The organism is Bacteroides faecis (assembly GCF_020091505.1).
In the GTDB taxonomy this organism is placed as follows: domain Bacteria; phylum Bacteroidota; class Bacteroidia; order Bacteroidales; family Bacteroidaceae; genus Bacteroides; species Bacteroides faecis.
This window is the reverse complement of the sequence record NZ_CP081916.1, coordinates 5,879,253-5,936,923: the sequence shown is the minus strand read 5'-3', so window position 1 is coordinate 5,936,923 and position 57,671 is coordinate 5,879,253. Positions and strand designations below refer to the sequence as shown.

Annotated in this window: 51 protein-coding genes (2 of these 51 cut by a window edge); 17 read left to right on the top strand and 34 right to left on the bottom strand. The window is 45.3% G+C overall.

The features are described from left to right. The 4 genes from K6V30_RS23740 to K6V30_RS23725 form a co-directional block, all read left to right on the top strand. Positions 1-413, top strand: partial view of an NAD(P)H-dependent flavin oxidoreductase gene (locus tag K6V30_RS23740; protein ID WP_029425676.1) — the 3' end only. Its footprint begins 661 nt before the window's first position; the window shows 413 of its 1,074 coding nt (coding positions 662-1,074); its start codon lies off the left edge, out of view; the stop codon is at positions 411-413. Between the two features lie 95 nt (positions 414-508). After that, positions 509-1,633, top strand: coding sequence for a DEAD/DEAH box helicase (locus K6V30_RS23735; protein ID WP_010539092.1), 1,125 nt, complete (start codon positions 509-511; stop codon positions 1,631-1,633). Positions 1,634-1,687: 54 nt separating this feature from the next. Continuing rightward, positions 1,688-2,146 (top strand): cold shock domain-containing protein, encoded by a 459-nt coding sequence (locus K6V30_RS23730; protein ID WP_010539091.1) that lies wholly within the window; start codon positions 1,688-1,690, stop codon positions 2,144-2,146. A 277-nt stretch (positions 2,147-2,423) separates the two neighbouring features. Beyond that, a complete protein-coding gene (locus K6V30_RS23725) occupies positions 2,424-3,650 on the top strand; it encodes a glycoside hydrolase family 76 protein (protein ID WP_022301851.1) in 1,227 nt (408 codons plus the stop codon). 347 nt (positions 3,651-3,997) lie between these two features. Here K6V30_RS23725 and K6V30_RS23720 read toward each other — a convergent pair whose 3' ends face one another. After that, the gene (locus tag K6V30_RS23720) at positions 3,998-4,639 is read right to left on the bottom strand and encodes a hypothetical protein (protein WP_005802553.1); all 642 of its coding nucleotides are present in this window, start codon (positions 4,637-4,639) and stop codon (positions 3,998-4,000) included. 471 nt (positions 4,640-5,110) lie between these two features. Between K6V30_RS23720 and K6V30_RS23715 the strand changes: the two genes are divergently transcribed. Then, a complete protein-coding gene (locus tag K6V30_RS23715) occupies positions 5,111-5,974 on the top strand; it encodes a toprim domain-containing protein (RefSeq protein WP_005802555.1) in 864 nt (287 codons plus the stop codon). A gap of 100 nt (positions 5,975-6,074) precedes the next feature. Here the strand turns inward: K6V30_RS23715 and K6V30_RS23710 are convergent, their stop codons facing one another. The 3 genes from K6V30_RS23710 to K6V30_RS23700 form a co-directional block, all read right to left on the bottom strand. Beyond that, positions 6,075-6,854, bottom strand: coding sequence for a DUF4121 family protein (locus K6V30_RS23710; RefSeq protein WP_005858531.1), 780 nt, complete (start codon positions 6,852-6,854; stop codon positions 6,075-6,077). 348 nt (positions 6,855-7,202) lie between these two features. Beyond that, positions 7,203-7,505 carry a helix-turn-helix domain-containing protein gene (locus K6V30_RS23705; RefSeq protein ID WP_005802560.1) on the bottom strand — a complete coding sequence of 101 codons (303 nt, stop codon included), beginning with the start codon at positions 7,503-7,505 and terminating at the stop codon, positions 7,203-7,205. Further along, positions 7,502-7,795 carry a helix-turn-helix domain-containing protein gene (locus K6V30_RS23700; protein ID WP_005802562.1) on the bottom strand — a complete coding sequence of 98 codons (294 nt, stop codon included), beginning with the start codon at positions 7,793-7,795 and terminating at the stop codon, positions 7,502-7,504. The genes K6V30_RS23705 and K6V30_RS23700 overlap by 4 nt, the downstream gene beginning before the upstream one ends. A 129-nt stretch (positions 7,796-7,924) precedes the next feature. On the opposite strand from K6V30_RS23700, the gene K6V30_RS23695 reads away from it, so the two are divergent. The 3 genes from K6V30_RS23695 (at position 7,925) to K6V30_RS23685 (ending at position 10,128) form a co-directional block, all read left to right on the top strand. Further along, positions 7,925-8,836 carry a phosphoribosyltransferase gene (locus K6V30_RS23695; RefSeq protein ID WP_036629055.1) on the top strand — a complete coding sequence of 304 codons (912 nt, stop codon included), beginning with the start codon at positions 7,925-7,927 and terminating at the stop codon, positions 8,834-8,836. A gap of 238 nt (positions 8,837-9,074) precedes the next feature. Then, positions 9,075-9,401 (top strand): helix-turn-helix domain-containing protein, encoded by a 327-nt coding sequence (locus K6V30_RS23690; RefSeq protein WP_004288686.1) that lies wholly within the window; start codon positions 9,075-9,077, stop codon positions 9,399-9,401. 22 nt (positions 9,402-9,423) lie between these two features. Then, the gene (locus K6V30_RS23685; RefSeq protein WP_004288687.1) at positions 9,424-10,128 is read left to right on the top strand and encodes an NYN domain-containing protein; all 705 of its coding nucleotides are present in this window, start codon (positions 9,424-9,426) and stop codon (positions 10,126-10,128) included. 80 nt (positions 10,129-10,208) lie between these two features. Here K6V30_RS23685 and K6V30_RS23680 read toward each other — a convergent pair whose 3' ends face one another. The 23 genes from K6V30_RS23680 to K6V30_RS23570 form a co-directional block, all read right to left on the bottom strand. Continuing rightward, a complete protein-coding gene (locus tag K6V30_RS23680) occupies positions 10,209-10,988 on the bottom strand; it encodes a PRTRC system ThiF family protein (protein WP_005858536.1) in 780 nt (259 codons plus the stop codon). Further along, a complete protein-coding gene (locus tag K6V30_RS23675) occupies positions 10,985-11,686 on the bottom strand; it encodes a prokaryotic E2 ligase family D protein (protein ID WP_005858538.1) in 702 nt (233 codons plus the stop codon). The genes K6V30_RS23680 and K6V30_RS23675 overlap by 4 nt, the downstream gene beginning before the upstream one ends. 10 nt (positions 11,687-11,696) lie before the next feature. Next, positions 11,697-12,806 (bottom strand): hypothetical protein, encoded by a 1,110-nt coding sequence (locus K6V30_RS23670; RefSeq protein ID WP_005858540.1) that lies wholly within the window; start codon positions 12,804-12,806, stop codon positions 11,697-11,699. A 34-nt stretch (positions 12,807-12,840) separates the two neighbouring features. Next, complete coding sequence (locus tag K6V30_RS23665; RefSeq protein WP_005858542.1) at positions 12,841-13,062, bottom strand: PRTRC system protein C; 222 nt, start codon at positions 13,060-13,062, stop codon at positions 12,841-12,843. 21 nt (positions 13,063-13,083) lie between these two features. Further along, positions 13,084-14,058 carry a PRTRC system protein E gene (locus tag K6V30_RS23660; RefSeq protein WP_005858544.1) on the bottom strand — a complete coding sequence of 325 codons (975 nt, stop codon included), beginning with the start codon at positions 14,056-14,058 and terminating at the stop codon, positions 13,084-13,086. Positions 14,059-14,077: 19 nt separating this feature from the next. Then, positions 14,078-14,287, bottom strand: coding sequence for a hypothetical protein (locus tag K6V30_RS23655; RefSeq protein ID WP_005858546.1), 210 nt, complete (start codon positions 14,285-14,287; stop codon positions 14,078-14,080). A gap of 18 nt (positions 14,288-14,305) precedes the next feature. Then, positions 14,306-14,518 carry a hypothetical protein gene (locus K6V30_RS23650; RefSeq protein WP_005858548.1) on the bottom strand — a complete coding sequence of 71 codons (213 nt, stop codon included), beginning with the start codon at positions 14,516-14,518 and terminating at the stop codon, positions 14,306-14,308. A gap of 296 nt (positions 14,519-14,814) precedes the next feature. Beyond that, positions 14,815-16,587: a DNA topoisomerase gene (locus tag K6V30_RS23645; RefSeq protein WP_005858550.1), complete on the bottom strand. Its 1,773-nt coding sequence runs from the start codon at positions 16,585-16,587 to the stop codon at positions 14,815-14,817. A 72-nt stretch (positions 16,588-16,659) separates the two neighbouring features. After that, positions 16,660-16,935: a DUF4099 domain-containing protein gene (locus tag K6V30_RS23640; RefSeq protein WP_004288697.1), complete on the bottom strand. Its 276-nt coding sequence runs from the start codon at positions 16,933-16,935 to the stop codon at positions 16,660-16,662. A 53-nt stretch (positions 16,936-16,988) separates the two neighbouring features. Continuing rightward, positions 16,989-18,827 (bottom strand): DUF3945 domain-containing protein, encoded by a 1,839-nt coding sequence (locus K6V30_RS23635; RefSeq protein ID WP_008778022.1) that lies wholly within the window; start codon positions 18,825-18,827, stop codon positions 16,989-16,991. A 110-nt stretch (positions 18,828-18,937) separates the two neighbouring features. Then, positions 18,938-19,132, bottom strand: a complete 195-nt coding sequence (locus K6V30_RS23630) for a hypothetical protein (protein WP_005858555.1) — start codon at positions 19,130-19,132, stop codon at positions 18,938-18,940. A gap of 308 nt (positions 19,133-19,440) precedes the next feature. Further along, positions 19,441-20,760: a sigma-54-dependent transcriptional regulator gene (locus K6V30_RS23625; protein WP_005858557.1), complete on the bottom strand. Its 1,320-nt coding sequence runs from the start codon at positions 20,758-20,760 to the stop codon at positions 19,441-19,443. Continuing rightward, positions 20,741-23,080 (bottom strand): hybrid sensor histidine kinase/response regulator, encoded by a 2,340-nt coding sequence (locus tag K6V30_RS23620; RefSeq protein WP_005858559.1) that lies wholly within the window; start codon positions 23,078-23,080, stop codon positions 20,741-20,743. Before K6V30_RS23620 ends, K6V30_RS23625 begins: the two co-directional genes overlap by 20 nt. Positions 23,081-23,276: 196 nt before the next feature. Beyond that, positions 23,277-23,801, bottom strand: a complete 525-nt coding sequence (locus tag K6V30_RS23615; RefSeq protein ID WP_005858561.1) for a TetR/AcrR family transcriptional regulator — start codon at positions 23,799-23,801, stop codon at positions 23,277-23,279. A 236-nt stretch (positions 23,802-24,037) separates the two neighbouring features. Next, positions 24,038-25,177 carry a StlD/DarB family beta-ketosynthase gene (locus K6V30_RS23610; RefSeq protein WP_004288704.1) on the bottom strand — a complete coding sequence of 380 codons (1,140 nt, stop codon included), beginning with the start codon at positions 25,175-25,177 and terminating at the stop codon, positions 24,038-24,040. Between the two features lie 4 nt (positions 25,178-25,181). Next, positions 25,182-25,802 carry a TetR/AcrR family transcriptional regulator gene (locus tag K6V30_RS23605; protein WP_005858563.1) on the bottom strand — a complete coding sequence of 207 codons (621 nt, stop codon included), beginning with the start codon at positions 25,800-25,802 and terminating at the stop codon, positions 25,182-25,184. Between the two features lie 490 nt (positions 25,803-26,292). Then, on the bottom strand, positions 26,293-27,273 hold the full coding sequence (locus K6V30_RS23600; RefSeq protein ID WP_005858565.1) for a hypothetical protein: 981 nt from the start codon (positions 27,271-27,273) through the stop codon (positions 26,293-26,295). Positions 27,274-27,380: 107 nt separating this feature from the next. Beyond that, positions 27,381-27,884: a hypothetical protein gene (locus K6V30_RS23595; RefSeq protein WP_005858567.1), complete on the bottom strand. Its 504-nt coding sequence runs from the start codon at positions 27,882-27,884 to the stop codon at positions 27,381-27,383. After that, positions 27,881-29,113, bottom strand: a complete 1,233-nt coding sequence (locus tag K6V30_RS23590) for an AAA family ATPase (RefSeq protein WP_005858569.1) — start codon at positions 29,111-29,113, stop codon at positions 27,881-27,883. Before K6V30_RS23590 ends, K6V30_RS23595 begins: the two co-directional genes overlap by 4 nt. A 184-nt stretch (positions 29,114-29,297) precedes the next feature. Continuing rightward, complete coding sequence (locus K6V30_RS23585) at positions 29,298-31,571, bottom strand: hypothetical protein (RefSeq protein WP_005858571.1); 2,274 nt, start codon at positions 31,569-31,571, stop codon at positions 29,298-29,300. 24 nt (positions 31,572-31,595) lie between these two features. After that, positions 31,596-32,516: a hypothetical protein gene (locus K6V30_RS23580; RefSeq protein WP_005858573.1), complete on the bottom strand. Its 921-nt coding sequence runs from the start codon at positions 32,514-32,516 to the stop codon at positions 31,596-31,598. A 142-nt stretch (positions 32,517-32,658) separates the two neighbouring features. After that, positions 32,659-33,279: a hypothetical protein gene (locus tag K6V30_RS23575; RefSeq protein WP_005858575.1), complete on the bottom strand. Its 621-nt coding sequence runs from the start codon at positions 33,277-33,279 to the stop codon at positions 32,659-32,661. 33 nt (positions 33,280-33,312) lie between these two features. Next, positions 33,313-37,677 carry a DUF6531 domain-containing protein gene (locus K6V30_RS23570; protein WP_211740433.1) on the bottom strand — a complete coding sequence of 1,455 codons (4,365 nt, stop codon included), beginning with the start codon at positions 37,675-37,677 and terminating at the stop codon, positions 33,313-33,315. A 203-nt stretch (positions 37,678-37,880) separates the two neighbouring features. Here K6V30_RS23570 and K6V30_RS23565 point away from each other — a divergent pair, with 203 nt between their 5' ends. The 3 genes from K6V30_RS23565 to K6V30_RS23555 are packed head-to-tail and all read left to right on the top strand — an operon-like array spanning position 37,881 to position 40,933. Beyond that, entirely contained in the window at positions 37,881-39,011 is a 1,131-nt protein-coding gene (locus K6V30_RS23565; protein WP_005858581.1) for a DUF262 domain-containing protein, read from the top strand. Beyond that, complete coding sequence (locus tag K6V30_RS23560) at positions 39,005-40,066, top strand: AAA family ATPase (RefSeq protein ID WP_005858583.1); 1,062 nt, start codon at positions 39,005-39,007, stop codon at positions 40,064-40,066. Before K6V30_RS23565 ends, K6V30_RS23560 begins: the two co-directional genes overlap by 7 nt. 6 nt (positions 40,067-40,072) lie before the next feature. Continuing rightward, entirely contained in the window at positions 40,073-40,933 is an 861-nt protein-coding gene (locus K6V30_RS23555; protein ID WP_005858585.1) for a hypothetical protein, read from the top strand. A 243-nt stretch (positions 40,934-41,176) separates the two neighbouring features. Here the strand turns inward: K6V30_RS23555 and K6V30_RS23550 are convergent, their stop codons facing one another. The 7 genes from K6V30_RS23550 to tssD (K6V30_RS23520) all read right to left on the bottom strand — a co-directional run bounded on the left by K6V30_RS23550 (position 41,177) and on the right by tssD (K6V30_RS23520) (position 51,816). Beyond that, on the bottom strand, positions 41,177-41,767 hold the full coding sequence (locus K6V30_RS23550; RefSeq protein WP_005858587.1) for a hypothetical protein: 591 nt from the start codon (positions 41,765-41,767) through the stop codon (positions 41,177-41,179). A 7-nt stretch (positions 41,768-41,774) separates the two neighbouring features. Then, positions 41,775-46,148 (bottom strand): DUF6531 domain-containing protein, encoded by a 4,374-nt coding sequence (locus K6V30_RS23545; protein ID WP_224207214.1) that lies wholly within the window; start codon positions 46,146-46,148, stop codon positions 41,775-41,777. Positions 46,149-46,229: 81 nt separating this feature from the next. Further along, positions 46,230-47,606, bottom strand: a complete 1,377-nt coding sequence (locus K6V30_RS23540; RefSeq protein ID WP_004288713.1) for a DUF5458 family protein — start codon at positions 47,604-47,606, stop codon at positions 46,230-46,232. Next, positions 47,603-48,076 carry a hypothetical protein gene (locus K6V30_RS23535; protein ID WP_005802596.1) on the bottom strand — a complete coding sequence of 158 codons (474 nt, stop codon included), beginning with the start codon at positions 48,074-48,076 and terminating at the stop codon, positions 47,603-47,605. The genes K6V30_RS23540 and K6V30_RS23535 overlap by 4 nt, the downstream gene beginning before the upstream one ends. A 45-nt stretch (positions 48,077-48,121) precedes the next feature. Beyond that, complete coding sequence (locus K6V30_RS23530) at positions 48,122-49,480, bottom strand: hypothetical protein (RefSeq protein WP_005858595.1); 1,359 nt, start codon at positions 49,478-49,480, stop codon at positions 48,122-48,124. A gap of 11 nt (positions 49,481-49,491) precedes the next feature. Beyond that, positions 49,492-51,300 (bottom strand): type VI secretion system Vgr family protein, encoded by a 1,809-nt coding sequence (locus K6V30_RS23525; RefSeq protein WP_005858597.1) that lies wholly within the window; start codon positions 51,298-51,300, stop codon positions 49,492-49,494. A gap of 117 nt (positions 51,301-51,417) precedes the next feature. Continuing rightward, positions 51,418-51,816 (bottom strand): type VI secretion system tube protein TssD, encoded by a 399-nt coding sequence (gene tssD, locus K6V30_RS23520; RefSeq protein ID WP_004288717.1) that lies wholly within the window; start codon positions 51,814-51,816, stop codon positions 51,418-51,420. 265 nt (positions 51,817-52,081) lie between these two features. Between tssD (K6V30_RS23520) and K6V30_RS23515 the strand changes: the two genes are divergently transcribed. The 6 genes from K6V30_RS23515 to tssD (K6V30_RS23490) form a co-directional block, all read left to right on the top strand. Then, a complete protein-coding gene (locus tag K6V30_RS23515) occupies positions 52,082-54,559 on the top strand; it encodes an ATP-dependent Clp protease ATP-binding subunit (protein ID WP_005858599.1) in 2,478 nt (825 codons plus the stop codon). An 11-nt stretch (positions 54,560-54,570) separates the two neighbouring features. Then, positions 54,571-54,993, top strand: a complete 423-nt coding sequence (tssD, locus tag K6V30_RS23510; protein ID WP_005858603.1) for a type VI secretion system tube protein TssD — start codon at positions 54,571-54,573, stop codon at positions 54,991-54,993. Positions 54,994-55,006: 13 nt separating this feature from the next. After that, on the top strand, positions 55,007-55,423 hold the full coding sequence (gene tssD / locus K6V30_RS23505; RefSeq protein WP_005858606.1) for a type VI secretion system tube protein TssD: 417 nt from the start codon (positions 55,007-55,009) through the stop codon (positions 55,421-55,423). Then, positions 55,423-56,352, top strand: a complete 930-nt coding sequence (locus K6V30_RS23500; RefSeq protein ID WP_005858608.1) for a hypothetical protein — start codon at positions 55,423-55,425, stop codon at positions 56,350-56,352. The genes tssD (K6V30_RS23505) and K6V30_RS23500 overlap by 1 nt, the downstream gene beginning before the upstream one ends. A gap of 623 nt (positions 56,353-56,975) precedes the next feature. Further along, a complete protein-coding gene (locus K6V30_RS23495) occupies positions 56,976-57,269 on the top strand; it encodes a hypothetical protein (protein ID WP_005858612.1) in 294 nt (97 codons plus the stop codon). 14 nt (positions 57,270-57,283) lie between these two features. Beyond that, a protein-coding gene (tssD, locus tag K6V30_RS23490) for a type VI secretion system tube protein TssD (RefSeq protein ID WP_005858614.1) crosses the window boundary here: on the top strand, positions 57,284-57,671 show its 5' portion. 11 nt of this gene lie beyond the right edge of the window; 388 of the gene's 399 nt are visible here — the first part of the coding sequence; its start codon is at positions 57,284-57,286; its stop codon lies beyond the right edge, outside the window.

Here is a 57,671-nt window from a genome sequence, read left to right as displayed (position 1 = left end):
AACTGGGAGCTTCGGGAGTACAGATGGGAAGTATTTTCGTGACAACTCTCGAATGTGATGCTTCGGAAACTTTTAAAGAAGTGTATATTCACTCCAAATCCGAAGATGTACTTATTATTGAAAGTCCCGTTGGAATGCCGGGACGGGCTATTGACGGAGAATTCATTCATAGCGTGAATGATGGTCTGGAAAAGCCAAGGAAGTGTTCATTCCATTGCATTAAGACATGTGACTATACGAAAAGTCCTTATTGCATTATTAAGGCGCTGTATAATGCAGCCAAAGGAAATATGAAAAAAGGCTATGCTTTTGCCGGTAGCAATGCCTTTCTGGCAGAAAAAATAAGCAGTGTGAAGGAAGTAATGAATACACTGGAAAGCGAGTTCTTTTTAGCGACTCACAAACTGGCTTAATCTCTGAGACCTTGCATTTCCGTGATTGGATTTGTCCGAGTCTCTCACTATATATAAAATTAACCGCTGCTTCGAAAACAGCAAAAACAACATTTATGACATTTAAAGAATTAAATATAACCGAACCTATTTTAAAAGCAGTTGAAGAAAAAGGATATACTGTGCCTACTCCTATCCAGGAAAAAGCGATTCCTGTAGCATTGGTAAAAAGAGATATATTAGGTTGTGCGCAAACTGGAACCGGAAAAACCGCTTCTTTTGCAATACCTATAATACAACATTTACATCTCAATAAGGGAGAGGGCAAGCGTTTGGGAATTAAAGCTCTGATTTTAACTCCTACGCGAGAACTCGCATTACAAATAAGTGAATGTATTGACGATTATTCAAAATATACACGTATTCGTCACGGAGTCATTTTTGGAGGTGTAAATCAACGCCCACAAGTGGATATGTTGCATAAGGGAATCGATATCCTGGTTGCTACTCCGGGACGCCTGCTCGATTTAATGAATCAAGGGCATATACGATTGGATAATATTCAGTATTTTGTTTTGGATGAAGCAGACCGTATGCTTGATATGGGCTTTATTCATGATATTAAGCGGATATTACCGAAACTTCCGAAGGAAAAGCAGACTTTATTTTTCTCGGCTACGATGCCTGATACAATTATTGCGCTGACTAATTCTTTGTTGAAGAATCCGGTGAAGATTTATGTAACACCGAAATCATCAACTGTAGATTCTATAAAACAGCTGGTTTACTTTGTGGAGAAGAAAGAGAAAAGTCAGTTGTTGATTTCAATCTTGCAAAAATCGGAAGATCGGTCAGTACTTATATTCTCGCGTACAAAGCACAATGCTGATAAGATCGTTAAAATATTGGGTAAAGCAGGTATTGGCAGCCAGGCTATTCATGGAAATAAGAGTCAGGCAGCACGACAGTCTGCGTTGGGCAATTTTAAGTCGGGAAAGACGCGGGTGATGGTTGCTACTGATATCGCTTCTCGAGGAATTGATATTAATGAGCTGCCGTTGGTTATCAATTATGATCTTCCTGATGTACCTGAGACGTATGTGCATCGTATCGGACGTACAGGAAGAGCTGGAAATGAAGGAACAGCACTTACGTTCTGTTCTCAGGAAGAACGTAAATTGATTAATGACATTCAGAAGTTGACAGGCAAGAAACTAAATAGGGCTGACATTGCAATTTAAGAGCAATCCCTTACATTATTCATTAAAATATAGTATAAATTAAATATAAGTTCTATGGCAAAATCCATTACGGTAGGTAAACGTGAAAATGAAAAAAAGAGACTCGCTAAACGAGAAGAAAAACAAAAGAAAAAGGATAGTAAGAAGTTATCCAGCAAAAGCAGCTTCGATGATATGATTGCTTATGTCGATGAGAATGGAATGATAACTTCGACTCCTCCGGCTGAAAATGTAAAAAAGGAAGAGATAAATCCGGATGAAATAATTATTGCAACTCCAAAGAAAGAAGATGAAGAACCTGTTATATTAAGGGGGAGAGTTGAATTCTTTAATGAGGCAAGAGGATTCGGTTTTATTAAGGACCTTGCCGGGGTTGACAAGTACTTTTTTCATGTTAATAATGTCGTTGGCAATATCTCGGAGGGTAATATTGTAACATTCGATCTAGAACGGGGTGTGAAAGGTATGAATGCGGTCAATATCTGTCTCGAAAAGAAACCGGTGGAGAATTAAAATAAAACAAGATAAATAAGTATTGAAACTTATTTTATAAGATACATTTGCTTGAGTGCAATCTGATAAAATAAAAAAATCCCTTGAGCCTCAGAGGTCCAAGGGATTTTTTGTGCGCAAAAACAGCGTCGTGTATGAATGGTAAAATAGAGAATTAACAGGAAAAGAATACAGTATAACGTACAAAAATGGCAAGAAATAATTGTTCATTATCTCTACTATTTCCTACCTTTGTCTGCTGAGGCTGAAATATTATTAACTTTTAAACGCAGAAAACATGAAGAACTTATTGATTATGGCATTTTTTCTTGGCTTGACTTTGCAACTCTCTGCAGGGACCGGAGGAAACAATGCTGTAATTGTAGAAAAGACTACGGCAAGTCCGATGGAAAAGACATCTGTTAATTGGCAGAAAATGGCAGATGGTATGTCAAAAGCCCTTATAAAGCATTTTTGGGGTGCAAATTTTAAAGGGTATGAGAACCGTTATTATTTCAACTATGGTAGTGATCTTTCTAATATGACTACCAATCATTATTGGCCACAGGCGCATGCTATGGATGTGATGGTAGATGCGTATATGCGTACCGGAAGCAAACAGTATCTGAATATTTATCCGTTATGGTGGGAGGGTGCACCGAAGTTCAACTTCTCAGGCAGAGCCGAAGATCCATGGTGGAATGTATTTGTTGATGATATGGAATGGATTGCTTTGGCACAGATTCGTATGTTTGAAAGCACTAAGGACACCAAGTATCTGAAGAAAGCCAAGCAGATGTACGATGATTGGATCTGGTCTACCTGGGGACCGGAAGATGAGGCTCCGTGGTTTGGCGGTATTACCTGGAAGACGGATGTGGCAAAATCTAAAAATGCCTGTTCTAATGGTCCTGCTGCTCTGATTGCTGCCCGGTTGTATAATTTCTATGATGCTATAGGCAAAACGAGGGGAAAATCAAAGCAGGCCTATCTGAATGAAGCCATCAAAATATATACCTGGGAGAAGAACAACTTGTTCGACCGTCAGACCGGGGCAGTATATGACAGCATGAATGGTGAGGGTAAGATTACTAAATGGACATTCTCGTACAATGCGGGTACTTTCTTGGGAGCAGCTCATGAACTGTATAAGATTACAGGAGATAAACAATATCTGGCAGACGCGGTGAAAGTTGCTAATTTTGTGATTGATCATTTGTCAACAAACGAAGGTGTACTCCCTGATGCAGTAGGTGGTGATGGTGGTTTGTTTCATGGCATTTTCTTCCGTTATTTTGTGAAACTGATTAATGAACCTGCGTTGGATGGTACTAATTATAACAAGTTCCGTAACTACATAACTCATTGCGCTACAGTTATGGCAGAGCAGGGAGTGAATGGGAAGACTATGCTGTACAGTGGTCGTTGGAGAAAAGCACCTGCCGATGATGAAGGTGTCGGGTTAACGTCCCATCTGACCGGCTGTATGCTGATGGAAGCTATGTGTGTGCTAAAGCAGAGGTAATAGAATAAGAAAAAGAGATAAAATAAAAATCCCTTGAACTTCTGAAGTTCAAGGGATTTTTATTACTGAGTTGATAGTGGTGCCACCAGGAATCGAACCTTTTGCTTCGGTTTATTCTAACTCCTTGAGTGACTGCACATTTTTTGCTTTATCTTTTATGAAAACCATTGAATTGGCCTTACGCTAAATTCATTGTTTTTCTTTACTAATCTGACAAAATTTGTCTCTTTGACACTGCAAATATAATACACAGGTTCGATTTCTGCAAATATTTTCATTCCTTTTAATTATAGTTTTCAACAAGAGAAAAAAATAAAAACATGTGCTAAATCAAATGCATTAAGAATTTATTTATTGTTTGGGGTGTTGACTTTAAAGTTGGAAATTTTGCTTCGCAAATCATTAGAAAGATATACCCCTTGAATCTTTATTTTGCATGAATAAACCAAAAGCACTAAAAGAGCAAAAATACAAATGACGACTATTTCACTAGGCGCCAAAAAGTTTGGAACTGACTTGGGCATGAAGGCACCTGCAAAGAGATCTACTAAACATAAGATTATAGCTCCCACCTTTCCTAAAGCACTCTTTACCTTTCTTGATTTTTGTATCTCTATATCGCTTACAATTTGTGCAATCACAGTATTATTGGTTTTCATTGCATATTCTTTCAACGTAAATATCGAAACTTCTTCATTATTAAATAGAAAAATATATTTCCCAATTAAGGGTACTGCTAGTGTACATAATGCAAAGAGGATACAAGTAAAAAATTTCACAGTCCAAATACAGACAATACCTAATATTACGAATGGAATCAGGTTTATTAGAGTTAAATCCTGAAACGTAATTCCAGGTTCTTTTTGGGGACAACACACACCTAAATACAAATCTGTAAACACCAATAGAATAAGGAAATTTGTCCATATATCCGTATCATAAATCTTGTGGTTGTCAAATAACGCAATCAAATCTTTCATGTTGTTCATAAATACTTTTTTAAATTAATAGTTTATAGTAAAGCGGCAGTCAACATTTTAAATTTCCACTGTATTAAAATAGAGCCTATACTGAAAAGGAACAGGGCTATTGGTTATCAATACCCTAAAACCTTATTCGATATAATGTCTACAGATTATACCATTCAAATATATTATGTGTTATTGGATTTTACAAATATACAGATACTATTCAGAATGTCATAACTTCTCCATAAATATTATTTTGTACAGTTTTTTTACTTATAATTCATGCCTTTATCATACTTTGCGGCATTGCTGCATGAAGGAGGTGTGCATGCCAAAACAGAAAAGTTTTTGAGCCATTCATGTAAAAAGGATATACAGGATGTCATCTGATGACTTTTAATGACATCTGATGACACTGCTTTTTATGTTTCGGATATAAAGCGGTTCTTTGTCGTGTATTAATAGTGAACTAATCCATGAAAATGAGATGCCATGAACATACAAGAAGCAAAGAACATCAGGCTTGTTGATTTTTTAGCCGGATTCGGATACAAGCCGGTAATACAGCGTGGGAACAGCGTATGGTACAAATCGCCCTTCAGGACGGAAAAGGAAGCCTCTTTCAAGGTTGACCTCCATAAGGAATTGTGGTATGATTTCGGTCTGGGGAAGGGAGGGGATATTATAACGTTGGCCAAGGAGATTTATCGGACACAAGATATAGGTTATGTACTACAGTGTATTGAGGATAAAAGAGCCGTACTGAAACCGGTTACTGTTTCCTGTCCGTTTGAAAAGGCATATCCCGCCTTTCAAGATTTGAAAATCATTCCTCTTGCCAACCGGATACTGCTTACTTATCTGAAGGAACGGTGCATTGATCTGGAAACTGCCCGAAAAATATGCAGGGAAGCCCATTTTAAACGGAATGGGAAGAATTATTTTGCCATCGCTTTCCCTAATATTTCCGGAGGGTACGAAATCAGGAACAGGTATTTCAAGGCTTGTATTGCTCCCAAGGACATCAGTCGCATCATTAGCACGCCGGAAAGCAGGATTTGCTATATTTTTGAGGGGTTTATGGATTTTCTGTCTTTCAGACCGGCTTTTCCATCTTTGGAAGAGGGGGATTATATAGTGTTGAATTCTGTCAGTAACTTACAGAAGGCTTTTTCTTTCCTTTCACAATATGACGGCATCCGTTGCTGTCTGGATAATGATACCGCCGGGAAAAATGCGGTGCAGGCATTAAAGGACAAATACGGAATCCGTATATGCGATTTTTCGCATGAATATTCCGGATATAAGGATCTGAATGAATATTTGTGCAGGAAGAACAATCTGCTCCATATCTAATAGATGTATTGAAAAGACTGCCTGATGATATACCCTTGTTTCTTTCCTGTCATATGTGGCAGGAGGAAACAAGGGTGATTTTTCATGTGGTGATACTATGTTAATAGTAGAATGTGGTCAGATGCGTTTTATGGTCTTTTACAATCTTTACTTCATGCATCTGTCCGTATATCTCACGCATGGATACCGGACAATCCATCTTTTCCCATTCTTCCGGGGAAATCCTCATGTCGGAATGCCTGAAACACAGCATGACCATTTCCTGAGAATCCTCTTCTGCGAATATGGTACCTTCATGGTCGTTGACAAACTGTTTGAGTCCATCCTCATCCTTACAGGATATTTCTCCGACGTACATATCCTCGCTCGGCCGGGTGTTTTTGCGGATATGGATTTTGAACCATTCCCGGCTTTCCGGCTGTTCAGGTGCGCCACACTCCCACAGGGCTATTTTCGCATCGTAGTAAACCTCCCCGTTTTCACATGCCCCGTAATGCCCCCAATGCTTGAAACGGCCGGTAGTCCATGCCTTGAACCTTACATCGCCTGCCTTTACCAACAGACACTCACCGCCATGCATATCGCATTTGATACCCTCTTTGTCACGGGACACGAATGGAACACGGGAAAAATCCCGGAGTATAATGTTATCTCCATATACGGCATCTATAAAGAACAGCCGGGAACGCTCACCATAACCGGAAACAAAGAACAGGTTGTCTCCTGTCCGTGGATACTGGCCGGAGCGTGTCTTTTCGATGTGTTCCACCATGGTATTCACTTTATCTATATCTTCCTGTACAAGTCCATATATCCGATCATACCAGTAGTTCAGGCGGATGAAAGTTTCTTTGCTATACTTGTTTGTTGTCTGAATCATAATTTCCTTATTTTGTGATTAAACATTTCCGGCTTTGGCAAAGCCGGTATTTCTATCTCTTACATGTCAGACATTTGTCTTTTGCTCTGATAGTGCAAGGCTTGGCGAAAAAATACCGCAGCGAAGCGAGGATGATTTTTTCAGCCAACCAGTCCGAAGGACCGCCTTGCGCATCAGAAGCAAAAGGCTACCTTTACATGTAAGAAATAGAAATGCTGACCGATATATGATTCCAAAATAAAAAAACGTATAATCTGCCGGTTCTGTAATAAGAAAGCCATGAAACCCTCTCTTTTTATCGTTTCCATGACTTTCTTATGTTTATGTCGTGATACTTGGAAACGGGTATTACCAATGATCAAATGTTTCCACCCTGTTTTTTTCCAACAGAACAAGAATGTCCTTTTCCTTATATAATAATTTGCCTCCTACTTTGTAATAGGGCAGCCTGCCGTTCATTCTGTAATCAGCCAGCGTCCTTCGTGTCAGCTTCAATTTCTCCGCCAACTCGCTGTCGGTAATGTAACGCTCTCCGTTCAGGACCGGACGAAGGTTTTTCTCCTGATCATCCAGCATTTTGGACAGGGTGCTTATGTTCCGAAAAAAACGTATAATCTCAGGGCTTTCTTTGGTCAGTATGAATTGAGTCATAAGGATTCGGGGGTTACATGGTGAATACTGTTTTCCAAATAACGTATAATATCCTGACGCCTGTAATATACCTTGCGGTCTATATGGCTGTAAGGGATAATCCTGCTTCTCCGAAGTTGCAACAGCTTTCGGGGCGAGACATTCATAAGCATACACGCTTCCTGGTTATCAATCCAGTCATCCATACTACAGATGCCTCCTCCGCATGTTTCACGCATTCTCTTTTCAACGGCTTCCAAAGCCTCATTCATTTCCATGAATGCCTTAGCTTCGATACATACAAATTCCATAAACTCTGCTTTTTTTGTCCGGCACGAAAATACGGGAAGTAAAAGTCATGGGCAAAAGGATGTCATCAAACGGCATCAGATGTCATCAGATGTCAGAGACCGCTCTGTTTGGGGAAGCAAATTAAAAGAATGGCTAAAAGTCTGTTTCTTTACCGGAAAAACAGTATTTTTATCCCGGACAATCTGTCCGAAAATAAAAAAACAGGAAATATGGAACTGATAATCAATGCAACATTATTACTAACGGCTATCGTTCTCTGGATATACGGACAATACTGGAGAAAAAAGTGCGGCAAGGTGCTATGCCAATATGCAGCAGCCTACGATGAGCGGGAAGACAGGGAGAAACCGCTACGTCAAGCCATCATAGCAGGAAATCCTCATGCACCGCTGTTATATGCGCTGACTTGTCCTGAGCTGTTTGATAAAGTCCGTCCGTTGCGATTGTTCTCATTCGGGAGCATTCGCTGCGTGTTTGCCGGCTATTATTTTCCCAAACGCTTTGAAAGCTGGCTTTGTGATGACCAGTTGGCATTCGTGCAAAAAGTATATGATTTCAAGGATGGAAAAGACAGCTGTACGGAATATTTTTCACAAGCATTCCTGCTTCTTTCCACTGATGAGGATATTACTGCCATGTTTATGCCGTGCAGCACATCAGACCGCTATTACAGACGTTTCTCAGGTATTGCCGGTTTTCTGGAAACGCATGGCTATGTCCGTTCAGGACTGGATTTAATATGCATTACGGAAAGCAGGGAGTGTAAACACGCCTCAGAAAAACGCTCTGAAATAAATACCGCCAACTATATGATGTCAAACGATCTGTACGGAAAGCGCGTGGTGATTGTCGATGATTTGCTGACCAGCGGATCCAGCCTGATGGAATACGCCCATAATCTGGAAAGGGCCGGTGCCAAAGTGGAAGGTGCTGTATTTCTTGCCCGTACCTTTCAGATGCCTTCGCCGGCAAAAGTAAAACGCCTGGTATGGAAACGCCATCTATCAGTCCTGATCCGGAGAAGGTCTGACGACCTGTAAATTGTAAAGTTTACATTCGGATTTTACAATTTTACACCTCGAATTTTTACATTTCAATTTCCCCTATACTATTTTTATATCTGTATTTTATTGATTTGCAGTGTTATATAATTCCCCGTCCAATATAAACGGATAATGTGGCATACATTTTTCACTGAACATGGCATATACTCTTGAAAGTGCGCACAAGAAAAGGGTATTCCAGTAATAACCTTTAAAAAGACAGGAGAAAATTGCCATGATGTATATAGACAATGAAGTGCTTGAAAAAATGATAATGACCATAGTGGAAGGTTTTGACCGTATAGAAAAGAAACTGGACAGGATGGGACGCGTGAAGGACTGCCTGAATGGAGACGAGCTTTTGGACAACTATGACATTGCCAAACTGCTAAACGTGTCATTGCGGACAGTCGCCCGTTACAGGGAAAAAGGGCTGATCCGTTATTACCAGACGGACGATAACGGGAAAAACTTCTACAGAAGCTCGGAAATACAGGAGTTTTTACAGAAACGTGGGAAAAAAGATAAGGGCGGGAATACCAACATGGGAAAGTTATGCTAACTTTGTTTCATAAACAGTTGTTATGAAGACAAATGCCAATTCAAGATATACCGTTGCAGTCCTTATTGACGGGGATAACGCATCCTTTGAGAGGATGGAAGATATAATGGGCTTTGTTTCCCGTTACGGGGATGCCGTTGTGAGACGAATTTATGGAGACTGGACGAGGAAAGCGCTTTCCGCATGGAAGGAAAGTGCCAGGGAGCATGGATTCAGGCTTGTACAAGCTTCCTCCCATGTTCCCGGAAAGAACACGACGGACATTGCACTGGTCATAGATGCGATGGATATTCTTCGGGACGGGCAGGTGGACTGTTTCTGCCTGGTGGCCAGTGACGGTGATTACAGCCTGCTTGCCCAACGGATACGGGAAGCCGGGGTGAAAGTGCTGGGATATGGGGAAGGAAAGACCCCGGTGTCATTGGTACGGTCCTGTTCCGTATTCCTGTATGCCGACCGGAAGGAAAGCAAGGCAGAGGAGAACACTCCCGAATTCTTTATCCGAAGGGATATGGAGTATTTCGACAAGGCTTTTGAGCAGGCGGCTGACGGCAAAGAAGAGGTTTCCCTTTCACTGATCGGCGGTGCATTGAAAAAAATGATGCCCAAATTCAAGGTCAGGAGATATGGATGCAAGACATTGGGCAAACTCTATGAAAAGTTGGACCGGTATGAGCTGGTCATGACGGAAAAGGGAGTGGCAAATGCCGTACGGCTGAAATATTAAACCGCATAGCAGGAGTGTTCCAAAACGTCAGTTTCTCCTATACATCGTTTTATGTATCAGGAGAAACTGACGTTTGTGTTCTATACCGGGATGGGGTTTACCCGTAATGTGTCAAGATTGAGATAGGCTCCCCGGTAGAACGTTCTTCCTTCCCTGAGCATGCGCCACAGGACGTCGCATCCGATTTGTGCCAACATGGAATTGATGAAGAGATCCTGTTTTTGCAATGCCTCAGTCAGCGAGCAGCTCGGTCCTGAATCCTTCTCCCTGATGGTGGAATAAGGGACTTCCTCCGTTATGACGTTCATCTTGGGTATAGGCAGGTATTCAGTGGAGGAGGGCTGCGGTATCTTGCTTTTGACATTACCTATCAGTACTTGTCCGGTGGTCTGGGCATTGCCGAAATCCATCCAGTATATCGGTGATTTCTCGTCATCGTATGAACGTTCCCTATGCTTTTTCAAAAAACGCCACAGACCGGTCCGTGAACGGGTGGTGTCCGTGCAGGTGATGATGATATTCGCCAAAACGGAATCTGATGTTCCTGACGGATAGCATTGCCCTTTTGCTTCCCATGAAAAGCCGAAAAAGCGGTTGATACGGGTTACAAGTGCCACCGCCTTGTTCAGTCCGAGCTCGGATTCGCTGAACAACTGGCGTCCGATGTTCGCTTCCGTGACAGTATCGGGGTCAAAAACCGTCAAGTGCAGGCCCGGATGTCCGAGTGCCTGCAATGCGATACTCATTCTTGCCAGATTGGTGGCCACCTGCGATCCGGTTCCGCCCGCACCGATTACGAAAACGGTTACGGGATGGTGGGGATTGAGCAGGTATCTGTCTGTATAATGAATCTTTTTCATATCAATAAGTCTTTAAGTTGTCTGTCCATAGGTTTCAATTCGTTATAGTCAAACGGATTGGTCCGTGCCTTTTCCGTCACCGAAACCAGATTGCTTTCGGTGGGATTCCTGCTTCCTCCCAAATGGGAAAATTCACTGAGCCAGAAGCGTTTTTCCCAATGCTCAAGGAGTTTTGAGAAAGTCATGTTTTCCGGAGGAGTCAACGAGGCATTTCCCAGGCAGACACTGCTTCCCGTTACATTGAAAAACGGGGCAAGGAAAAGCGGGCTGTCTTCTGCCGGTGCTTCTCCCTTATAGGCAAAAATTTCCAGTCTGTCACCGGAAGCCCTGTAAATGACACCGGGTACATGGAATGTCCCGTCCGGAATATTCAGCCTTTCGGAAAAGAACATCTGCCGTTTTCCCGGAGGATTGTACCAGATGTACCTCTCGTGTCCCTTGCGTGTATCGCACCACAGCATATTGGTGGGGATTTTCCCATGCGGTACATCCTGCCGGTTATCCGTATAGTATTCCACAAGGGAGTCCATAAATTCATACGTAACGGGGACGGCAGCCTCCATCCGGCCTCTGTCGTTGATCGGATGCAGTTCGAGATAATATGTCCCGTGTCCATAGCGGCCATCACTGTATTCGTAAGCAATCAGTGCCGCTTTGGGAACCATCACCTGTTGAAGTTTCTTAGTCAGTTCATTCATGTCATTCGTTTTAAAAGTTGTCATCAATATAGCCTGTAAAACACACCAACCATCTGGAAAGCCTTTCCGGATAGTCATCCATCTGAAAAAGACTGTCCGTTTCCGGTGTCAGTAGCTTGTAAGTGACCGGAGTAAGGGCATAGGTTTCCTGATAATCCGAATTCATATACCCCTTGACACACTCCGCCAATGTATCATCAGCAGAATAGACCAGTATGACCTGGCTTTCCATTCCCACCGGGGGAAAATCGCATTCCTCTTCATAAGCCCAATCGTACTGGTAGCCTGTCAATACCGGGCTTTCCGGAGTAATCAATGCCATGCCGTCCTCAATCAGTTCCAACAGCTTCAGCTCTTTTTCCTTTTTTGTCCGGTAATTCCGCACAGCCTCCTCCAAAGACTTGCAGAACGGTTTGCCCGACATCCGTCTGAGTGCTTTCATCCGTTTTCCAGACTGATAGGAATCTGCCAGCCGTTTGTTCGCCCTGATTTCCTTCGGGGAAGCATCGGAATCCCGGTTTCCCCAGTCTTCCAGTTCTTCTATGGCAAAGTCATAACAAAATGTCTCAGTAATATCGTACAGTCTGTGGTGTCGGACAAATAGCCGGATGAACTCCCTGACAATGTTCTTCAATGATGCCGAAAGCCGTTCGGTAAAATCAACCGGAATCCAAAACAAAGTAGGTTCCGGCCAGTCATGATGGCGGAACAGACAGAAATGCAGCCTTCCGTCCTTCTTTTCCAGATTGATACACTCCGGTACACACTCTTCCATAACTCTGTACAACTCGGTAATATTCAGGCGGGGGCAACCCCCTTTCCTGTATCGGAAAGGGAGTTTTATACCCATAAGTTCCGCATATCTTGATGCCGACCGGTAGAGATAGTCAAAATTTTCCGGAGTCGTGAGATTGACCGGAGAATCATTATCCATATCCTGATGCCAATAATCCGGTGCAAGGGGTGTGATTCTACCGGTCAGAAAAGCATTGTGCTTCCCGGTGGCAGAAGTATCCTTCTTTTCCGTTCCGAGGTTCCCCTTCGGATGTGGGACGAACTTACTGAGAGAATAATCAGCCGTGCCAGTCCATCCTTGGCTTGTTCTGAAAGCTGTCTGCATGTTTCCTTATCCTTTTTTTTCTTGTTCATACCGCTTACCCTTTCACTCCGATGGTTGTCTTGAAGCGGTAAACCGCCTTGTCGTCCTCCCACTCAGGACCATGTACCGTTGCCGTAGTCAGTTCAGGGTAGGTCATGGAATAGAAGTCCATCACCTCGTTTACGGACAGTTCGCTGTTCGGATCATCCAACACGAGCTCCACGGAGTCCTTCTTGAATTTGAATACTCTCTGCAATCCTTTGATTTCAAGTGCCATATTATTTTTCTTTTATAGGGTTTAACAATATACCATATCCATTTGTGCCATATCCGTCATGCGGCATTCCTTCGGAAAGTCCGGATATTCCGCATAAGGGTCCTCCCTGAGTAGCTCCCGGTCATCCTCGTAATCCTTGTCGAAGTTATACATTGCAGCCTCCTGCACCGTTGCATACTGTGACGGAGCCGGTTGTTGCATCCAGCGATTGTCCGCCAATTGCGGTTGCGGCACCTGTACCGGTTGATGGAACTGGATTTCTTGCGGTTGTGGAGCAGCCTGCTGAGGAACCGGTTGCGGTGCAGGTTGCCTATATTGTACGGGCTGTACTTGCGGCTGTGCAACGGGTTGCGGAGCCGGGGCAGGCTGTTCGGGCATGGACATCGGAACTTGCTCTTCGCTCCGGTATTGTGGCGTCTGGGCTGCCATCGGTTGTGGAGCCGATTGCTGCAAGGATGGCTGTGGATCAGTTACCGGCGGCTGTACCATGTCGAACAGACTTCCCTCGGATGCCTTCTTCTGCACTTCCGCCATTTTTTTGTCAATGTCCGCCTGTTTGTCCGGCTGTGCCAGTACCTTAGCCTGCCTGAGCCAGGTCAATGCTTCGGAATAATGCTTTCCTGCCGTGGCATCCTCAGCTTTCTTCAGCAGTTTTTCCATCTTTTCCCGTTTTTCACGGGCTTCCTTGGACTCCTTTTCCACCGTAGGCTTGGAGGTTTTGCTTTGTGAAACCGCCTGCTCTGCCTGCTTCTCGAACGATTCCAGGTTGGTAAGGATACCTTGCGCTTTCTGTACGGGTGCACCGACAGCCTGCAGGAATCCTGCATCCAGTTCTTCCGGCGTACCGTTCAGGATGAGCGGGACAATGCGTTCGCCGGCCTTTACTCCCGACCGTCTGGGAACGACGGCAACCGTCAGATTGTCGTTTACCCGTCTGATGTTGATACTCAGGTCTGTGCCTGCCGTAATCATTTGGTTGATTGCTTGAAAAAACATAATGGTAAAATTTAAAATGTTATACATAAGTTTCCTTGAAAAAATCCTTCAGGATTCTCTGCCTGTCCGGATTCGAGGCGATGCCTTTCAACGGTTCCAGATAGTAGCCGATACGTCTGGGCCCGTCTGTCGTACAGGGAGGCTGTCTTTTGACAGGTGTTGTCCGGTTTGTGGCAGGCCATGCAGCCGGCATGACCGGAGCCGAGGATGTAAATGTGTAAGTTCTCATATCTTCTGCATTTGATGGTTATACAAGCATGCCCATGACAATCAGGACAAGGATTGTTTTCAAGACAAAGGTGAATGTCCTGAAGGCGAGACGGACCAGTGTTCCGGACATAAGGAACAGGACAGACAGGTACACGGGAATGACGCCCTTGCAGTAAAGCAGGCATATTCCCGTAAGCAGAACCAGTGCGACCACTTGCCTGCAGATGTTTTCGATGAGTTTCAGTTTCATGTCTTTAAATTTTTAAGAATGAATAATCCCATCGGGATATGTTTTCCCGATTTTATAGGCCTCCGGCCCTTGGATTGCCTTTTTGCGCAAGGCTTGGCAAAAGAAAATACCGCAGCGAAGCGAGGATGATTTTCTTTTAGCCGACCAGCCCCTGAAAGGGGCCGCCTTGCGGCAAAAACGAGGCAATCCAAGACCTTTGCCGCTTAAAAGCGGAAAAACGTATCTTGTACATATATAAAAAAGAGGCACAGACCCCAGTCTGCACCTCTTCTGTTCCGTACCTTCCGCCCAGCCGTCTATATGGAACCATGCGGCTGTCCATCTTCCGAAAGTTTCCGGAAAATCTCACCGGTAACCTCATTTACCGTTTCCAATACGCCATCCAGAAATTCTTTCTGTGTGAGTTCTCCCTGTTCAATCCGTGCCAGCTCCGCTTCCCAGCCGGAGGTGAGGGAGGCGTCAGCCACTTTCATTCCGCGTACCGTTTCATATAAAAGAAGACCTTTTGGGGTCGGGATAATGTATTTGCCCGAATACCGGATATATTTACGCTCCAGAAGCGTACGGATGATATTCGTGCGCGTGGATGCGGTTCCCAGACCGGTCTTGTCCATATAGTCCGCCAGTTCCTCATCCGTATAAGGGGCAGCGGGCAGCGATTTCCTGTGTATAAGGCTGCATCCCGTTACCGGCAGCTTCTCCTCCCGAAAAAGTTCAGGGGGTACGGGACAGAGGTCGTTGTCTTCCGCGACAAGCCGTTCCCTCTGAAAGATACCGAGCCACCCCGCTTCCAGAATACGGTATGTACGGATTCGGAACTTGCGTGCGGCACAGACCGCTTCAACCGTCGTATATTCCACCTTGCAGGGCGGCATGAACGTTTCAAGCATCCTGCCGACAACAAGGGTGTAAACCAGCCTTTCCTCCCTGTCCAGTTCCCCCGGCTGTATGCCGGTGATGACAATGGCATGATGCTCCGCCGTGTCCTGATTTCCGGTTACGCCTTTCCTTGCAGCAAGGTCGATCATACCGGCATATTGACGGAATTCCTTGCCGGACAGCAGCTTTTCCATAACCGGAGGCAACATGTCATACACGTCTCCGGGCAGCAGACGGCTGGAAGTGCGCGGGCAGGAGATCAGTTTTTTCTCATACAGGCTTTGGGTAATTTCCTGCACCCGTATGGCTGTCAGGTTATGGTAACGGTTCGCATCCTTCTGAAGCCCGGTCAGGTTATAAAGGGCAGGTGCGGTGATTTCCTCAGTCCGGCTGTTGACCGCCGTGATACGGGCATATCCTGCCGCCTTGCAGTCCTCGTAAAGTTCCAGGGCATCCCGGCGGTTGCAGAAATCTTCCACATGCCGCATCTTTATTATCTTCCCGTTCTTGCAGAGGCTGACGAATACGGGCCAGCTGTCTGCGGGAATGTGATTTTCCCTTTCCCTGTACCGTCCGCTTATCGCTGCCAATACAGGGGTCTGTACCCTTCCAAGCGAGTTGTTCCCGAAACCGACCGCCTTGCAGACGGCATAGCTCGAATTGACTCCAAGAAGCCAGTCGGCCTTGTTGCGGCTGTCTGCCGCCAAAAACAAGTTGTCGAACAGGCTGCAGGGACGAAGGTTTTCCATTCCTTTGGCAATGGCTTCGTCCGTCAAGGAGGAGATCCACAGGCGGAGGCAAGGTTTCCTGCATCCCAAAAAACGATAAAGATACCGGAACAGCATTTCCCCCTCGCGGGAAGCGTCGGTTGCCGCAACAATGGTGTCACACGCATCGAACACCCCGGCTATCACCTTCAACTGGAGCACCGCATTGATGTCGGGATTCCATCCCGTGTCCGTCTTTACATGCCGTACCGTCAGAAAAGGAGGCGGCAGCAGGGGGAAGTTCTCCCGCTCCACCCATGCCGTACCGGTATCTTTCGGCATCGCCAGGGAAAGCATGTTGCCGTATGTCCATGTTACCATGTATCCGTTTCCGCTCATATATCCGTTCTCTTTTCTGTCAGCTCCCAAAACCCTTGCTATCTCTCTGCCCACATTGGGCTTGTCAGTCACTATCGCTATCATATTCTTTTTCCTTTTGATGTTCCGTACCGTCAGGAACGGCACGGAACGTGAGTTATACTTATTGTTTCCCGGTCAAACTGCCGCCTCCTCCTTCTGACGGAGACCGTTTATTTCCATAACCGGTCTGCCGTTGCCGTCGGGTACCAGCTTCAGCGTGGCATCCATTGTCAGGCTGAGGACCGAAATATGGAGTTTCAGCGGAACGATGCCCGTTTCCTTTCCTTGCAGCAACAGTTCCATGTTGCCTTCCGCTTCCAGTTGTTTCTTACTGATACCTGCGGCCTTCAGACCGTCCCAGTCGATATCTTCCGTCTTATAAATATGACGGGTATTCTGATCCGTATTCATACGATTCGTTTTTTTAGGTTTGTATGATTGATTCTGTTTCTCTCCGGGCAGGTCTATACTGCCTGCGATGCACCCTTCTTCTGCTCCTGCTGTTGTCCCTGTGCGGTCTCCGTCTGTGCGGCACGGCGGGAAGTGTCCCTGCGGATGTCCGGATTTTCCTGAAAATACTGCAACTGCCCGGAATAGGGATTGACTTTCAGGTAGGAACTGAAGGTCTGCCCGTTGTTTTTCAGCCCTTCGACAAGCAAAGTCTTGCCATCCTGGAGGTTCGCTTTTTCCTGTGCCGTGAACACGTGCCCGTAAACCTCCGCCGGAATACGCGGTGCCTGCTGCTCGTTGAATCCGTTCGGCGTGCGTGAATACATCGTCCTGCCGGTATTCATATCCAGCTTGACGAACGAGGAGAATTCCTCCCCGTTGCGCCCGATCATGTTTTCCAGATAGACCGGCTGTCCCTTGCGCAGGGTTTCCCTGTCTTCGGCAGTCAGCTGCACGTTGCAGATTTCCTTTGGAATATAAATCTCTCCGGTTTCCGGATTGTGCCGCGTGTAGTTCGGGCGCCCCGTAACCTTGTCTATCGTTACAAAGGACGAGAAGGTGTCATTCCTGTTCCTGAACTTCATGTCTTCCACCAGAATGGTATGTCCTTCGCTGAGCATTTTTATCTGGGTGGGCGAGAGAGGCACGCCTCCGATGGAACGTTCGTTGAAAATCTGGTTTTTCGGAAAGATGAATTCCAGTCCCCTGCGCTCGGCACTGTACTGGAGTGTGGCATCGAATTCCTTGCCTGCTTTGGAAGTCATACCCTCCACTTTGACAGGCTGTCCCTCCTTCAGCAGCCTGATCTCCTCTGCGGTAAGTTTGACCCCGCTCACTTCCTGCGGGATGTAAACGTGCTCCTGACGGACGGCAACCAGCTCGTTGGTGCTCTTGTCGATGGAAATCAGACAGGGGGTATATTCACTGCCGCGCAGGTTGAGTTCTGCCACACGCCCCATGTTGCCGGTCTCACGCAGGTTTTTCTTGTCCTCCTCGTTAAAGTTAAACCCGAAATAAGGACGCTCCAACTGCGGTTCCTTGCGTATGCCGTGAATGGCCAGTCCCACCTGTCCGTCCTGTTGCGGGATGAGTGAGAGCCTTGCATCCAGTTTGGCTGTCAGCAAACCGGAAAGATGGATGGTCAGGGGCACCAGTTTGTTGGTCTTGTAGCCCTTCAGCATGGAATCAAGGAGTCCCTGCTGTTCCAGCGAAGCCTTTGAGATTCCGACCTTTTCCAACTCCTCCCAGTTGACCATGTTCTCATTATACCGGTAACGCGGTCCTTGCGACTCCTGCGCTGCCTGTTGAGCCTGGGGCTGCTGCTGTTGCTGTGCCGCCTGCTGTACTTCGCTCTGTTGCAGGGGTTCCTGCGGTTGTGTCTCTTTGTCTGCCATAGCTGTTTTTTCTTTTTGGTTTACACTTTGTTCCTTCTTGTTTTCTCTCGGACGGATTTCGTAGCGTTTGAGGAACTCTTTCACCGCATCCGTCTGCTTTCCCTCCGACAAATCCCTGATGGCCTGCTTGTTCACCTTGTAGTCGTGGTAGGTCATGCGGAGCAGGCGGAAATGGGTAGGTTCCTTGAGCTGGCTCCAAAAATTCTTGATGAAGTTTTCGAGAATACTCGAATTCTTGTCGAATTTCAGGAATGAGTTTTCATTCTTCTCGTCCGCCGGAACCGTCTTCGCTTTTCCGTCCTTGTCAATTTCACTGACAGCCTGTACACCGAATTTCGGATCGTTCTTGTTATGAACAAGCATCAATTCCGTAATCTGTTCCACCGGAAGAGCATCACTTCCGGCCTTCGGTTTCCGGGTCCGTTTGGGCTTTTCGTTCGGGATCTTTTCTTGTGCCATACCTTTTCTTTTAGGGGTTAATGAATTGCTTTGACGCTTCAAAGGTATGGGGTATTTCCAAATAATATGCTGATTTTCAAAAAGGTGTCATCAGATGTCATCAAATGTCGTCAGATGTCATAAACATGACTGTTCCCAACGGCTAAACCGTGAACGGAGAAGAAGGGAAGTGAATAAACGGAAAGAGAGAAGATACGTGAGGCAGAAGGGAAAAAGCCTGCGCATCCGACACCAGAAAAGAGCAGGCGGGCAGGCAAGACAAAACCATGCAGAACAGAGGGAGCTGAAGCCCCCTGTCTTCTCATGCCTTCCGCTTTTTTACAGCAAGACTTTCATAAGACCTGTATTCCGGCTGGATATGTGGAATTTCATGGATTATGAAATACGGCCTCTTCAAGCAGCCCATATCCTTTATCCATGCGTCACATCGGTCGCAGTTTGCCCCTGTAATCGTTTTTCAAATCGAATCTGGATTGCCGCCGCATTCTTTTTCGTGAAAATTTTCCACGGCGAAGCCGCAAGGAAAATTTCCACGAAAAGATTCGGCAAATGCGGCCGGCAAGACAAATTCGATTTTCCTTTGATGAGGGGGAAAACTGTATCGCAAACAAACCTATCTGGAAATTCCGTGCAGGCTCATTTTCTTGTAAAGGGTCGGGCGGCTGATTCCCAACAAGGCCGCTGCCTGTGTCAGGTTCCCTTTAGAGATGGAAAGAGCCGTCTTGATCTGTTCTATGTTTCTTCTTTCATCTTTCTGCAAACACTTGTCTATCTTCTCTTTCCCCATGGGGTCAGAAACGGGCTCTCCCGCATATTGGAGCCGTAAGGAATTGGGGGTAATCAGTTTTCCTTTGCATATCAATACCGCCGCATGAATGACCTGCTTCAGTTCCCGTACATTTCCCGGCCAACTGTATCCCAGCAGCATCTTCTTTGCCGGTTCGTCAAAATCCAAGACCTCTTTCCGGAGCAATCCGCAAGATTGCTCCCGGAAAAAATCCGCCAAAGGCAGTATATCCTCCAGGCAATTATGCAATGCAGGTACGGTGATGGTAAAATCCTGAAAGCGATAAAGCAGGTCCTTCCGGAAACGCTTTTCCGCAACAGCCTCCTGCAAATCCTCATTGGTGGCCGCAATGATGCGCACATCCATCAGCCTGTCCCGTTGTCCGCCTACCGGACGATACCGCCGTTCCTCCATGGCACGCAACAGCATCCGCTGCGTTTCTATCGAAAGGTTCTCCACCTCATCCATGAACAGGGTGCCTCCCTGCGCTTCCTGAAAATATCCTGCCTTTTCCTCTGTGGCTCCGGTAAACGCCCCCTTGACATGGCCGAAAAAGGCGGAAGGTGCCAGCTCTTTGGACAAACTGCCGCAATCGACCGTTACATACGGCTTGCCGGATCTGAGGCTCTGCCTGTGAATCTTTTTTGCCAGGTGTTCCTTTCCCGTTCCGGTGCTTCCCAATATCAGTACCGTCATATCCGTCGGCGCTACCATGTGAATGTACCGGTTCAACTCGCAAAAAGGGGTGCTTTTGCGTTCATAGATTACCTTGGTGAAAGCCTCGTTCACCGTCCTTATTTTTTTGATTACGGGCAGCAGCCTGGTTTCAACCAGCGGTTTGAGGATATAATCTTCCGCACCCAGCTTCATGGTATGAACCGCAGAATGTATCTCTTCATAATTAGTCATCATGATGAACGGGTGCATATAGCCGTTCTCCCTCATCCACTGCAACAGCGTGGTACTTTCCCCGTCAGGCAATCTTAAATCCGCCAATACGATGTCATCCTCACGGACGGATGTCCCAATGACCTTCTTAGCCTGTGCCAGCCTGTAAGTCCTTACAGTATCCAAATCCGCCTTCTGCAAAAAATTGCAGATATAATTACAGAACAAGACATTGTCCTCAACAACAATTACTCTCATAAGCTTTCTTAGCCTGTTGTGCCAAACATATTATTTCTTTTCCTTTTTCCAATACCTGCTGTACAGTCCGCCCGAACTCGTCCACAGAAAACTCTCCCGAATCCTGAAGCAGTGCGAACAACTCATGCAGCGGCTTGCCGGCATGAATGATCTCCCATGAGCCTGTCAGATGATGTATCCATTCTTTCAGTGCCTCATGATCATTCTTTTCTGCACATTCAGCCATAGCCTCCATATCCTTCCTGGTCTCCCGAATCAGGGTATCCAGCATCTTCCGCCTGTTCCCATATTTCAGCAGGGCATCGAGGTCTATCTGTTCAGACTGCCTTTCACTTCCCAGACATTCCGTACATACCTGCAAAAGTTCTTCGGCGGAAAACGGCTTTTTCAAACAGCCCGAAAACCCTGCCGCATACAAATCCCCCGTATCGCAGTTTCCCGATGCGGTACTCGCGATAACCGGAATGCTCCGTGAATTTCCCACATTGGCCATGCGCAGGAGCTTCAACACCTCGAATCCGTTTGTCCGGGGCATTTTCAAATCCGTAATCAAAAGGTCATAACTACGGCTGCGGACATGCTCCATCAGATCACGCGTGTTCTCACATACCGTGCAAGCCACCCCGTGATACGCAAACATTTCCCTGATTGCCGCCAGCAAAACGGTGTCATTGTCCAATACCAGTACCGTATAGGACCGTACGGAAATCCGGCTCCTGCCGCTCTCCGCCATCGCTTCCTCTGCCACAGCCAAAGGAAGACAGACAGTGAACCGGCTGCCCACCCCTTTCCGGCTTGCCACTTCAATCCTGCCGTCCAACAATCCGACCAGACCTTTTACTATTGAAAGTCCCAGTCCGACCCCTTCTTCCGCAATCGCATTGGGAAGCCTCTCGAATGCAGTGAAAATGCGTGTCTGCTCCTCATCGTCCATTCCGGTGCCGGTATCTTCCACGATAAGCGTCAATACGCCCTGGTCAAATTGTGTGCGAACCGTTACACTTCCCCGCTCCGTAAACTTGATTGCATTGGACAACAAGTTGCTTCCTATCTGTATTATCCTGTCCCTATCTCCTATAACAACCGCATCTCCGGCACTCAGCACGTTCAGCAAAAGGTTTTTTCCTGCCGCCAGCGGCATAAAATCCGTTTCCAAAATCTCGGTGACGGAACATAACCTGAACGGGACAGGAACGGCCTTTTCCCCGCCACTCTCCAACCGGAAAAATCCCAACAGGGAATTCAGCATGGAAGACATGTGTCCCGCCACCTGCCGTATGTTCCGGCTGTATTCCCTGCACTTCGACACTTCTCTTTCCGTGGAAAGCAATTCCGCATAGCTGCTGATAGAAGCAAGCGGCGCACGCAAGTCATGGGTTACGGCCAGCATGATTTTCTTTCTTGCCTCAATCAGTTCCTCGTTTTCAAGAACGGTCTGCTCCAACTGACGGACTGTGCCTTCCAGCCTTTTTTTATAACGGTTTATACGCATCATATCCCGGTGTATCACCATATAGGACCATATCAGCAGCAAAACCATGAATGCCGTCAGACCGATGACCGTGGCAAATGACCGTTTCCCGGCTTCCGCAACTTCTTCTTCCTGTCTCTTCAAGTCCGCTTGTACCGTTCCATCCATATTCTCAATCATCTGCCGCAACTGCACATTCAGCCTTCTGTTCATCCCATCCAAGCTGTCCGTCCGTTCTGCCAGCTTCCGGGCATACGCCTGCTGTCTGCCAACCACGCTCCGATTAAGCTCATGAAGCATGGAGGCGGCAGAAGGAGAATCCGCCCTGTGGCGTTTTGCGAACAACCTCTTCAGGAATCCCCCTTTTGGGGCATTTTCCCGTTCACTCTGTCTGGCAATGGCCGGAATCTTCGCTGCAATTTCCCGGTCGGCTTCCTCCTGCCTGTGTACCCAATATATGATTTCCCGCATATACCGCTCCTTGGCTCTCCACAAATTACGGATGCTGTCTGTATGTGAGCCGGAAGAGGAGTACCTCAAGCTACACAACAGGCTGTCAATGTGCCGTCTCCGTTTCTGAAATGATAAAAAATCCTGCTCACTCCACTCCATAAAGGTTTCACAGAAGAAAGAAAGCCTGAGCATTTTCACGTATATATCATTTATCTCATGCTTTTTCCGGTTAATCATCCGTACTTCCATTTCCCTAGCCTTAGTCTCTTTCCATTCGCAGATGCCAACGTAAGCAATACCACTTATGACTACAATCTTGGCCATATATCCTACCGCTATTTTGGCAAGAAGCGGTTGCAGGCGCAAAGATTTCAACAATTTATTCCTACTTTCCAATTATTCACTTTTTAATTCATTATATTCTATTAAAATTCTTTGCAAAATAAACCGACTGGTCGGTTTATTTTGCAAAGATAAGCCTTTTCCAAGAATAATGAAAAAAAACAGGTTCCAGCAAGTAAAGTTTTATCATTTATCAGTCTAAAAGACAACGGAATGAACTGAAAGGGAGGAAAAGGAAAGGAATGCGGGCTTAAATTTCTGAGAACATCCCCAAGAAAGTCTTACCAATAGAAGTGTTCAATGCCTGTCTGCTGAACGCCTTGGCATCCTTCAAACTTATTTTATGACCATAAGCCACATTGGAAAGAAAGTCCTGTTCCCGGACAAGAAGTTGCTGATACATTTGTGGAAATTCGTCCATATATTCATGGGCGGAGGAAACAAACTGCATATAACATATCAGGAGATTGCCATTCAGATGTTCGGGAAAACTGTTTATCACCCGTTCTATCGGATTTCTGTATTGCCTTAAAAACTCATTCCAATCCTTGTCAGCCAAAGAATACATTTCACAAGAAATCTGCGAGTCGGGGAAAAAACGCATTCTGACAACCGCATCAATCAGTTTCTTTTTGGAAGGAAAGTAGTGTATGACAGCCCCTTTGGATTTATGCACGGCAACAGCCACATCACAGAATGAGGTCTGCTTCATTCCTTTTGTGATGAATAACCTGTATGCCTCCTCTATAATCCGCTGTTTCAAATTCGGGTCCATCCTACTGCCTATATTATAAAAAAATAGCACAGACGCAATCAACATCCAAACATGGTAGTGGAATACCTAGAGACGAAGTGACGCACCTGTGCTATATATTTTAATATAGCGCAAGCTGTCATATTCCATCTTGTCTCTTTGAAATTTTCCACTTTTCGTTTGGAAGATGATATATGATACTATACTATGTCGTTTTAACAGCGCAAAAATACGTTATTTATCGTTTATTTCCAAATTTATACGACACTTAATAGCACTGTTCCATAAGAAAAGCGTCCGCTTTCAGGGACAAGCAGCAGTATTTTTTCACCGGATTTGAGTTTACGGGTAGAACAGAACTCATCCAAGGCAGCCAGTATTGCTGACGATCCGATATTTCCCACCCAGGTAAGATTGGTAAACCACTCTCGTTTGTACAATTCAAAACTCTCGTTTTTCATCGCTTCAATGAGATTACCATAAATAACCATTGACGAAGAGTGAGGTATTACATAATCCACATCGTCAGGAGTCATGCCATGTTTATTCAGACATGATTTAATATGTCTAATCCATAACGGCATCAACTTCGTCCCTAAAAGTTTAATGTCCTGTTTAATAACCATAAGGGACTCATCGACCAATTCCTGACTTTCAAAAGATTTCCAGCTTTTCAGTTCACCGTCCTCCCTCCGGACAGCTCCGGCAAACATACAGGTAGGGGTTTCATTGGCATATGAATCCATTTCTATCCATTCAATCTTTAAAGATACGCCCTTTTCTCCCGGATGATTTTCCAATAATGCACAACTCGCACCATCGCTTAACATAAAGCGCAGGAAGTCCTTTTCCAAAGCCATATATGGATTGGTGCCCAAATTGCAGCATCTTTCATATTCGATATCGAAGTTTTTGGATAAAAGCATTGCTGACACCAATTCAGATGTGCTGCATATTGCATTCTGTTTTTCTGATGCAGCTATGCTCAAATAAGCTATTTTCAGCGCTTGCAGACAAGACAGACAAACTCCAGCAGAAGAGAATATTTCAACAGGTTCTTCCCAAAGCCCATGTACCATAGACGCATGAGAAGGCAGAATCTGATCAGGGGTCGCAGTAGCACAAGCAAGCAACTCAATGTCCTTTTGGCTCTTATTGGTCAATGCCAGCAACTTACGTATAGCCAGCATCGCCATTTCTGCATTTGTATGTGTGATTTCTTGATTTTTGTTTAAGGCATAGTATCGCCGTTTAATTCCATTTTGCTTTAAAACTATCCGTTGCACTTTGGAATGTTTTCCAGAAATGAGTCCCAAGAACTCTTCCATTTCATCATTGGAAACAGGAGAGTTCGGAAAGAAGCTTGCAAGCCCAGTAATAAAAACATCTTTCTTCATTAGTTCAATTTTTAATTAGTTCATATTGATTATAAAGAACTACTTTCAGTTCTTCTATTCGCAATCCATTCACCAATGCATCCTGAAAACATTTTCCAAACAGCAGGATTCGAAATGTCAAAGCCAATGTAGAAGGATTAACATCGGATCTTATTTCTTTTGTTTCAACAGCCTTCACAAATATTCTTTCCCATAATTTAATCTCCTTATTTGTTATTTCGTTGAAAGCCTCGTTAAATCCCGGATAGAAATATTCTGCCTGCAAAATCAAGTTAAGATATGCACGTGTAATATTGGTCTTCTCTTTTTCTATGAGATAGATCCTCATTGCATTCATCGTTTCCTCCACCTTCTTTATGTAATAATCAATAAATTCAAGCAGAGAGGTGTGAGAAATGTCCTTGAACTTATTTTTGGCATCTTGTTTGTGAAAAATGTAAAAATCAATCACATCAATAAACAGTTCTTGCTTGCTTGGATAATGATATGACATACATCCTCTTGATAAATTCAGACTTTTTTCTATCTCCTTCAGGGGAACCGTGTTGTAATCTTTTGTCAGAAACTGTTTGTATGCAGCTTCCCTGATTAATCTTTTTGTTTCTGAGCCTTTTACTCCTTTCATAACCTTGTTTTTTAGTATCATACAAAAGTAGGTCTTTTGAGTGAAAACACGTTCATTTTTAGTATAATTAAATATGTCCTACCCAATTACCATTAAATCATTTATGACCATACATACCAGTTTATGAAATAAATGCCAACGATGCCTTTTTCTTTTTTTTCTTATACATATATTATTTTTTGCTTATATTTGTCTTCAAATAAGCCGATTAGTCGGTTTGTTCGGCATAGAGGAACCCAAACAGAAAGTGGAATTTCAAAACAGAGATGTTCCTCTATGTCTTTGTTATTCCATCTTCTGGCAACCGGATTCTATCCCTGTTCCACCATATCCCTAAAAAATACCGACCGGATGGTATTTTTTACGGCAAAAGTATAAATATATACCATAAAAACAAAGGGAAAGGCCAATTATGCATTCTATCGGCAAAGAAATGCCTATGAAATATACATAATCCGCTTTTCCCTATGAGAAACATTATGTTACCGGCTTATCTTGAAGGCATCTTCATCTTAACCTGCACCCCCTGTGAGTTTAAAACACGAACCGGTGTCTTTTCTCCGGCTTTCAAATAGAACAGAATATAATCCTTCGCACGCTGGGACTCGAAGAAACCTTTTTCGCGATATTCGGCAATCCACCTCTGAATCATCGGAATCTGCCAACGGTTCATCAAAATATAGTAGCCGAAATAATACTCCAAATCGCTCAGGAAAATATTGAGTTTCAAGTAATCCCACCAGAACTGTTCTTTCTTTTTGCTTTTGGCATTGAGTATGATAACCTGATGTTCATAAGTGTCACGAGGATTTTCCCAATCCTGTTGCGAAACAAATACATCGGGAACCACATTATCGGCATGATCCTTTGCCGGAATAAAGGGAAATAAGGATTCTATTGAATCCTTTATCTTTCCATATAAGGACGGTTCGTACTCCTTGTTGTACAGCATAACATCCCGCAAACGGGTGGAAGTGAGATGGGTTACCACGGAACGTCCTACCACACAATGATCCGGAACAGTCATTACCGATGCCAGACGTTTCATAAATCTGACTTCTGCTTTTGCCTGTTCTTCCTTATCCGGTCTCTTGAAAGGATAATCTGACCAGGCAATCTTCCGCATCCCCCAATGCAGGTCTGTAAGTTGCAACCCCGCATAAGCACAGAAAATGGAAGCACGAATTATCTTGAAGATAGGGGTACGGTCACCCTCGTGGGCCACGTAAGGCAGGTCTTCCACGCCAAAAAGCATTTCATTTTCCGCTATCAAATCGGCAGAGACCGTCTTGCCTTCTTCCAAGCGTCCCTTAATCTTGAAGTTACGCTTTTGGTATCCCCAAGTGTGAACAGGTCGCGTAGCTATCAGTGCCACACAATAATTGCCGTTTTGCGGCATGAAATCTACATTTTGCGGTGTTGCATTGAGCATCAACTCGTTCAGCAACTTAATCTTTTGGATATAGTCCATAAATCAACAGGTTTTAAGTGAAACATTTTGTTAACAGTGCAAATGTAGGCATCAAGTTTCGTACCGGAGTTCCGTTTTTCGCCGAAAATCACTGCAGGGTCAACCAATTATTCAATATTTATTCTGTTCTCGATTCTCAGTATATAGTTTGTTTCCGAGAAAAAGCGTTCCATACGTACTGCCTGACCGGTTCTGAACAAAGGTTTTTCACTATTGGCTATGTAGGCTTTTTTTATGGGAAAATTCCGTGCCTCTTCCTGTTGTTCAAAATAACCAATGGTAGAACGCAACTGCTGTTCGCCGTCTTTTATCCATTGATTACCCTTGCCTTTTCTTTGTTTCAACTCTACAAATATAATCGTATCTCTATAAAACAGGCAGCCGTCGCAGCGGTTGTCCATACTCCCGTCCGCCCTGCGCAGTTCAATGCAATGGTCAACCGGTACGAAATTCACCTTTACCTGAGGATAATTGTCCACTGCCGCAATCCAATCCTGCCCCTGTCTTTCTGCAATATATGCTTTTTCAGCGGCAGGAGCCGGCCGGTCGCATATACCGAATTTGCGTCTGTTTGATGATGATATATGTTGTGTCGGGAAGAAGTCAATCATAATTCCTGTTGTATTTCCAATAAATCGGCAAAATCTTCGTTTGTTCTCTCCAGCATCCTGTTGAGGAAGTTCTCATCGGAAGGAAGCCCATGATATGTGTCCAGTACTGTTACTGTCCCTTCGACCTCGTTGAACTCGTAAATAGCGATTTCGTCAGGGTGTATGGCAGCTTCTATGGGATAAATAGCATTTATCCTTTCTTGTACCTCACAGGAAAGATTACCTACAGCCAACAGCATACCGGCTTTGACAGCGACGGTCAGGCTATTAATAAGGTATGGGCTATGTGTTGTAACTACCAAACGGTTTGTTTCCAAAGCATTGTTAAAAGCCAGCAACTGTTTCATTATCATCCATTGCGATTCCGGATAAAGGTTTTGTTCCGGTTCTTCTACAATGTTGACAAATGCCGATTTGTTGAATCTGGCAGAAACGGCTGAAAGGGCAATCCTCCGTTGCTCGTCCGTAAGGTTCGGTATGTTCCATATATTCGCAACTTCCGCTTCGAAGCGTTTCGCTTCATCGCTGCTCATCTTCTGGGCACTATTCGCCTGACTTTTTACAGATTCGGACAAATGTAAAGAAACCAAATAAAGCGGTACGATGGATTGGAATCCGCTGGACGCTTCCATCAACTTCACCTTATAGTCCTCACCTTTGACATAAACAATGTCATTTTGTTTGTTATATTCCAGTTGCGCATGATTGATAGGCAGTTCCAGACTACTCTTAATGCGTTGTTTGGCTTTGTCATATTCCGTAAGAAAACCTAGCAAGGCATCCGGCAAATCCTTAATCAGATTCGGTTTGTTGACCATGCTGATGAAATTCCGTTCGGCAGGAACGTACATGATTTGAGGAAGGGCATAGCTGTCCAATGCATTCTCATTCTTTTCTATGACAAGTTCGCCTTGCTTCGTGTAGGTAAACTTGTAGGAATCCCCTTCGTAGAAAATCTCAGTCTGTTCCTTTATGAAATAATTGGAAATACGATGGTAACCGCAATACTTGTTCTTGAACTTGGCGGCGGTAAATTCTTTCTCCTTGAAATCACCCCGTGTCAAGACCTTCTCCATCCATGTAAAGGTGGAAACCAGTTTGGCAACCGTACTTTTACCGCTACCCTGGTTACCCGTAAAAACGGTTACTTTCTTTATATCTATCCATCCGTCCGTTACAGATGCTGTTTCTTTCAACGGACCGAAGTTTTTAATCTTGATTCTACTCATATATTTATTGTATAGACCTGTTACAAAGATAGTGTTTCTAAATGAAACGACCTAATGAATGTTGTGTTTCATTTGCAGTGAACATAGAGGTCTTCCCAATTCTTTGTTTTTCCAATTTTTAACCTGTATGTTTTATGATGGTTTTCTAATAGTCAGAAGTGTCATTCTGATATCCGAATGTGTATCAGTCGGCATTGAACGGACGGATTTCGGAAAGATTTTCATTGCCGCTGTCAATAAAGCGGTCGAGCACCTTAATCATGACAACAGGTATATTCTGCTTCCATAGTATCTGTGCGTCCAGCTCTGTACAAACCAATGCCATCTGTTTCAATTCTTTTTCCAAGTATGCTCCCGAACTGATATATTCATTCAGAAGAGGTTTGTTTTCGGATAATTTGATTACAGAGGCATATAACTTGTATTGTTCATTGATACATTTCAAATGAAACTTGTCCTTTAGTGTGGAAGGCGGATCAAGTAATTTCAGTTTGGGCAGGTCTGACTTGTTGAGAATAATCACAGTATTTGTAAATTCGACTGTATGATCTCCAGGCAGACTATACAACAATCTGTTGTCAGGGGATTTGAACTTATACTCGTTTTCCTTTCGTAAATTCTGAGGATAAGCATTGTACCAGTTGAAGTGGAATCCGATGATTATCTGTTTGTCGGTCAATCTTAAAGTCTGGAAGGCCTTGTCAAGATTCTCCGGAAAAACCCTATATTCACTTTTAGGCTGATACTGGAAGCTTCGGAGCCAGCAGTTTTTGAAAGAGTATAGTGTAGCAGCACTGAAAGACTCCTTAAAATTGACATATCCTATTGTTTTATCCGTACAGAATGCCTCTGCCGGCATCAGCTGACGTATTCTTCCGACACAATTGAACTTGTTACAGCTTTTGTACTCATCATCAGTTATGACAGAAACTTCTGTAATCCACTTCATTTCTCTGCCAATACTATCTGATGCTATTTGGTAAAAATCCTGAATTTCATCTTCAGACAGCTGTTGAGTAACTTTTTGATGTTGTATTGTTGAAGTAAGCGAATTGGAAAGGGACTCCAGTGCATTCTTCAGCTTATGTTTAGCCCTGTATATGCACGACTGATCCAATGGCAGTATTGTTGTGATGTCTTCCAGTGGAATGGAATTCTGCTCAATCTGTTTCAGGATAATCGGAACATTTTCCAGCCATTCGTTCTTTTCGGATAAGGATTCAGGAAGAGCCGGCAGTGAATAAAAATCCTCGTAAACATAGGTGCGGTTAAGTGTTGCCAGACGTAACATTAGGATATACAAGTATTTCTGTATCCAGCCATTGATGATGCTATTGTTGCGTACGCCAGCCTGAAGACCAAAAAATGGATATTTTTGCTCGTATTTGTACATTGAATCGGGACTGAATGAGAGCAAGTCCATATACAGTGGAATAATTTCAGCCAGTGAACTTGGAATCAGTACATAATGAGGGGGTTGGCTATTAGTGTAATACAATATTTGATTTAAAAGTTCATATTCTTTTCTATATAACAAAAGTCCACCTAATGCGATATGAAACTCCTTAAATTCTTTCCGTTCTTTCTGCCTAAGCTCTACCATTTGGCTGTTTGCAACAGTTTGTCCAGATGAAGTGTAGGGAACGTTTATACGTTCATCAAGTTGGAAAGATGTAAGATGAAGAAACAAGTGTGAATGGGCTGCACCCCAATATTTAAGAATCCATTCGCTGCGCTTGTAAAACAATTGCTGGTTCAAACAAGTCCAAATCGTACGGTAGGTATTCTGATGCATTATGGTGAACTGAAAATCATCCAGCATTGCATTGACTATATCATTTCCGTTCTTGATGGAAACCGCTTCCTTTTGTTGCATGCACAGCTGCTCATTAATGGAGACAATGCCTTCGTATAACTCCGGCGGATATTCCATTAACGTCCATTGTTTACCTGCACGTAAAGATATGATCCAGTCATACAATTCCTGATAGCAATCGCGCAATACATCCACATTGTTCTGTTTGAGCATGGCAATAAAAAGTTCGAACCACGCTTTTCTGGTATCTTGTGGGATATTGTTTCTTTTTATCAAATGCTTTTGCAGCTTTTCAGGTACATTATAGATATAGATAAGCCTGAAAATCATAAATATACTGAATGTTAGCAGTACACAGAATATTGTCGCGAGAATAATGGCAGAATAATCTATGTACTTTGTAAGAACTCCGAAATCAAAATAGTTAGGTGGAGCGACCAATTGATAGAACAGTAAAAATATGGTAATAGCGAGCAAGCCAAGAAAATGCTTTGTGCTTCTTTCGTTCATAAAGAGTTGTATCAGGCGGGTAGATTCATACTTATCGTCTATCCGCTGAATAACTCCAATTAACAAGGGAACGGCAATGCCCAGTATGGCTGCCGTTATAGGTATAATAATTTCTTTAGAAAAAATGTCCATAATATAAAAAATGTTCAATAGTTGCTATGGTACTGGAGGAAACTTTATGCGTCCTTCTTTATCGATGGTACAAGATAAGGCTTCCCCTTGAATTTTTTTAGCTATACGGTTATAATTTGTTGCTGTTCGTGTTTTTAAATCTACCATTTCTTTCCAATCAAAGGTATGCTCTATATTAAAAACATTCTGTTCATTTGCTGAAGTAAATCGCATGGATGATTTTACATGGATATTACCCTCTTGAGACCGGACATTCCAGTTAAATCTGGGATGATATTGTAATTTTGCAGCGAGGCATAATCTTTCGACTGTTGCCTGAATTATACCTATAGTCGTGTTTAAATCTTTCAGACTTTGGGAGTAATACCATTTGAATTCATCATAGATTTGGTAATCCAAGGGATTCTCAAAAGGTTGGAACAACTGGTAAATTTTGCTCAAAAATGATGAATCATAGTCATGTAAAAATGCCGGAACCTCCTGATCCATTAAAACACGGCAGCCTTTGGCCCCAGCCTGTTCCAATTTGACAGCCTTACTTACAGCATTTCCTAGCAACATTTGTCCCAAATTAGTGTTGTTATCTTCAATGATATCTCCGTATGCAATACCACCACGACATAGAATACCATTTTGCAAACAATCCCACATAATAGTATGACATGAAAGTATGACATCTTTCATGTTTTCAGACCAGACGAAAGCGCAATCGGACAACTGGGTGAAATTTACTGTAGGGTATTTACTCTGGCAGTTTGCCAAGATTTTCCGAAAAATGATCAAAATATTGGCTGCAAATTCCTGATTCCCTGAAGTCTGAAAATGTTTAGAGACCTGCCAAATATTAAAATCGTCTTCTGTAAGCTGGATTTTACCTTGTGTTAAAGCTGAAAATCCTAGTATATCCACATAGAAGACAAAACCTTTTAGATTATTCATGTTCATAATGTTATCGTTTATAACTGGTTGAATTTTTTTTGGACATTTTGAGCTATACTGATGAAACAGTTGGGAATTGTAACATATTAGTTGTTGCTTGTCACAAAGATAGTATATCTAAGTGAGATGAGTTAATGGGGGCTTTGTTTTATTTTTGATTTTGCCAATAAATGGTATTTCCTAAAATAATTTTGTATAGTTCTTCATTTTTATTGTAAAACAAGTTATATTCTTCTTTATGTTTCCATCTTGAGGCTGTTTTGATGACTTTAATGAGTTTATTATTATCATAAAAGTATTCTATAGTTGAACTATCACCATAAATATTAACTCCAACATATATTGAATTCTCATTATTTACTATTTCAAATTTTGATATAGATATTAAATTAATTACGGGTGTATTTTCATTTTCTGTTGGGTAATATTTGAAATAGGTTTTGTTATATCCATGTTTAGAATATTCATATAAACTGATATATAAACCTTTTCGTATATCTGCATCTATATGTTGCTCTGAAATAATCATTTTGTTATTTTCATCGAAGCCAAATCTGAACAAGTCCTGATAATTCCATTTTTCAATGGTCATGTTTTTTAAAAGTCTACCTTTTTTTTCTTTATTAAGTAAATGATAATAAGGTAGTAGATTATAATATTCCTTGGTCGAATATTCCCATCTATGTACATTTTTTAAATATTCTTTTATAAGAAGAATATTATTCTTTTTTTGTAAACTTGTTATTTTTAATTTTAAATCTGTTAACATAATTGTCGATATTTAATATAAATTACTTATGAATTAATGGGTTGAATTGTTCCATCTTCCACTTTCTATTTCTGTTCCAATTTTTTGTAATTGTTTTCTGACATAATTGTCTTTTAAATTATCGCTTAATTTATTGTCTATCGCATATTTCTCAGCACTCTCTAATAATTCACATATTCGTTTATCACTTTCAAGCGAATGTATGTACCCTGCATGGTAAGTACCAGTAGTTCTGGCAGCTTCTCTTCCTGGATGTCCAGATTGAGTTACTTGAGAATTAGCAGTACCCCATAGAGCAACTCCATTTTCGGCATCATTAATTCCTATGTGACACCTTTCCAATACGGCTTTGGATCTGTTTACATATTCATTATTCCGATTCAATTGAACAATATGATGTGGAGTCTGTCCAGCAGCAACAGGCCTATAGGCATTTTCCATAGCTTTTTTTAATTTATAAGCATGAGATAAGCCTAAAATATCAAGTGCTATGTTAGTAGAATTAACATATCTATATATTGCTAAAATACCAGATTTTAATCCTATAGGATCTTGACTCATGTAACTACCAATTCTTGGTTCATAATACCTAAAACGGTTGTAGTATAATCCCGATTCCTCATCCACATATTGCCCTTGAAACCTGAATGGACAATCAAACTCCATTCCTTTATTTACAGTAATCACTTTTCCATAAATATCTAGTGTACAATCCCAAGTTTTGTTTCCTTTTTCATCGTACATCTGAATAGGTGTACCCAAATAATCGGACACAATAGAATATTGCTTACCATCCTGTATCTTTGCTGTTGGTACAAACGTGCCTGCTTCGAACACCCAGGTGGTAACATCTTCTGCCGGTTCTTTTGGAAGGATGTTTTCCTCTTCGTCCGATTGTAAGCCAACGGCTTTATAGCTCCATTCGTGTAAAGGTACGTTTCCGTCCCACACCCAGCGTGTGACCTTTCCGAAATACTGTTTGGCGGTGCGTCTTCCCAACGCATCGTAACGGAACTCCACCGGTCTTCCGTCCGGACGTATAACCTTCTTTAGCATACCATTGGAACTCCACTCGTAGAGCCATCCCGTACCTGTAGCCAGACAGCGGACGCCGCGCTCCTTCTCCATGCGCTTGCGGTCATACCTTACGCCCGTTTCCTGCAACCGTTTGAACTCACGGAAAATGAGGTTTCCTTCGTCGTCGTAGTGATAGAAACAATCCGGGTCTTCCAACAGTTTTCCCCCGGGACCGTATTTGCGGTCTTTTTTGTCCGGTGTCTCAAAGAGGTTGCCCACGAAGTCCGGTACGCGGTAAATCACGTCCGTTTCCGAGCCCTGGATGGTTTCCTGCCGGATAAGGAAGTCGAAACGGTCGTAGTCGTAGCGCATGACCGTTCCCGTCAGCTCGTTCTCCTTGGCGAGCAACCGATTAGCGACGCCCCACTCGTAGCGGTACGCCCCGCGCTCGATGCCGCCCGCGCGGACGGACTTGCGCACCTCGCGCCCGAAACAGTCGCGCTCGGTGCTGACGGTTACGCCACCGGAGAAGGTGCGCTGCACCTCCAGCCCCGTATTGTCACGCACCCACGATGCCTGCCAGCTCTCGCCTGCCTGCATGGTCTGCAGGTTGCCTTCCCGGTCATAAGTGTGACGAATGTCCGCTCCCAGACTGCTGGTGATGCGGGTGCAGTTGCCTTCGCTGTCATAGGTACGGCTGACGGTGTATTCTCCCTGCCTTTCCTCTGTAACCAGTCCCGTCTTCCTGTCACGGGTGAATTCCAGCAGGTTCTCGCTGTGTTTCGCCCTGACGAGCATGCCGTCCTTGTCATACGTGTAGAGGGAGACCTCCCCGTCATACTGTTCCTCCTTCAGGATATTGTCCAGTCCGTCGTACTGGTATTCCGTCCATTTTCCTCCGGGACGGTTCACACGGGTGACACGACCCGCGCCGTCGCGCTCGTACTCACGCCGCAGACCGTCGAAGCCGGTTTCCGTAACGACCTGTCCCAGCCCGTCCAGCTCGAAGAAATAGTTGTCGCCCACCTCATTGCCGATGCGCCGGAGCTGCAACTCGCTGTTGTAGCCGAATGTAATCCAGTGCCTGTCCTGCTCGCGGCTTTTCAACACCCCCAGCGCCCCATAGGTGAACCTGACCTCGCGGATGTTGTCGCTGGCATGTACCATGTTTCCCATGGCATCGTACTCAAACCGGTGCACGTTGCCGTCCGGTTCTTCCAGCCGTATCAGGTTGTCCGCCCGATTGTAGGCATAACGGGTAACATTGCCTTTCACATCCACCGCCTGCACAAGCCTTCCCCTGCCGTCGTACTCCCACCGGCGGAACAGCCCGTTGGGGAACTGCAGCAGCTCCAGGTCGTACCTGTCGTTGAACGTGAGCGTGTAAACCCGGCCCTGTCCGTCCGTTATGGTACGCAACACGCCTCCCTCGTAGACATATTTCACAGTTTCTCCACCCGGTGTGGTCCGGCTGACGACCCGATCCTGTCCGTCATAGTCCCATGAAAGCCTCTTTCCGCACGGAGTGTAGAGCGAGACCAGGTTGCGGTTGTTGTCATAGTCCAGGAAGGTGTCCTCCCCGTTCTCGTCCGTTATCCGGACCGGCAGTCCGAACTCGTTGTAGGAAGTCTTGCGGGTATAGCCTTCGGGGTTGACCGTTACCTCCAGCTCCTGAAAGCTGTTGTACTGGCGGCGGGTAATTCCCCCGTTGGCATCCACTATCTTGTAGATGAGTTTGTCCTCACCGTAATAATATTCGGTTTCGGCATTTTCCCCATTGCGGATATGGGTATATCCCTTACCGTAACGGATGAAATATTCCATCACGCCTCCATCGCCCCATGTATGCACACAGCGGGCATTCTCACCCTTACCCTCGTATTCCCAATGGAAGGACATACCCCCTTGGTTGGTAAGCTGTACCAGCAGGTGCCCGCCGGAATAGACGAAATGCTTGCTGACATCCAGCGCGTCAATGGTTTCCACCATGTCGCCCCGGTCATCGTAACGGTAGCGGACCAGCTTCACCTCCTCACCGTCCTGATTTACGGAAACGCAGAGCACCCGCCCCGACTCGTCGGTTTCCACTTTCAGGAATTCTCCCCGTGAGGATATGATTCCTGCCAGCCTTCCCCCCGAAGCGTATTCGAAGCGGAGCCGGAATCCGTCCTTCGTGGAAATGCCCGATACCATGCGGTAACCGGAGCGGTTTTCGGGACCGTCAAAACGGTATTGCAACCCCCGGATGTCCGTAAGCATGTAACCCCGGCCATCGAGTGTCCATGCCAGCTGTTCCCTGCGGTCAAAATGGGATTCTCCAAGTTTCAGCGCAGGCAGGAAGGACTCCCGTCCGTCAGCATGACGGAATGCGAACGCCCCTTCCTCCAACTGCCGTATTCCCAGATTGTAGCTGTGGTGCCAATTGTATCCCAACGGACCGTCCACGGCGGCATCACTGTAATAGGTACGTTCCCATACGACGGGAATCGGACCCGGAAGCTCGAAGTCCACATTGGTGTGATAGACCCTGCCCGTAGCAGCGTCCACCGGCTCACCGAATATGATGCAAGCTGTTTTCTTGAGAATCCTGGCAAGCCGGGGATTCAATCCCGCCTTGTCTATCAATCCATGCAGCAGATGGGATATTTTTTTCCCGAGCTTTGACAATCCTTTCAGCCCCAGCTTCATCGCCAGCGCAAACACATCAATGGTAGGCGGTCCTCCCACAAGCACGGGATTTCCTACGGATGTGATGGTGGAGAGCATGGAAGTGGGGGCAAGCAGGGCCTTGCTCACCTTCCTGGGCTTCCCCTTGCGGGGAATCGTCGGTATTCCCACAATGTTGCATGAGAGTGCCGGATGTGTGAGGGAGGAACAGGGCGCACCGTCCGCCAGGACAGTGGAACTGCCCATCCACATCTCGGACTCGGACATACCGCTGACCAACGGGGCCGGATGCAATACAAATGCCGGCAGATGCACGATGCCGATACCTGCCTGCGCAATCCACTGGTTATGCACCTTGACCGACGGAGCCATGCTCTTGAGGATGTTGCACGCCACTCCGGCCACTCCATCAGCCGCAGGCGGCATGGCAGCCGCCATGCCGGCCATGAGGTCTGCCATGAGGTCGTACACCTTGCCTACATGAGGCACAGGCATGATGGGAGAGGGAGGGGTAACGGTAGGATGCATGTCTATCCCGATGGACAGGTCGCCGAACTTGGCGACAGGCATACCCGGCATGGAAGGAAGGATTCCGCCCAGACCCGCCTGAATCTCGTCCAAAGCCGCCTTGGAGGCTGAAAAAAGGTCGGCAAAGCCCCGTCTGACGCTGCTGCTACCGGCGGCGTCAGCTATATTCTTGAACACATCCGGCATAATGAAACTTTTTGATTCTTGTTTTTAAACCGATTGGTCGGTCTGCTTTTTGCAAATGTATCATTTAAAATCAAAAAAGAAAAACATTCTCCTACTATTTTCTATCAAAAATCATAAGACAATCCATAAAAGGCAATTGATTTCAAGTCATGTATCAAAAAAACGTCGTATATTTGCATCTGTTGAAGAAAAAAGGAGAGTAAATGGACTTTGAAGGAGAATATACCATACGGACGGCTTCCAACCAGCAGACATACGAGCCGAATACCGTATATCCGGACGCAGTGCTAAATATAGCCCGCGAATCGGCTTCCGTGTTCCAACTGAAGCGGAAATGGGAAAAAACTCCTCCGATGCTGAATCTGACCCCTGATTTTCAACGGGGACTGGTATGGAAGACCAAACAGAAAAGCGAGCTGATAGAATCCATACTGATGGGTATTCCTCTACCTCTGATTTATGTGAAGGAAGATGAGAAGGGAGTGTATCTTATTGTAGACGGCAAGCAGCGTCTGAGCACCTTGTTCAGTTTTATCAACAATGAATTTGCCTTGGACAAACTCACTATCCTAAAGGACAAGAACGGTTCCCGATTCGCAGATTTGACTCCGTTGGAGCAGAATAAAATAGAGGACTGTTCGCTTACCTTGCATGTGATTAAGGCACCTACCAGTGACCGGGTTACCTTTGACTTGTTTGACCGGGTGAACCGTGGCGGGACGCGGCTTAACAATCAAGAGATGCGCAATGCGCTCTATCAGGGCAATGCCACGAAACTGATCAACCGGCTGGCCAAGAAAGAGGTATTCGTTGAAGCTACAGAAGGTTCCATTCCAGACAACCATATGAAAGACAGGTATCTGGTACTCCGTTTTACGGCTTTTTATTTGTGGCAGCAGCATATCACCATAGACCCGGACACCCATGAGCCTCTGGATTACCGAAGCAATGTAGAGGATTTTTTGGGGAAAACGATGCGTTTTCTCAATCAGCTGGAGCCGGAAAACGGTTTGTTTAAAGAACTGGATAGCCGGTTTACACGTGCCATGGAGCTTGCCATACAACTGCTTCCGTCAGGCGGCTTCAGGCTGCCTTCGTTACCCGGCAAGAAACGGCCGATAAACATGGCTTTCTTTGAGAGTTTCAGTTATCTTCTGTCAAGATTGAACGGAGAAGGGGAACAATTCCATCGTCAGGTTCAGGATACTTATATGCAATTAATGTGCAATGATGCCTATCTGGATTCTCTCACACGCTCCGTGGATAGCGGAAAGCAGACCTATAAGCGTTATGAAATTATCAACCGACTTATTCATGAACTGAATTTATGCTAAACAATCTGACTGTCAACAATTATAAATGCCTGGTGGAATGTTCGTTGGAATTAAAACCTCTGAACCTGTTCGCAGGTCCGAATTCATCGGGAAAATCTACCGCCCTGCAAGCCTTGCTGATTGCTTCGGATAACGTGACGGAGCAAAAAGGCAAACACGGTCTGAAGAACCGGAGAACAGAAGCGTCGAATTTCAATGATGTAAGGAACTTTGTGACCAATGCCAAGTCATACGAAATCTGTATTTCGTATCATGGAGAAGATCCGACCCGGCTTTGTTTTACTCCGGGCGATGACTCATTCCAAACCACTTTTGTGGAACAATCGGCTGACGCATCTCCGAACCTGCTGGGAGTTCTCGGAAGCGAGAACCTGCTGTACCTGCCTGCCACACGCCCCGGTGGGGCATATATGCATCCCGTTAATCCCGATTCGGAAAACAAGCTGGGGCGTAACGGGGAATTTGTGATAGACTATTACGCCAAGCACCGTCTGGATACGCTGGATGCCGCATTGATCCTGGCTCCCGGCACTCAAACCCTGGAAGGTCAGGTGAATTATCAACTGGACAGGCTGACCGGTTACCGGCTGGTGGTGGAAACAGTAGGAAGCAATCATTACGTAAAATATGAAACGCGCAGCGGCAAACAGCTTCTCCCTTACCATGTCGGTACCGGAGTAAGCTTTATGACGGAAGTCATCATAGCTTGTTTCGCGACCCCGAAAGGCGGCATGGTGATTACGGAGAATCCAGAAATCCATCTGCACCCCAAGGCACAAGCCGACCTGATTGATTTCATGGCAAAGATAGCGAAAGCCGGTGTGCAAATCATCATAGAGAGCCATAGCGACCACCTGTTTAACGGTATCCGGCGCCTGATCAGTCAGGAAAAGTTGGCCTTGTCTGACGTTGCCGTGTACAACTTCAGACAAGACGGGAATGGATTGACCCATGCCGAACCTGTGGAATTTACCCCACAGGGAGGAATCCAATCCTATATTCCCGGCATGTTTGAGCAGTTTGATATTGATTTGGATGCCATTTTAAAGCTATAAGACTCTATGGACGGTATCATTATCAATGAATTGTCATTGAACGGACAGTTTTTGGACAGCCGGGATTTCTGGAAAAACGGAATGCCTCCGTTTCACAAGGCATTGCAGGATGCCCTTTCACATGGAGTGGGATATCTGTTCAAACAAGGAAGTTTTTTTGCTGCGCAAGCCACTCCCGACAAGACTTTACACGATTTGCTGACAGCACCGGAAACCCGTATCATCGATGAAGCCAGGCTGTATAAAAGTACATTGGCACGTGCCATCTGTAATCCGTTTTGGGATGAAGCTCCCCAACAGGATTCCAATGCCCAATATTCAGTAGGTGAAACCGATGTATCCGGCAGTTCAGTTGCCGAAGCAGCAGCCCGCTCGGTTTGTCTTCTATCATTTATTAGATCCAGGTATGAGAAGCATCTGGTTGCCGTAACCAAAGATGAAGAACCAATCGAGGTTGGTAATATCTGGAAAGAGAAGCAATTGTACTCTATCTTGTTTGAAAGGGGTGAACTATCTCTCGAAAAGTATATTACCATTCGTTTCAGTGGAGGCAAGCTTGATTTCAGCCTTATTGATGACACGCTGGGTTTTTCCCTTATTGACGGCGAGAATCAGAACGAATTTATTGATTCATTCCATAAATTTGAGGAGTTGGACTGGAGTGCCATTGCTACAGATAATGGATTGGATTATAAACCGTATAACAAGAACAAGAAAAGCAAGCGCTATTTTTCGGATGACCTATGGAAGAAAGGCATTAAAAAGTTCAGAATCACTCAGCGGAACAGGTGTTTCGGCTATGTGGAGAATGGTGTTTTTTATGTGTTGAGGTTTGATTTGGACCATGAGCTAAGCGATGTTGGATAATGTTTATAGCCCCTTGGCCTTATTTTTATAAAAATAGAAAGCTGTGCAAATTTATAAGATTGGCATCTTGCTTATCTCCATATACTTTCAGTCGGAAATTCAAGAATTACAAATCCTAATACTTATAACCGGCGGATTTATAATCCGCCGGGACGGGTCTTGTAACTTAACAATAAAGGTAGTGTTCCAATAATTAATATGTAATACATTTGTTTTGATACTACCTGCTATTGTACTAAAAAATTAAGAATACTCCCAATATGCAACAAAAAGATTTTCAATATTTTCATTTTCTATTTTACCATATACATATATACTTCCACTCATAAATTCTGAGATGCCTCTCATTCCAATTTCGTTGATTTGAAAAATGAAATCATATCCATCTTTTGTTACTTTTCCATCATTATCCAATCCCCATTGTATTGGTATAGCTTTTCCTCCAAATTTGATAACATTATTTTTTTCTGGCCCATCTCTGTCTTCTCCTATTTCATATAAGGAATAAATATCATCAATTTCGGGATGTTTAAATTTAGTACAATTACTCTGTTCGCTTATTTCATGTTCAATTAGTAATACTTTGCAATTAGGATATGAATTGTATTCTAAGGAAGTATCAAAATCTGGAGTAAAAATAGAGTATTGTCTTTCTTTATTTAATGGGCTTTGCAGGGTTAAGTAGAAATAATATTTTTCCATATTAGGGAAAGAAATATTATCTAATATTTTAGGAGCATTACCCCCAACCCAACTATTACAGTTTTCTTTATATTCACATATATCATAATATAAAGCGTCTTCTCTAGTCTTTAATATCTTTTTTATGTTCATAACTATTTTATGATTTACATGTTATTAAATTATTTGCTTTAGCATGTGCTATTGCATCCTGTCTGAGTTTCTCGACTAATGCGGTTGCTTTTTCTTTCGCAGTTTTTCTATCCATGCCATCAGCTATTAACCCTTCCATTATTCCTCTACGTGTTAAAGCTGCATTTTTGTTTATATTTTCTAGTGCAGATTGTCCTTTCAAGTTTTTACCTTTCATCCCATATCTATTTTGAAGAGCGGTAATTCTATTGTGTATACCCTTTTCTCTTAATGCAATAGAAGGGTTTTCTTTAGAAATTAAATCAACTCCTCTATTTTTACTTGTGGGAAGTTTATTGTTCTGTTCAAGCCATGCGTGTTGAAGGAGTTCGTGTGCTGTTAAATTGTCACCAATATTCGCCCTACTGCTAATATTGCCATAAGTATCGATGTCAAATTCTTTGGCTACAAGTCCAAAAATATCAATACAAAGATTGACATTTTTGACATAGCTATAAAATCTTTCACCTGCACTTAGTCCAATAGGGTCTTGACTTATATAATTACCAATTTCTGGTTCGTAGTACCTAAAGCGGTTGTAGCATAATTTAGTTTCTTTATCCACATACTGCCCTTGATAGCGGAAAGGACAATCAAATTCTGTTCCCTTATCAATGGCAAGCACTTTTCCATAGATATCCAGTGTACAGTCCCATGTCTTGTTTCCTTGTTCGTCGTACATTTGGATGGGGGTACCCAAGTAGTCGGACACAATGGAATATTGTTTACCTTCTTGTATCTTAGCTGTAGGAACAAAAGTTCCTTCTTCAAATACCCAAGTGGTAATGTTTTCAATCGGCTCTTTCTGAAAGGATTCTCCTTTTTCATCTGGTTGTATTTCTGTAGTTTTGTATCTCCATTCATGTATAGGCACGTTTCCATCCCATATCCAACGTGTGACCTTCCCGAAGTATTGCTTTGCCGTGCGGCGCCCCAACGCATCATACCGGAATTCCACCGGCCTTCCGTCCGGACGTATGACCTTCTTCAGCATGCCGTTGGAAGCCCATTCGTAAAGCCATCCCGTTCCCGTTGCCAGAAAATGGATACCCCGTTCCTTCTCCATACGTTTGCGGTCGAACCTTACACCCGTTTCCTGCAAATGCTTGAACTCTCTGAAAATGAGGTTCCCCTCATCATCGTAGTGATAGAAACAATCCGGGTCTTCCAAAAGTTTTCCCCCGGCACCGTATTTGCGGTCTTTCTTATCCGGTGTCTCAAAGAGGTTACCCACGAAGTCCGGCACACGGTAAATCACATCCGTTTCCGAACCTTGGGTGGTTTCCTGCCGGATAAGGAAGTCGAAACGGTCATAGTCGTAGCGAATGACCGTTCCCGTCAGCTCGTTTTCCTTGGAGAGCAGGCGGTTGGCGATTCCCCATTGGTAGCGGTAAGCCCCTTTCTCTATGCCGCCTGACCGTACCGACTTGCGTATCTCCCTGCCGAAACAGTCGCGTTCCGTCTTGACAGTCACACCGCCGGAGAAACTTCGCTGCACCTCCAGCCCGGTATTGTCACGTACCCAGGATGCCTGCCAGCTTTCACCTGCCTGCATGGTCTGCAGGTTGCCTTCCCGGTCATAGGTATGGCGGATGTCCGCTCCCAGACTGCTGGTGATGCGGGTGCAGTTGCCTTCGCTGTCATAGGTGCGGCTGACAGTGTATTCTCCCTGCCTTTCCTCTGTAACCAGTCCCGTCTTCCTGTCACGGGTGAACTCCAGCAGGTTCTCGCTGTTCTTCGCCTTGACGAGCATGCCGTCCTTGTCATACGTGTAGAGGGAGACTTCCCCGTCATACTGTTCCTCCTTCAGGATATTGTCCAGTCCATCATACTGGTATTCCGTCCATTTTCCTCCGGGACGGTTCACACGGGTGACACGACCCGCCCCGTCGCGCTCGTACTCACGCCGCAGACCGTCGAAGCCGGTTTCCGCAACGACCTGTCCCAGCCCGTCCAGCTCGAAGAAATAGTTGTCGCCCGCCTCGTTGCCGATGCGCCGGAGCTGCAACTCGCTGTTGTAGCCGAAGGTGATGTGGTGCCGTTCCTGCTCGCGGCTTTTCAGTACCCCCAGTGCCCCATAGGTGAACCTGACCTCGCGGATGTTGTCGCTGGCATGTACCATGTTCCCCATGGCATCGTACTCAAACCGGTGCACGTTGCCGTCCGGCTCTTCCAGCCGTATCAGGTTGTCCGCACGGTCGTAGGCATAACGGGTAACATTGCCTTTCACATCCACCGCCTGTACAAGCCTTCCCCTGCCGTCGTACTCCCACCGGCGGAACAGTCCGTTGGGGAACTGCATCAGTTCCAGATCGTACCTGTCGTTGAACGTGAGCGTGTAAACCCGTCCCTGCCCGTCCGTTATGGTGCGCAGCACGCCTCCCTCGTAGGCATATTTCACAGTCTCTCCGCCCGGTGTGGTCCGGCTGACGACCCGATCCTGTCCGTCATAGTCCCATGAAAGCCTTTTTCCACCCGGAGTGTAGAGCGAGACGAGGTTGCGATTGCCGTCGTAGTCCAGGAAGGTGTCCTCCCCGTTCTCGTCCGTAATCCGGACCGGCTGGCCGAACTCGTTGTAGGCAGTCTTACGGGTATAGCCTTCGGGATTGACCGTGACCTCCAACTCCTGAAAGCTGTTGTATTGGTGACGGGTAATTCCTCCGTTGGCATCCACTATCTTGTAGATGAGTTTGTCCTCACCGTAATAATATTCGGTTTCGGCATTTTCCCCGTTACGAATATGGGTATATCCCTTGCCGTAACGGATGAAATATTCCATCACGCCTCCATCGCCCCATGTATGCACACAGCGGGCATTCTCACCCTTACCCTCGTATTCCCAATGGAAGGACATACCCCCTTGGTTGGTAAGCTGTACCAGCAGGTGTCCGCCGGAATAGACGAAATGTTTGCTGACATCCAGCGCGTCAATGGTTTCCACCATGTCGCCCCGGTCATCGTAACGGTAGCGGACCAGCTTCACCTCCTCACCGTCCTGATTTACGGAAACGCAGAGCACCCGCCCCGACTCGTCGGTTTCCACTTTCAGGAATTCTCCCCGTGAGGATATGATTCCTGCCAGCCTTCCCCCCGAAGCGTATTCGAAGCGGAGCCGGAATCCGTCCTTCGTGGAAATGCCCGATACCATGCGGTAACCGGAGCGGTTTTCAGGACCGTCAAAACGGTATTGCAACCCCCGGATGTCCGTAAGCAGGTAACCCCGGCCATCGAGTGTCCAAGACAACTGTTCCTTGCGGTCAAAATAGGAATCTCCGGGTTTCAGTACGGGCAGGAAAGACTCCCGTCCGTCAGCATGGCGGAATGCGAACGCCCCTTCCTCCAGCTGCCGTATTCCCAGATTGTAGCTGTGGTGCCAGTTGTATCCCAACGGACCGTCCACGGCGGCATCACTGTAATAGGTACGTTCCCATACGACGGGAATCGGCCCCGGAAGCTCAAAGTCCACATTGGTGTGATAGACCCTGCCCGTAGCAGCGTCCACCGGCTCGCCGAAAGTCTTGCACTTGATGGGCTGGAGAATGTCCGCCAGCCTGTTCATGCCTTTTTTCCTCAGCCTGTCGATTAGGTTTTGGAAGCGGTCGCCTATCTTCTTCCACATCTTGCCCAAGCCTTTCAGTCCGAACTTCATCGCCAGCGCAAATACATCAATGGTAGGCGGTCCTCCCACAAGCACGGGATTTCCTACGGATGTGATGGTGGAGAGCATGGAAGTGGGGGCAAGCAGGGCCTTGCTCACCTTCCTGGGCTTCCCCTTGCGGGGAATCGTCGGTATTCCCACAATGTTGCATGAGAGTGCCGGATGTGTGAGGGAGGAACAGGGCGCACCGTCCGCCAGGACAGTGGAACTGCCCATCCACATCTCGGACTCGGACATACCGCTGACCAACGGGGCCGGATGCAATACAAATGCCGGCAGATGCACGATGCCGATACCTGCCTGCGCAATCCACTGGTTATGCACCTTGACCGACGGAGCCATGCTCTTGAGGATGTTGCACGCCACTCCGGCCACTCCATCAGCCGCAGGCGGCATGGCAGCCGCCATGCCGGCCATGAGGTCTGCCATGAGGTCGTACACCTTGCCTACATGAGGCACAGGCATGATGGGAGAGGGAGGGGTAACGGTAGGATGCATGTCTATCCCGATGGACAGGTCGCCGAACTTGGCGACAGGCATACCCGGCATGGAAGGAAGGATTCCGCCCAGACCCGCCTGAATCTCGTCCAAAGCCGCCTTGGAGGCTGAAAAAAGGTCGGCAAAGCCCCGTCTGACGCTGCTGCTACCGGCGGCGTCAGCTATATTCTTGAACACATCTGACATGGTGAGAATTTTTTAGAATGTGAAAAAGAGACAACCGGGTGTTCCAACCGGCACACTCCGGCTGTCCCTGTAAGGACTTACCTATGCATCCTGTGCATAGTCGCTGTTCCAGTCGTTCTCGTCATCCCCTTTTGTACCTTCCAACTTGATGACAAAACTCTTTGCCGGGAAATAAGGAGTCAGGTGAATGTCGAGGAAAATACGGTCTTTCTGCTTCGGATCGCGCTCGAAACGAAGAATCTTGAATTTCTCAATCAAGCGTCCGGGACCCTGTATGCTATCCAAAAACTTGCTGATCTGACCACGCAAATCCCTTTCCGCCTTGCTGTTCCAGTTCTCAAAGGCACGGCGGTTGAGGAAATCCATCAGCACTTTCGTTACCCAATCGAACACACGGACTACGGAATAGGTCTGCAATCCCAAGTTGTCCCCGTTGAACAATGTCTTGGCAGAGAAAGCCATCACCTTGCCGTATTCCTTCACCATCGGAATCAGGCCAATCTTCTCGATTTCGGAAATCTCGCTTTTTTTCAGGTTGAAAGCAACCCCGTCCACCTCGCTCATGGAACCATACTTCTTACCGGCGGTAACCTGTGCCATTACCGTCTTGTACACACTGCCGGCCAATGCCGCAGAAGGAGGAATCAGCAAGTCTTCGGTTTCGCCCAGTTCCGCATAGCGTCCCCGTCCTACCAGATAGTTGCAGGTCATACATACGTTGGACTTGTACACATCGCCTCCCGAAAGATTGGAATCAAAGAACATTTCAATGACATCATCCGGTTTTTCCAGATCAGCGAAATCCGTGTAAATCATCACCTTGTTGTCATGCGCAATCTTTGCCCATTTTTCAACAACCTTGTTGGAACCCAAATATCCCGGGATAACCAGCAGGGAATAGTTGGTACGCAAGTCCAAACGGTCATAATTCGCACGAAGCTCGTTAGCAATGGCATCGATAAAGAAGGAGTTGTCCAAATCGGTAAGCTGGCTCATCGAAGCGTTCACAATGGAGATATTCTTGATCTTGTCGGAATCCGTATTCTTGTAGAAGAGCATGACCGTGCGGTAGGACTTCTCCAACTGCCTGACCTCTTCCACCGCTTTCAGCTGGTTCTGGGATAGCAGACCGGACACCGCCGCAGACTTCTTCTGGCACAGTTCCACCATCTCGCTGATGGATTTGTTGCCTTTCAACATATCGACCCACATCTCAAGCCGTTTTTCCAGTTCCTTGCGCTCAGCCGCCCGTTCGGGGTCGGAAAGGAATATGTTCCGCCGTGCCTTGCGCTCCGGATTCATGTTCTGTATGCCGTCCACGGAAGATTCCAAGACATTGAAACCGCCAAACTTAGCCAGAATCTGCAATTCAGCGTTCAGATTTCTGGACTGCGCCACAGCCTGTTGCTGCTGTACGGCTGCTTCTCTTTGTGTATTCTGTTCGCTCATAACTATCATTCATTAGTGGGGTTAGACTTCTCATTGTTCTTCAAATCGTCCAAAATGGCAGAAATCGCATTGACAAACGCTCCACGTGTCTCCGGATTTTCCAGCACCCGTTGCAGCACCTTGTTGGAACGCAACGACTTCTCCATCCTGTCCGCAAACTGCTTTTCCGCATTCAGGCCGGACAAGAATGAACTCTGTTCCGTCATTTTCCTGACAGAAAAATCACCGACATTGTGGAAACGGAAATTTTCCTCTACGGGAGCACCGTCCGCATCCGCGAACTCGATATCTATTTCCGGCCGGAAATGTGCAAAGACTTCGTCAATGTTGGTCAGACCGGCAACCACTTCGGGAGCCACCGGCTCATCCTTCGTCAGCTGTTCCACCAATAAGGTTCGATTTTGTGGAATTTCCGCAATACCTTCGGAAGCGTCAATCTTCACTTCGTTTCCGCCGATTCCATAATTACCAAGATCCATACTTATTCAATTTTAAATTTAAAATATATATTAATTAAATCTCGCTCAACTGAAAAAACTTCCCCTTCTTCTGGCCTTCGCCTGCTGCATATCCGGATTGTCCACCAGTTCCTTCCAATCCTCCCCAATCCATTCGCAGAGCTGCCGTTCCAATATCCCGACATCAATCGGAGCACGAACCAGCCTTCCTGTATGAAGAGCCAGATACGCCGCATAAACGAACGTGGAACTCCGCCTGATTTCGGCAGAAAGGTAGCTGCCTCCTGCCAGGGCAAGCAAAAAATATTCGAAAGCCTGTTCCATCTTTCCATCCTCATAGCGCAGGAAACCACACATGCGATAGCCTTCCATGACATAATAAGGGTCCTTTTGCATGACGGCTTTTTTAGCCATCATGTCATACAAGGCAACCGCTTCCTCCCGTTTTTTCCCGGCTGTCAGAATGGCCGCTTTCATGGAAACAGCCATTTTCCAATAACTATATCCTGCCGTTTCACCGCCCTGCATCGCCTTTTCCGCCTCCCGGACGGTTTCGTCGCTGTATTTCATGCTATGCTTATATTCCCTGATAGCATAACATGCCTCGGATGCGATAAGCAGAGCGGAAATCCGGATATTCGTATCCTTTATTTCCTGTGCAATATCCAACAGTTTTCGGATTTCTCTGTCCAATAATTTCCAATCCTGCTTTTGTGTAGAATCCATGACAACCGTAACCTGCTGCTTGAACCGATTTTCAGGTGCAATCAGGTCGTTACCGCTATCCGACCGTGCCATCCGGTTATGCAAAGCCGCCGCCATATCGAACTGCGGGCGTATGCAAACCACTTCCCGAGACTCACCCAGCCGGATACTCCTGTTCTTTTTCAAGTCAATGGTTGTCATCCGGATTCCCTGCGGGACACCTTCTTTCAGCACATTGCCGAACCATCCTGTCCGGGAATACCCCCTTTCCTGTTCCGGAGGAAAGTACAGACAGAAAAAGGCATCATCCAACCGGGAGATACATGCCTTGAAACGCAACATCTCTCTCCACAAGTTGCCCGCCGTATGCTCAACCGACACATCAGGAATGTATTCTTCCTTCAGCAGCCCGTCGTGCCTCAGAGCCCTGAGAATATCATACTTCTCCTCAACCTTTTCTGAAAACCAACCCGCATATTCCTGCCAGAGCTGTTCAGTGTATTCCTCGTCATCCCCCCTGTACGGCGTATCAAAACGAAAGAATATGTCATCGAACTGCCCTACCGGAGAACGTTCTATTTCCAGAAACCTGTCCACCAAGTCCACATCATTCTGCCCGACAATCCATACAGACAGTTTCCAGTCCCTGTTGCCGACTATGTCCGCCCAGTAATCGACTGCTTTGTAATATTCCTGTATCACAGATGCAGATGCTCCCATAGCCAACCGAATTATGAGTTAAACTTTACTATTCCTCCCGAAACCGTTACGTTTCCCTTTCCCTCTATCATCAGATTTACACCGTTGACCGTTCCGTTCTTTGCAGCAACATCGTAATCCTTTGCCGCCTCCTGTTTGATATTGGTACCGCTGCTGCTAATTATACTCTTTTCGCTGCTGAGCACCATACATTCGTTGCCGGACAGCAATGTTACACTTTTCCTGCCTTCGAGAGCAATGGTATCGGCCTGCAAGCCTATCGACTTATCATCCATTACGATGACCGATTCCGCCTCGTTGGTAAGGGTAATGCTTCTTTTCGCCATGACGGTAATGGCATCCGTGCCATCCAATATGATCAGCTGTTTTCCCGTCTGGTCGGTAATAACGATGCTTCCCGTCTCATCGTCGAAAACGATGGCATTGCCGCTGCGTGTGATAATGCTCTTGACCTTGTTGTCCTTGTCCCCTCCTTTACCTGAACCGGAATGGAACACCGATCCCGTAACATAGGGGCGGTCCGGGTTGCCATGCTCGTAGCTTACCATAACCTGATCGCCGACTTCCGGAACAAATACCCATCCGCGATTCTTGGAAACCGCACCACTTACTCCCGCATTAGGAGTCTGCACCCTGATCCAATTGGTTGTCTTGCCGTTTTTCTGCCAGTCGAAAGCCACTTTCACACGTCCCTGTCCCTTGTCGTCGTTGTTTTCCTTCACCGTAGCCAGTTCCGGCAACGCCAACGGTCGCTTCACATCGGGAACAGGAATATGTACCGTACCGTCCGGCACACCGACAAAACTATTGGAGTAATGTCCGTCACGGCGTACCTCATGCTCAATCCCGACAATACGGAACTTGCCTAAAGGAGGCAGTTTCATCCTGTCAGGGAAAGAAACATCGATGATTTCACCAATCCTTATCCGGCAAGTCTTTCCTATGCCTTTGATGTTCAGAAGATTGGCACCAGACGCATTCTTTACAATCCTCATCTGTTCGTCCAGTTCCGCCTTGTCCGTTACATGGGGGTCGGCAGCCGAGGTCGTTTTTGCAGTATATGCCTTCTCAGAGCAGCTGTGTGCAATAGACTGAAGGTCGTTCATGCCATCCGGTTTGGCAGGCGTATCCGCATTATGCTGTTTGTTCTCCTGCGCTACATAATCGTATCTTGCGGATTTACCCGGTACCAGATTGGCAACCAGACGTACCTCCTCCAAATCCATGTCATAAACAATCTTCTCCGTATTGTCCCTGTCAGGCTTGCCGAAATACACTTTCGTCCCGTCATAATAGAACCACTCCCCATAAAGAGCCGAAAGGCGATTCATAAAGTCAAAGACACTCTCGTTATACTGCGCCATGTAGGGTATGGGCGCCGCATACTTGGGATTGGAAACCAAATTGACCTTTCCATACTCCTGCGTCACCTCCTTTATTATGGTAGAGAGGGACTGATCCATCCAAGAATCGAGTGTCCTGTTGTTCTCATACAGTATCGTAGGGCTTGTTCCGTGAATGGCCACTCCGCCTGTCTCGCCCATGCTTCCAACCATTTCCACTTGAGTGATGATTCCCTCGAAGTCATAACTTTCACCCGTCTGCCTATGGACAAATGAAATGCTGGCTGTCTCCCCGATGTAGCCGATGAATTTTTCCGGGGTCTGTTGGAACGTATTGTTAGGCGACAGATAATTCACCACCACAGTGAAGGTGTGATGCCGGTTGAAACCCTGACGGAGATGCAGTGAAACGAATTTCTGTTCTTCTCCTTTCACGGTTACTTTAGTAGCCACCAAATTCAGAAAACTTGCTCCCATACTATCTTAAACTATGATTTTAAATAAATAATCCGACTGGTCGGTATGTTTTTTGGTGCCGAAATAACCGGAATTGGTATATTCCGGCACCTTAAAACTTTGATTAGGAAACAACCATTAGTTGTTTTCCGGCCAATCCTGTACAAATGTAGCCTCGTCCATCTTCACGGTCTGTGCAGAAATGGCGAACTTGATTGTCATCGGATAAGGGTTAGCCACATTCAGTGCCTCTTCGTAATCCACCACATAACCATTTTCGAACACCAATTCCTTCATTTTGGCATCTTCATCCGCTTTCTTGAAGACGATGTTTCCGTTTACGGGCTGGTACTGCTTGAACATCTTATCCAGCACAATGGTATCGGGAGTTGATTCGATTTCCACATAGATTGTGCCACCATAAATGTCAGATGCCGGACGGCCTTTGGGGTCCACATCACGATTGAACTTAACTCTCCAGGTCAGTACATCAAACTCTCTTGAGTCCGAAAACTTAAATGACGCTTTAAATGCCATATTCTCAAAGTTTTAAATTAAAAAATAAGTTGATTTTGAAATATCCGGTCAAAGGAGGCCTGCTACAGTCCTATCTTTGTCCTTCAATTTCTGCGCCCAATATATGGCATTTTCTGAAAACTACAAAGAACTTTTGATGATTTTTTCTTGTTTTTGCCGAAAATATGCCCATAAGCATAAAAAAAACACTGCCAACAATAGCCGAATTATTTTTTTTGCCTTATATTTGCAATGTTCTCCTGCGCAATTTTTAAATCTTACGATTATGGAAACAGGAGTTGGTTTCATCAATCTTGATGATTCTGTAAAAATTGCGCTTAACATAGCACTTGCAGTGGCTCGTGAAAATGCGAACGAGTGTTATACACCCTCGCATTTGTTGAAGGCTCTACTTCATAAAGATGTAGGGTTAAGAGATTTTATAATAAGTATAGGCAAGGATTTAGGCTATCTGGAGGAATGGGCGGACGTGTATATCGAACAATGCCCGAAATCCACCCAGTTGTCCGAAATCAAGCCTTCGGAACGGATTGACGCCGTTTTCCGTGCCGCAGACGATGCACGAATCCAGTTCGGGCTGTTCGACATCAATCCCATCTGTGTGCTATTGGCACTGGCAAAGCCCGGTGTCGCTTTTTCCAGCGACCAGCTCAGGTCTTTCCCCATTCTGGAAAAGGATATCCATTCCATATATATAGGTAACGGGCAGCCGGCATGTCCTTCTGCCACTACGGAGAAGTCCTATGCCCCGACTTCCGCCTCATCCTCCTTCTTGGGCAAATACTGTGTGGATCTAACCGAAGATGCGGCCAACAAGCTGCATCCGGTCATCAACCGCGACCGTGAAAACCGTATGGTCATGGAGATACTGGGAAGCCGGAGCAAGTCCAATGTCCTGATTGTCGGTGATGCCGGAGTAGGAAAGACAGCACTGGTTTACGGACTTGCCTGGGAGATAGTCAGCCATAAAGTGCCCTCGTTTCTGGAAGAAACCCGTGTATTTGAACTGGACAACGCCTCCCTGATTGCGGGAGCCACCTACAAGGGGGAAATCGAGGACCGCCTGAAAAACATCCTGAAAGAATTGCGGAATATCGACAATGCAATCCTGTTTATTGACGAAATCCATGTATTGCTGGACAACCGACAAGGAAATACCGGTGCGGGAAATGTATTGAAATCCGAACTGTCGCACGGCGACCTGACCGTCATCGGCGCCACCACCATTGACGAATACCGCAAAATCATCGAGCCGGACCATGCTTTCAGCCGCCGTTTCGAGGTCATACAGGTAAGCGAACCGGACATAAAGTCCGCTATCCAGATGCTACACTCCGTGCAGAAACAATACGTGGACTACCATCATGTAAGAATCAGCAACGAAGCCGTAGCCGAATGTGTCCGTCTTGCCAAACGGTATATCAAAGACCGCCGTCTGCCTGATTCCGCCATCGGTCTGCTGGACATGACGCTCTCCGCCATCAAGATGGTCAATGAAACAGGAAAGAAGAATGTGGAGACCCTGCTATCCGGGCTGGATGAAATAGAAAAGGACGAAAAGGACCTTCAGGAAAAGACCGAAGAACTGAAAACGCTGCTTTTCGTAATGCACAACAAATTAAGCCCCATCCTTTTAGGAGTCATACCCGATGAAGCGGATATCCATGAATTGCAGGAGTATGAAGAACTGACCGGCTATCTGAGAAACGCATTGAACGTCCTCCTCCAATTTGCAGAGAAGAAAATAGAGGAGGTGGGTATCTATGAGGTAGCCGCCGTTGTCGCCAGCAAGACAGGCATCCCTATCGGCAAGATACAGTCGCAGGAAAAGGAACGGCTACTCAATATGGAAGATTATCTGAGGCGACGCGTCGTCGGACAGGACCAGGCCCTGAAGACATTGACGGATGCCATCCTGGAATCCCGTAGCGGCATGAACAAGCCGGGACAGCCCATCGGCTCCTTCTTCCTGCTGGGACCCACCGGTACCGGCAAGACCGAACTTGCCAAAGCACTGGCGGAAGCCCTGTTCAATGACGAGAAATCCATGATCCGTTTCGACATGTCCGAGTTCAAGGAAGAACACTCCGCCGCCCTGCTGTACGGAGCGCCTCCGGGATATGTGGGATATGAGGAAGGCGGCATGCTGGTCAATAAAATACGGCAACAGCCATACGCCGTTGTCCTTTTTGATGAAATAGAGAAAGCGCACCCGTCCGTATATGACATTTTCCTGCAAATCATGGACGAGGGAAAACTGCATGACCGTCTGGGCAAGGAAGGGGATTTCTCCAACTCCATCGTGCTGTTCACATCCAATGTAGGAAGCGAGTGGCTGACCAAGCAACTTGAGTCCGGCAATGTTCCGTCCACCACCCAGATCATGGAGGTGATGGGGCAGTATTTCCGTCCGGAGTTTCTGGCACGCCTGTCTGAAATCGTTCCGTTCTCCCCCATCCGCGAAGACATACTCCTGAAAATATTCGACATACAGTTCAACGGAGTCAGAAAACTTCTGGACAAGCAGGGTATCGGCATAACCATCACCGATGATGCCCGTAAGATGCTTGCACACAAAGGATTCACACCCAAATACGGTGCCCGCCAAGTGGCCGGTGTAATCCGTAACTATCTGCGCAGACCGATTTCACGGCTTATCATCAACGAGGAGCTGGGCAAAGGAAAAAGTCTGGAGGTAGGTCTGGACGAACAGAATGAATTAACCTGGAATATTCACCAATAATCAAGTACACTATGTTTGGATATACCGTATTCTTAAAGATAGGCAACCTGGCTGCCTCCTCACTGACCGACATGTACAAGGACAGCTACCAGCTCATCGGTTGCGAATTCGGATTTGCCCAAGGGATAGATATCAAAGGACAGGCACAGACCGAGGTAAAAGGCGGCACGTTTTATGTAACCTACCCTCATCTTCCCAACCGTGACATGATCCAGTGGATGCTGGATGCCCGTAAATACCAGAGCGGAGCCATCGTAGTCCATGACAACCAAGGCTCCACACTCGAAAAGATACTCTTTGAGAAAGCGACCTGTGTGGATATGGAAATCAGCTATATCCGGCAGGGCAAAAGCTATATTGCGACCAAACTGACCGTACAGGCACAGAAACTGGCATTCGGTACAGAAGAGTTTGAAAATCAGTGGGTGTTTTAAAAACAGCAGCGTTATGGGACTTTTTAATTTTCCGCAAGTGGACAGCAACGTGAATGTCATATTCAGCGTTGACGGCGACGAATATGCAGTGGAACAGTTCAAAATAGGTTTTCACCAGCCAGTAGATAACCTAAAGAACCAACCGGAAGGCGAAGTGCGTGGAGGACGAATCATGATAACCCTTTCGCAGACGGTGAAAAGCAACATCTACGGATGGGCTGTGAAACCGTGGGTGAAAAAGAACGGGGCAGTTCTGTTCAAGACTGGAACGTCCGGAATCGTGTTTGAGGTGGCGTTTACGAATGCATATTGTGTCAATCTGAGACGGGTTATAGAGGCTTTGGGACAAGGATTGTCAACAAGTCTGATTCTATCTCCAGAGAGTGTAAGCGTGAATGGTATTGAATTTGATAATCGGTGGGTAAAGTAATGGGCGATATTCTGAATAATAGAATAATAACTCTAGAGGATTTTGAGTTTCTAAAATCAATAGGAGTTCCATATACAGGTTATGTCAAGGGTATTGGATATACCTGTCCTGTGTATATGCCAGCACAGGCTTTCAGGATTACAGATGGTAATGTGCAATGGAGCAGTTGTGAGTTACACCCTCTTTTTTATCAAGCTATAGATGATAGTCCAGAGCGCATCTTTTTGAGCATGGGATACACTACTGAAGATATAATTGAAAGAATAACTTATGATAATGGTAATGGAACCATAACTGTTGCTGTGGGAAACCGGTCTGTAACTTTTCCAAAAGAACAAGGTAAGGTTAATGTGTATTTGAATCAGGAAGGTGGTAATTATTTTATTTATATAGAAGCTACAGATTCAAAAGGAAATATTCTTTTGAGTGATTCAAAAACGATTCGTTCTTATATACATGAGAAAGGAATTAAACAAGATTTTGACATTACAGATGGAGTGGGCTTTAATAAGGAAATTCTTGATAATATTAATACAGGAATTGGAGCTTTTGGTATTGGGTTAGGTGCGAAAACTGAAATAATAGATTATGGAATAAGAAGTTTTCATGGTTATTCTTGGAAGCAGTTTAATTCACTCGATAAAAAGCAGCAGTTACTTAAAGAGGCTCAAGCAATTGGAAAAACCGGGACTAAATATTTAAAAGGTATGAAAATGCTTGGAAACTGGAGTTCGTATGCTTCTGCTGGTTATTCTGTTTCCTTAATATTTGTAGAAGATGGAAGAACATTGGAAAAGAAATTTGTTAAAGCAGCATTAGATGTGGGATTTACCTATATAGGTATATTGGGACCATGGGGATTTGCTATTAGTTCTATTTACTATTTGGTGGATACAGCTACAGATGGCTTTGGATATTTTAATGAATAAAGTTATGCATAAAATCTTAGAATATTTGTTTTATAAAATTCAAGTATTGACTCGATATATGGACACAAGTATGTATTTAAATATACATGTTCCATTTATTATGTCTACAGTCTTATTATTCTATTTGGCAGATATTGCAATTATATACTATTATATTATAATGGGATATTCACCACAAAAAAATCCAAGTAATGTGTTTTTGGTGGTTTTCATTATTATGATTTTATTATGGAGTAGTCTCTATTTTTATTATCGGTATAAACATAGAAATGAACGAATTATGGAAAGAAAAATTTATGAACATAGTTCTAATGTATGGGCATATCTTTTCATATTTACTCCTTTTATTGTATTATTAGGATTTGCTTTATTTTTTAGGGTGTCCAGTTCTACGCTCTCGTTTTTGGTATTGATTTAACAACTTAAGATATTGATTATTAACTATAACACTATTGTTTTTAGGTACAATTTTAACATACAAAAAAGCATAGCTAATTCATTGAATCAATATATTTTAAAGAGATATGATTATCAGCACTTTGGAACTTGCATCATATCTTTTTTGAACTAAAAGCTGGAACATCAAACTGGACACCCTATTTATTTTTTTAATTTCATTGTTTATGAAAGAGTATAAGGTATTAATAATTTATACAATCTCCAATGATCAATCAAAAAAGTCATTTGAAGAAGAACTGGAGAGATACGGTCTGGAACGGGTCGGGACGCAAGATATCTTTGCCCTTCCCTTAGAGGAATACCGGACAAAGGTACAGGCATTCAAAGCCTACCTGCGAGCCTATGTACGCAAGCATCTGGACAGCCAAGACACGGTACTGTTCGTTGAATCACGCATGAACGAGGAACGGACCCTGACCGCCATGCTGCAAACCAATCTGATGAGTGAAGAAGAATAAAATAACATAAGGATATGAGTGCACAATCGTATATCAAGTTCTGGACAGCCGAACCCTCGGAGCATGAAGAAGTGCAGGCATACGACCTGCTGGGCTACGAGTATGACTTCCGGAAAGAAACCACTCCTAACGGAAAGGTAACCGGGAAGACCTACGGCGGTAAAATACGGGTAAGCATTGCCGGATTTCCTACAGAGGAACTCTTGGAATGGATGTTCAATTCAAGAATCCTGAAGGACGGAGAGGTGATGAACACTTCCGGCCTGCCCGGTACTCCCAAAGAGATCATCCGTTTCAAGGGAGCAAAATGCCTTGATTTCAATGTGCATTCAACAACCAAAGAGAGCCGTACCTCACTATTCATCCACTTCCGGGAAATGGAGACCGGCGATTCGTGTCACT

Excerpts from the sequence above, each read along its gene's own strand:
- tssD (WP_005858603.1), top strand. The coding sequence starts at position 54,571 with ATGTTTGGATATACCGTATTCTTAAAGATAGGCAACCTGGCTGCCTCC.
- K6V30_RS23560 (WP_005858583.1), top strand. The coding sequence starts at position 39,005 with ATGCTAAACAATCTGACTGTCAACAATTATAAATGCCTGGTGGAATGT.
- K6V30_RS23580 (WP_005858573.1), bottom strand. The coding sequence starts at position 32,516 with ATGAACATGAATAATCTAAAAGGTTTTGTCTTCTATGTGGATATACTA.
- K6V30_RS23530 (WP_005858595.1), bottom strand. The coding sequence starts at position 49,480 with ATGGGAGCATCTGCATCTGTGATACAGGAATATTACAAAGCAGTCGAT.
- K6V30_RS23550 (WP_005858587.1), bottom strand. The coding sequence starts at position 41,767 with ATGAACATAAAAAAGATATTAAAGACTAGAGAAGACGCTTTATATTAT.
- K6V30_RS23610 (WP_004288704.1), bottom strand. The coding sequence starts at position 25,177 with ATGAAGAAAGATGTTTTTATTACTGGGCTTGCAAGCTTCTTTCCGAAC.
- K6V30_RS23500 (WP_005858608.1), top strand. The coding sequence starts at position 55,423 with ATGGGCGATATTCTGAATAATAGAATAATAACTCTAGAGGATTTTGAG.
- K6V30_RS23660 (WP_005858544.1), bottom strand. The coding sequence starts at position 14,058 with ATGTTTTTTCAAGCAATCAACCAAATGATTACGGCAGGCACAGACCTG.
- K6V30_RS23685 (WP_004288687.1), top strand. The coding sequence starts at position 9,424 with ATGAAGACAAATGCCAATTCAAGATATACCGTTGCAGTCCTTATTGAC.
- K6V30_RS23645 (WP_005858550.1), bottom strand. The coding sequence starts at position 16,587 with ATGATAGCGATAGTGACTGACAAGCCCAATGTGGGCAGAGAGATAGCA.
- K6V30_RS23545 (WP_224207214.1), bottom strand. The coding sequence starts at position 46,148 with ATGTCAGATGTGTTCAAGAATATAGCTGACGCCGCCGGTAGCAGCAGC.
- tssD (WP_004288717.1), bottom strand. The coding sequence starts at position 51,816 with ATGGCATTTAAAGCGTCATTTAAGTTTTCGGACTCAAGAGAGTTTGAT.
- K6V30_RS23715 (WP_005802555.1), top strand. The coding sequence starts at position 5,111 with ATGAACATACAAGAAGCAAAGAACATCAGGCTTGTTGATTTTTTAGCC.
- K6V30_RS23515 (WP_005858599.1), top strand. The coding sequence starts at position 52,082 with ATGGAAACAGGAGTTGGTTTCATCAATCTTGATGATTCTGTAAAAATT.
- K6V30_RS23555 (WP_005858585.1), top strand. The coding sequence starts at position 40,073 with ATGGACGGTATCATTATCAATGAATTGTCATTGAACGGACAGTTTTTG.
- K6V30_RS23670 (WP_005858540.1), bottom strand. The coding sequence starts at position 12,806 with ATGCAGACAGCTTTCAGAACAAGCCAAGGATGGACTGGCACGGCTGAT.
- K6V30_RS23600 (WP_005858565.1), bottom strand. The coding sequence starts at position 27,273 with ATGGACTATATCCAAAAGATTAAGTTGCTGAACGAGTTGATGCTCAAT.
- K6V30_RS23595 (WP_005858567.1), bottom strand. The coding sequence starts at position 27,884 with ATGATTGACTTCTTCCCGACACAACATATATCATCATCAAACAGACGC.
- K6V30_RS23635 (WP_008778022.1), bottom strand. The coding sequence starts at position 18,827 with ATGGCACAAGAAAAGATCCCGAACGAAAAGCCCAAACGGACCCGGAAA.
- K6V30_RS23725 (WP_022301851.1), top strand. The coding sequence starts at position 2,424 with ATGAAGAACTTATTGATTATGGCATTTTTTCTTGGCTTGACTTTGCAA.
- K6V30_RS23565 (WP_005858581.1), top strand. The coding sequence starts at position 37,881 with ATGGACTTTGAAGGAGAATATACCATACGGACGGCTTCCAACCAGCAG.
- K6V30_RS23525 (WP_005858597.1), bottom strand. The coding sequence starts at position 51,300 with ATGGGAGCAAGTTTTCTGAATTTGGTGGCTACTAAAGTAACCGTGAAA.
- K6V30_RS23535 (WP_005802596.1), bottom strand. The coding sequence starts at position 48,076 with ATGGATCTTGGTAATTATGGAATCGGCGGAAACGAAGTGAAGATTGAC.
- K6V30_RS23615 (WP_005858561.1), bottom strand. The coding sequence starts at position 23,801 with ATGGACCCGAATTTGAAACAGCGGATTATAGAGGAGGCATACAGGTTA.
- K6V30_RS23700 (WP_005802562.1), bottom strand. The coding sequence starts at position 7,795 with ATGGAATTTGTATGTATCGAAGCTAAGGCATTCATGGAAATGAATGAG.
- K6V30_RS23585 (WP_005858571.1), bottom strand. The coding sequence starts at position 31,571 with ATGGACATTTTTTCTAAAGAAATTATTATACCTATAACGGCAGCCATA.
- K6V30_RS23665 (WP_005858542.1), bottom strand. The coding sequence starts at position 13,062 with ATGGCACTTGAAATCAAAGGATTGCAGAGAGTATTCAAATTCAAGAAG.
- K6V30_RS23680 (WP_005858536.1), bottom strand. The coding sequence starts at position 10,988 with ATGAAAAAGATTCATTATACAGACAGATACCTGCTCAATCCCCACCAT.
- K6V30_RS23630 (WP_005858555.1), bottom strand. The coding sequence starts at position 19,132 with ATGAGAAGACAGGGGGCTTCAGCTCCCTCTGTTCTGCATGGTTTTGTC.
- K6V30_RS23625 (WP_005858557.1), bottom strand. The coding sequence starts at position 20,760 with ATGAGAGTAATTGTTGTTGAGGACAATGTCTTGTTCTGTAATTATATC.
- K6V30_RS23575 (WP_005858575.1), bottom strand. The coding sequence starts at position 33,279 with ATGTTAACAGATTTAAAATTAAAAATAACAAGTTTACAAAAAAAGAAT.
- K6V30_RS23495 (WP_005858612.1), top strand. The coding sequence starts at position 56,976 with ATGAAAGAGTATAAGGTATTAATAATTTATACAATCTCCAATGATCAA.
- K6V30_RS23690 (WP_004288686.1), top strand. The coding sequence starts at position 9,075 with ATGATGTATATAGACAATGAAGTGCTTGAAAAAATGATAATGACCATA.
- K6V30_RS23640 (WP_004288697.1), bottom strand. The coding sequence starts at position 16,935 with ATGAATACGGATCAGAATACCCGTCATATTTATAAGACGGAAGATATC.
- K6V30_RS23605 (WP_005858563.1), bottom strand. The coding sequence starts at position 25,802 with ATGAAAGGAGTAAAAGGCTCAGAAACAAAAAGATTAATCAGGGAAGCT.
- K6V30_RS23540 (WP_004288713.1), bottom strand. The coding sequence starts at position 47,606 with ATGATAGTTATGAGCGAACAGAATACACAAAGAGAAGCAGCCGTACAG.
- K6V30_RS23675 (WP_005858538.1), bottom strand. The coding sequence starts at position 11,686 with ATGAATGAACTGACTAAGAAACTTCAACAGGTGATGGTTCCCAAAGCG.
- K6V30_RS23720 (WP_005802553.1), bottom strand. The coding sequence starts at position 4,639 with ATGAACAACATGAAAGATTTGATTGCGTTATTTGACAACCACAAGATT.
- K6V30_RS23705 (WP_005802560.1), bottom strand. The coding sequence starts at position 7,505 with ATGACTCAATTCATACTGACCAAAGAAAGCCCTGAGATTATACGTTTT.
- K6V30_RS23695 (WP_036629055.1), top strand. The coding sequence starts at position 7,925 with ATGGCTAAAAGTCTGTTTCTTTACCGGAAAAACAGTATTTTTATCCCG.
- K6V30_RS23735 (WP_010539092.1), top strand. The coding sequence starts at position 509 with ATGACATTTAAAGAATTAAATATAACCGAACCTATTTTAAAAGCAGTT.
- K6V30_RS23650 (WP_005858548.1), bottom strand. The coding sequence starts at position 14,518 with ATGAAACTGAAACTCATCGAAAACATCTGCAGGCAAGTGGTCGCACTG.
- K6V30_RS23590 (WP_005858569.1), bottom strand. The coding sequence starts at position 29,113 with ATGAGTAGAATCAAGATTAAAAACTTCGGTCCGTTGAAAGAAACAGCA.
- K6V30_RS23710 (WP_005858531.1), bottom strand. The coding sequence starts at position 6,854 with ATGATTCAGACAACAAACAAGTATAGCAAAGAAACTTTCATCCGCCTG.
- K6V30_RS23570 (WP_211740433.1), bottom strand. The coding sequence starts at position 37,677 with ATGCCGGATGTGTTCAAGAATATAGCTGACGCCGCCGGTAGCAGCAGC.
- K6V30_RS23730 (WP_010539091.1), top strand. The coding sequence starts at position 1,688 with ATGGCAAAATCCATTACGGTAGGTAAACGTGAAAATGAAAAAAAGAGA.
- tssD (WP_005858606.1), top strand. The coding sequence starts at position 55,007 with ATGGGACTTTTTAATTTTCCGCAAGTGGACAGCAACGTGAATGTCATA.
- K6V30_RS23655 (WP_005858546.1), bottom strand. The coding sequence starts at position 14,287 with ATGAGAACTTACACATTTACATCCTCGGCTCCGGTCATGCCGGCTGCA.